At 71.2% G+C, this 56,337-nt stretch carries 58 protein-coding genes (2 of these 58 only partly in view); 34 read left to right on the top strand and 24 right to left on the bottom strand.

All coding sequences use genetic code 11. The features are described from left to right. The 4 genes from OO60_RS15535 to serC form a co-directional block, all read left to right on the top strand. Nucleotides 1–920: the 3' portion of a sensor histidine kinase gene (locus OO60_RS15535; RefSeq protein ID WP_004562404.1), read on the top strand. 241 nt of this gene lie to the left of the window's left edge; only the last 920 of its 1,161 coding nucleotides appear in the window; its start codon lies off the left edge, out of view; it ends in the stop codon at nt 918–920. Further along, nucleotides 917–1,537 (top strand): response regulator, encoded by a 621-nt coding sequence (locus tag OO60_RS15540; protein WP_004562405.1) that lies wholly within the window; start codon nt 917–919, stop codon nt 1,535–1,537. Before OO60_RS15535 ends, OO60_RS15540 begins: the two co-directional genes overlap by 4 nt. Nucleotides 1,538–1,582: 45 nt before the next feature. Then, complete coding sequence (locus tag OO60_RS15545; RefSeq protein WP_004562406.1) at nt 1,583–2,923, top strand: serine hydrolase domain-containing protein; 1,341 nt, start codon at nt 1,583–1,585, stop codon at nt 2,921–2,923. A 207-nt stretch (nt 2,924–3,130) separates the two neighbouring features. Next, a complete protein-coding gene (gene serC / locus OO60_RS15550) occupies nt 3,131–4,255 on the top strand; it encodes a phosphoserine transaminase (protein WP_004562407.1) in 1,125 nt (374 codons plus the stop codon). Here serC and OO60_RS15555 read toward each other — a convergent pair. The 6 genes from OO60_RS15555 to OO60_RS15580 all read right to left on the bottom strand — a co-directional run bounded on the left by OO60_RS15555 (nt 4,248) and on the right by OO60_RS15580 (nt 10,684). Then, complete coding sequence (locus OO60_RS15555; protein ID WP_004562408.1) at nt 4,248–5,435, bottom strand: glycosyltransferase 87 family protein; 1,188 nt, start codon at nt 5,433–5,435, stop codon at nt 4,248–4,250. The genes serC and OO60_RS15555 overlap by 8 nt on opposite strands. 79 nt (nt 5,436–5,514) lie before the next feature. Further along, a complete protein-coding gene (locus OO60_RS15560) occupies nt 5,515–7,041 on the bottom strand; it encodes an amidohydrolase family protein (RefSeq protein WP_244885524.1) in 1,527 nt (508 codons plus the stop codon). 127 nt (nt 7,042–7,168) lie between these two features. Then, nucleotides 7,169–8,374 carry an ABC transporter permease gene (locus OO60_RS15565; protein ID WP_033261566.1) on the bottom strand — a complete coding sequence of 402 codons (1,206 nt, stop codon included), beginning with the start codon at nt 8,372–8,374 and terminating at the stop codon, nt 7,169–7,171. Further along, nucleotides 8,371–9,057: an ABC transporter ATP-binding protein gene (locus tag OO60_RS15570; RefSeq protein WP_003088187.1), complete on the bottom strand. Its 687-nt coding sequence runs from the start codon at nt 9,055–9,057 to the stop codon at nt 8,371–8,373. The genes OO60_RS15565 and OO60_RS15570 overlap by 4 nt, the downstream gene beginning before the upstream one ends. Continuing rightward, the gene (locus tag OO60_RS15575; protein WP_003088192.1) at nt 9,054–10,148 is read right to left on the bottom strand and encodes a peptidoglycan-binding protein; all 1,095 of its coding nucleotides are present in this window, start codon (nt 10,146–10,148) and stop codon (nt 9,054–9,056) included. The genes OO60_RS15570 and OO60_RS15575 overlap by 4 nt, the downstream gene beginning before the upstream one ends. After that, nucleotides 10,145–10,684, bottom strand: a complete 540-nt coding sequence (locus OO60_RS15580) for a hypothetical protein (RefSeq protein ID WP_003088195.1) — start codon at nt 10,682–10,684, stop codon at nt 10,145–10,147. The genes OO60_RS15575 and OO60_RS15580 overlap by 4 nt, the downstream gene beginning before the upstream one ends. A gap of 112 nt (nt 10,685–10,796) precedes the next feature. Here OO60_RS15580 and OO60_RS15585 point away from each other — a divergent pair, with 112 nt between their 5' ends. From OO60_RS15585 to sepH, 3 genes are all read left to right on the top strand, one after another. After that, nucleotides 10,797–11,459, top strand: coding sequence for a response regulator transcription factor (locus OO60_RS15585; RefSeq protein WP_003088198.1), 663 nt, complete (start codon nt 10,797–10,799; stop codon nt 11,457–11,459). Beyond that, on the top strand, nt 11,456–12,607 hold the full coding sequence (locus tag OO60_RS15590) for a sensor histidine kinase (protein WP_003088201.1): 1,152 nt from the start codon (nt 11,456–11,458) through the stop codon (nt 12,605–12,607). The genes OO60_RS15585 and OO60_RS15590 overlap by 4 nt, the downstream gene beginning before the upstream one ends. A gap of 292 nt (nt 12,608–12,899) precedes the next feature. Further along, complete coding sequence (sepH, locus tag OO60_RS15595; RefSeq protein WP_033261567.1) at nt 12,900–13,745, top strand: septation protein SepH; 846 nt, start codon at nt 12,900–12,902, stop codon at nt 13,743–13,745. On the opposite strand, the gene OO60_RS15600 is transcribed toward sepH, so the two are convergent. From OO60_RS15600 to OO60_RS15610, 3 genes are read right to left on the bottom strand one after another with little or no spacing between them, the layout of a single operon-like run. Next, nucleotides 13,742–14,095 carry an MmcQ/YjbR family DNA-binding protein gene (locus OO60_RS15600; RefSeq protein ID WP_003088206.1) on the bottom strand — a complete coding sequence of 118 codons (354 nt, stop codon included), beginning with the start codon at nt 14,093–14,095 and terminating at the stop codon, nt 13,742–13,744. The two genes, sepH and OO60_RS15600, sit on opposite strands and share 4 nt — an antisense overlap. A 12-nt stretch (nt 14,096–14,107) precedes the next feature. Beyond that, nucleotides 14,108–14,719, bottom strand: coding sequence for a DUF2537 domain-containing protein (locus OO60_RS15605; protein ID WP_003088209.1), 612 nt, complete (start codon nt 14,717–14,719; stop codon nt 14,108–14,110). 31 nt (nt 14,720–14,750) lie between these two features. Further along, complete coding sequence (locus OO60_RS15610) at nt 14,751–15,557, bottom strand: TrmH family RNA methyltransferase (RefSeq protein ID WP_003088211.1); 807 nt, start codon at nt 15,555–15,557, stop codon at nt 14,751–14,753. A gap of 210 nt (nt 15,558–15,767) precedes the next feature. On the opposite strand from OO60_RS15610, the gene OO60_RS15615 reads away from it, so the two are divergent. The 6 genes from OO60_RS15615 to OO60_RS15640 all read left to right on the top strand — a co-directional run bounded on the left by OO60_RS15615 (nt 15,768) and on the right by OO60_RS15640 (nt 22,630). After that, entirely contained in the window at nt 15,768–17,267 is a 1,500-nt protein-coding gene (locus OO60_RS15615) for a glutamate-cysteine ligase family protein (RefSeq protein ID WP_003088214.1), read from the top strand. Nucleotides 17,268–17,282: 15 nt separating this feature from the next. Continuing rightward, entirely contained in the window at nt 17,283–17,879 is a 597-nt protein-coding gene (locus OO60_RS15620; RefSeq protein ID WP_003088217.1) for a TetR/AcrR family transcriptional regulator, read from the top strand. Nucleotides 17,880–18,086: 207 nt separating this feature from the next. Beyond that, entirely contained in the window at nt 18,087–20,168 is a 2,082-nt protein-coding gene (locus OO60_RS15625) for an ATP-binding protein (protein ID WP_240490706.1), read from the top strand. 72 nt (nt 20,169–20,240) lie between these two features. Further along, nucleotides 20,241–20,900 carry a biliverdin-producing heme oxygenase gene (locus tag OO60_RS15630; protein WP_003088223.1) on the top strand — a complete coding sequence of 220 codons (660 nt, stop codon included), beginning with the start codon at nt 20,241–20,243 and terminating at the stop codon, nt 20,898–20,900. A 189-nt stretch (nt 20,901–21,089) separates the two neighbouring features. Then, entirely contained in the window at nt 21,090–21,713 is a 624-nt protein-coding gene (locus tag OO60_RS15635; protein ID WP_003088226.1) for a superoxide dismutase, read from the top strand. 104 nt (nt 21,714–21,817) lie between these two features. Next, the gene (locus tag OO60_RS15640) at nt 21,818–22,630 is read left to right on the top strand and encodes an arylamine N-acetyltransferase family protein (protein ID WP_003088229.1); all 813 of its coding nucleotides are present in this window, start codon (nt 21,818–21,820) and stop codon (nt 22,628–22,630) included. 235 nt (nt 22,631–22,865) lie between these two features. Here OO60_RS15640 and OO60_RS15645 read toward each other — a convergent pair whose 3' ends face one another. Then, nucleotides 22,866–24,122 (bottom strand): MFS transporter, encoded by a 1,257-nt coding sequence (locus tag OO60_RS15645; RefSeq protein WP_033261569.1) that lies wholly within the window; start codon nt 24,120–24,122, stop codon nt 22,866–22,868. Between the two features lie 107 nt (nt 24,123–24,229). Further along, the gene (locus tag OO60_RS15650) at nt 24,230–24,661 is read right to left on the bottom strand and encodes a MarR family winged helix-turn-helix transcriptional regulator (protein WP_003088232.1); all 432 of its coding nucleotides are present in this window, start codon (nt 24,659–24,661) and stop codon (nt 24,230–24,232) included. Nucleotides 24,662–24,761: 100 nt separating this feature from the next. Between OO60_RS15650 and OO60_RS15655 the strand changes: the two genes are divergently transcribed. Continuing rightward, entirely contained in the window at nt 24,762–25,355 is a 594-nt protein-coding gene (locus tag OO60_RS15655) for a hypothetical protein (RefSeq protein ID WP_003088236.1), read from the top strand. Here OO60_RS15655 and OO60_RS15660 read toward each other — a convergent pair whose 3' ends face one another. Beyond that, nucleotides 25,356–26,825 carry an NCS2 family permease gene (locus tag OO60_RS15660; RefSeq protein ID WP_003088239.1) on the bottom strand — a complete coding sequence of 490 codons (1,470 nt, stop codon included), beginning with the start codon at nt 26,823–26,825 and terminating at the stop codon, nt 25,356–25,358. 82 nt (nt 26,826–26,907) lie between these two features. On the opposite strand from OO60_RS15660, the gene OO60_RS15665 reads away from it, so the two are divergent. Next, a complete protein-coding gene (locus tag OO60_RS15665) occupies nt 26,908–27,135 on the top strand; it encodes a DUF2530 domain-containing protein (protein WP_003088242.1) in 228 nt (75 codons plus the stop codon). An 8-nt stretch (nt 27,136–27,143) separates the two neighbouring features. Here OO60_RS15665 and OO60_RS15670 read toward each other — a convergent pair whose 3' ends face one another. Continuing rightward, on the bottom strand, nt 27,144–29,957 hold the full coding sequence (locus OO60_RS15670) for a sacsin N-terminal ATP-binding-like domain-containing protein (protein WP_033261570.1): 2,814 nt from the start codon (nt 29,955–29,957) through the stop codon (nt 27,144–27,146). Next, the gene (locus tag OO60_RS48335; RefSeq protein WP_033261571.1) at nt 29,954–31,753 is read right to left on the bottom strand and encodes a DUF3027 domain-containing protein; all 1,800 of its coding nucleotides are present in this window, start codon (nt 31,751–31,753) and stop codon (nt 29,954–29,956) included. The genes OO60_RS15670 and OO60_RS48335 overlap by 4 nt, the downstream gene beginning before the upstream one ends. Nucleotides 31,754–31,804: 51 nt before the next feature. Between OO60_RS48335 and OO60_RS15680 the strand changes: the two genes are divergently transcribed. From OO60_RS15680 to OO60_RS15690, 3 genes are read left to right on the top strand one after another with little or no spacing between them, the layout of a single operon-like run. Beyond that, nucleotides 31,805–32,572, top strand: coding sequence for a glutaminyl-peptide cyclotransferase (locus tag OO60_RS15680; protein WP_033261572.1), 768 nt, complete (start codon nt 31,805–31,807; stop codon nt 32,570–32,572). A 50-nt stretch (nt 32,573–32,622) separates the two neighbouring features. Beyond that, nucleotides 32,623–34,497 carry an MFS transporter gene (locus OO60_RS15685; protein WP_033261573.1) on the top strand — a complete coding sequence of 625 codons (1,875 nt, stop codon included), beginning with the start codon at nt 32,623–32,625 and terminating at the stop codon, nt 34,495–34,497. A gap of 10 nt (nt 34,498–34,507) precedes the next feature. Continuing rightward, nucleotides 34,508–34,984, top strand: a complete 477-nt coding sequence (locus OO60_RS15690) for a DUF2771 family protein (protein ID WP_033261574.1) — start codon at nt 34,508–34,510, stop codon at nt 34,982–34,984. Here the strand turns inward: OO60_RS15690 and OO60_RS15695 are convergent. Further along, complete coding sequence (locus OO60_RS15695) at nt 34,981–35,367, bottom strand: cold-shock protein (protein ID WP_004559993.1); 387 nt, start codon at nt 35,365–35,367, stop codon at nt 34,981–34,983. The two genes, OO60_RS15690 and OO60_RS15695, sit on opposite strands and share 4 nt — an antisense overlap. 131 nt (nt 35,368–35,498) lie before the next feature. Between OO60_RS15695 and OO60_RS15700 the strand changes: the two genes are divergently transcribed. Further along, on the top strand, nt 35,499–35,735 hold the full coding sequence (locus tag OO60_RS15700; protein ID WP_004559994.1) for a hypothetical protein: 237 nt from the start codon (nt 35,499–35,501) through the stop codon (nt 35,733–35,735). Here OO60_RS15700 and OO60_RS15705 read toward each other — a convergent pair. Then, a complete protein-coding gene (locus tag OO60_RS15705) occupies nt 35,732–36,349 on the bottom strand; it encodes an HAD family hydrolase (RefSeq protein WP_004559995.1) in 618 nt (205 codons plus the stop codon). The genes OO60_RS15700 and OO60_RS15705 overlap by 4 nt on opposite strands. A gap of 95 nt (nt 36,350–36,444) precedes the next feature. Between OO60_RS15705 and OO60_RS15710 the strand changes: the two genes are divergently transcribed. Next, a complete protein-coding gene (locus OO60_RS15710) occupies nt 36,445–37,044 on the top strand; it encodes a TetR family transcriptional regulator (protein WP_004559996.1) in 600 nt (199 codons plus the stop codon). Continuing rightward, nucleotides 37,041–38,012 carry a R2-like ligand-binding oxidase gene (locus OO60_RS15715; protein WP_004559997.1) on the top strand — a complete coding sequence of 324 codons (972 nt, stop codon included), beginning with the start codon at nt 37,041–37,043 and terminating at the stop codon, nt 38,010–38,012. The genes OO60_RS15710 and OO60_RS15715 overlap by 4 nt, the downstream gene beginning before the upstream one ends. 76 nt (nt 38,013–38,088) lie before the next feature. Here the strand turns inward: OO60_RS15715 and OO60_RS15720 are convergent, their stop codons facing one another. Then, entirely contained in the window at nt 38,089–39,747 is a 1,659-nt protein-coding gene (locus tag OO60_RS15720; protein WP_004559998.1) for an AMP-binding protein, read from the bottom strand. A 104-nt stretch (nt 39,748–39,851) separates the two neighbouring features. Between OO60_RS15720 and OO60_RS15725 the strand changes: the two genes are divergently transcribed. The 12 genes from OO60_RS15725 (at nt 39,852) to OO60_RS15780 (ending at nt 49,340) form a co-directional block, all read left to right on the top strand. Beyond that, nucleotides 39,852–40,751 carry an SMP-30/gluconolactonase/LRE family protein gene (locus OO60_RS15725; RefSeq protein ID WP_004559999.1) on the top strand — a complete coding sequence of 300 codons (900 nt, stop codon included), beginning with the start codon at nt 39,852–39,854 and terminating at the stop codon, nt 40,749–40,751. Nucleotides 40,752–40,788: 37 nt separating this feature from the next. Then, a complete protein-coding gene (locus OO60_RS15730) occupies nt 40,789–42,405 on the top strand; it encodes an AAA family ATPase (protein ID WP_004560000.1) in 1,617 nt (538 codons plus the stop codon). After that, nucleotides 42,402–42,611, top strand: a complete 210-nt coding sequence (locus OO60_RS15735; protein ID WP_004560001.1) for a DUF2997 domain-containing protein — start codon at nt 42,402–42,404, stop codon at nt 42,609–42,611. Before OO60_RS15730 ends, OO60_RS15735 begins: the two co-directional genes overlap by 4 nt. Further along, nucleotides 42,599–43,174, top strand: a complete 576-nt coding sequence (locus OO60_RS15740) for a 4Fe-4S single cluster domain-containing protein (RefSeq protein WP_004560002.1) — start codon at nt 42,599–42,601, stop codon at nt 43,172–43,174. Before OO60_RS15735 ends, OO60_RS15740 begins: the two co-directional genes overlap by 13 nt. Beyond that, nucleotides 43,171–43,614: a hypothetical protein gene (locus OO60_RS15745; protein WP_004560003.1), complete on the top strand. Its 444-nt coding sequence runs from the start codon at nt 43,171–43,173 to the stop codon at nt 43,612–43,614. Before OO60_RS15740 ends, OO60_RS15745 begins: the two co-directional genes overlap by 4 nt. After that, entirely contained in the window at nt 43,611–44,786 is a 1,176-nt protein-coding gene (locus OO60_RS15750; protein ID WP_004560004.1) for a ComEA family DNA-binding protein, read from the top strand. Before OO60_RS15745 ends, OO60_RS15750 begins: the two co-directional genes overlap by 4 nt. A gap of 35 nt (nt 44,787–44,821) precedes the next feature. Beyond that, the gene (locus OO60_RS15755) at nt 44,822–45,535 is read left to right on the top strand and encodes an ESX secretion-associated protein EspG (protein WP_004560005.1); all 714 of its coding nucleotides are present in this window, start codon (nt 44,822–44,824) and stop codon (nt 45,533–45,535) included. Nucleotides 45,536–45,581: 46 nt separating this feature from the next. Further along, on the top strand, nt 45,582–46,133 hold the full coding sequence (locus OO60_RS45860; RefSeq protein WP_162146254.1) for a DUF3558 family protein: 552 nt from the start codon (nt 45,582–45,584) through the stop codon (nt 46,131–46,133). Between the two features lie 111 nt (nt 46,134–46,244). Next, a complete protein-coding gene (locus tag OO60_RS15765; RefSeq protein WP_051767700.1) occupies nt 46,245–46,730 on the top strand; it encodes a hypothetical protein in 486 nt (161 codons plus the stop codon). A 2-nt stretch (nt 46,731–46,732) separates the two neighbouring features. After that, nucleotides 46,733–48,172 carry a hypothetical protein gene (locus tag OO60_RS15770; RefSeq protein ID WP_033261575.1) on the top strand — a complete coding sequence of 480 codons (1,440 nt, stop codon included), beginning with the start codon at nt 46,733–46,735 and terminating at the stop codon, nt 48,170–48,172. 47 nt (nt 48,173–48,219) lie between these two features. After that, entirely contained in the window at nt 48,220–48,966 is a 747-nt protein-coding gene (locus tag OO60_RS15775; RefSeq protein ID WP_004560009.1) for a PhzF family phenazine biosynthesis protein, read from the top strand. After that, entirely contained in the window at nt 48,966–49,340 is a 375-nt protein-coding gene (locus OO60_RS15780; protein ID WP_004560010.1) for a YccF domain-containing protein, read from the top strand. Before OO60_RS15775 ends, OO60_RS15780 begins: the two co-directional genes overlap by 1 nt. Here OO60_RS15780 and OO60_RS15785 read toward each other — a convergent pair. Together OO60_RS15785 and OO60_RS15790 are read right to left on the bottom strand one after the other, a co-directional pair. Further along, on the bottom strand, nt 49,337–50,137 hold the full coding sequence (locus OO60_RS15785) for a metallophosphoesterase family protein (protein ID WP_004560011.1): 801 nt from the start codon (nt 50,135–50,137) through the stop codon (nt 49,337–49,339). The genes OO60_RS15780 and OO60_RS15785 overlap by 4 nt on opposite strands. A gap of 37 nt (nt 50,138–50,174) precedes the next feature. Further along, nucleotides 50,175–50,969 (bottom strand): HAD-IIA family hydrolase, encoded by a 795-nt coding sequence (locus OO60_RS15790; protein ID WP_033261576.1) that lies wholly within the window; start codon nt 50,967–50,969, stop codon nt 50,175–50,177. A gap of 190 nt (nt 50,970–51,159) precedes the next feature. Here OO60_RS15790 and OO60_RS15795 point away from each other — a divergent pair, with 190 nt between their 5' ends. Then, complete coding sequence (locus tag OO60_RS15795; RefSeq protein WP_033261577.1) at nt 51,160–52,956, top strand: multicopper oxidase family protein; 1,797 nt, start codon at nt 51,160–51,162, stop codon at nt 52,954–52,956. Nucleotides 52,957–52,981: 25 nt separating this feature from the next. Here OO60_RS15795 and OO60_RS15800 read toward each other — a convergent pair whose 3' ends face one another. The 5 genes in view from OO60_RS15800 to OO60_RS15820 are tightly spaced (at most 58 nt apart) and all read right to left on the bottom strand, a layout consistent with a single transcriptional unit that may run on beyond the window. After that, nucleotides 52,982–54,049 carry a sulfate/molybdate ABC transporter ATP-binding protein gene (locus OO60_RS15800; protein WP_033261578.1) on the bottom strand — a complete coding sequence of 356 codons (1,068 nt, stop codon included), beginning with the start codon at nt 54,047–54,049 and terminating at the stop codon, nt 52,982–52,984. Beyond that, complete coding sequence (locus tag OO60_RS15805; RefSeq protein ID WP_004561882.1) at nt 54,046–54,813, bottom strand: ABC transporter permease; 768 nt, start codon at nt 54,811–54,813, stop codon at nt 54,046–54,048. Before OO60_RS15805 ends, OO60_RS15800 begins: the two co-directional genes overlap by 4 nt. 58 nt (nt 54,814–54,871) lie before the next feature. Beyond that, on the bottom strand, nt 54,872–55,684 hold the full coding sequence (gene modA / locus OO60_RS15810) for a molybdate ABC transporter substrate-binding protein (protein WP_004561883.1): 813 nt from the start codon (nt 55,682–55,684) through the stop codon (nt 54,872–54,874). Further along, nucleotides 55,681–56,085, bottom strand: a complete 405-nt coding sequence (locus OO60_RS15815) for a TOBE domain-containing protein (RefSeq protein ID WP_004561884.1) — start codon at nt 56,083–56,085, stop codon at nt 55,681–55,683. Before OO60_RS15815 ends, modA begins: the two co-directional genes overlap by 4 nt. 33 nt (nt 56,086–56,118) lie before the next feature. Continuing rightward, on the bottom strand, nt 56,119–56,337 hold the 3' end of the coding sequence (locus OO60_RS15820; RefSeq protein ID WP_004561885.1) for a MarR family winged helix-turn-helix transcriptional regulator. The gene runs 261 nt beyond the window's last position; 219 of the gene's 480 nt are visible here — the last part of the coding sequence; its start codon lies beyond the right edge, outside the window; the stop codon is at nt 56,119–56,121.

The raw sequence follows: 56,337 nt of genomic DNA on the forward strand, positions 1-56,337 counted from the left end.
GGGTGGCCATGGTCGCCGAGGGGACGTCCGGGTTCATCCTCTTCATGGCGTGCCCGCTGCTGTTCTCGACGCTCGAGTTCCGGCCGGCGGCCGTCCTCACCACCATCGCCATCCTGACCAACCCCGCGGCGGCCGTCGTCAACGACGGGCTCAGCGGCCCGACGCTGCACATCATGCTGCCGATGACGGCGATCCTGGTCGTGTTCGGCGTGCTGTGCGGCAAGTTCATCGGGCACGTCATCGAGGAGAGCCGGGGCCGCGCGGACCTGATCGCGAAGCTCGAAGCCAGCCAGGCCGAGGTCGCCCGCCTCTCCCGGGAGGCGGGCACCGCGGCCGAGCGCGAACGGCTCGCGCGGGAGATCCACGACACCCTGGCCCAGGGGTTCACCAGCATCGTCACCCTCGCCCAGGCCATCGAGTCCGAACTGGACACCGACCCGGCGGCGGCGCGGCGGCACGCGGAGCTGGCCGCCCGCACCGCCCGCGACAACCTCACCGAGGCCCGTGCGATGGTCGCCGCGCTGGCCCCGGCGGACCTCGCGGCCGGTTCGCTCGTCGACGCCGTCCGGCGGCAGGCCGACCGGCTCGCCGACGAGACGGGCGTGCCGGTCAAGTACGAAGTGGACAGTGCGCTGCCATCGATCGGCATGGCGGGCGAGGTGGTCCTGCTGCGGGGCGCCCAGGAAGCGCTGAACAACGTCCGGCGGCACGCGGCGGCGTCCGCGGTGTCGGTCCGGTTGTCCGTTGTGGACGGTTCGGTGCGGCTGTCGGTGCGCGACGACGGCACCGGCTTCGATCCCGAGCACGCCACCGGGTTCGGGCTGCGCGGGATGCGGTCACGGGCGGAGCAGGTCGGTGGCACACTGAGCGTCCGGAGTGGCCCGAGCGGCACCGAACTCACCCTGGAGGTGCCGGCTTGATCCGCGTCATGCTCGTCGACGACCACCCCGTCGTCCGCGAAGGGCTCCGCGGCATGCTCGAAGCCGAGGCGGACCTGACGGTCGTCGGCGAAGCGGGCTCCGGCGACGAAGCCGTCGCGCTCGACCGCGTCGCCGCGCCCGACGTCGTGCTGATGGACCTGCGGATGCCGGGGCTCGACGGCGTCGGCGCGACCAAGCGGATCCTGCGCGAGCAGCCCGGCCGCCGGATCGTCGTGCTCACGACGTACGAGACGGACGCCGACATCCTGCGCGCGGTGGAGGCCGGGGCGTCGGGCTACCTGCTGAAGGACGCGTCCCGCGCGGAGCTGGCGAACGCGATCCGCGCGGCGGCCCGCGGGGAGACGGTGCTGGCGCCGTCGGTGGCGGGCAAGCTGGTCAACCGGGTCCGCAACCCGGAGCCGCAACCGCTGTCGGCGCGCGAGGTGGAGGTGCTCCGGCTGGTGGCGAAGGGCGGCACCAACGCCGACATCGGCCGCGCCCTGCACATCAGCGAGGCCACGGTGAAGACCCACCTGCTGCGGGTCTTCGGCAAGCTCGGCGTCTCCGACCGCACGGCCGCGGTCACCACGGCCATGGCGAGGAACCTGCTCGGCTGAGGACCAGGACCTGCTTCGGTCGCCGTTGCGCGGCAGAATGCCTCCATGCTTGCCTCGACCGAACACGCCCTCCTCCGCCGGATCGCCCACGAGCAGGCCGTCTGCCGGGCTCCTTCGCTGGTCGCCGCCGTGGTGCGGGACGGCGGGATCGTCTGGTCCGGCGGCCGGGGGCGCGTCGGTGAGCAGCAGCCCGGCACCGACACCCAGTACCGGCTCGGCTCGATCACCAAGACGCTCGTCGCCACCGCCGTCATGCGGCTGCGCGACGAGGGCCTGCTCGACCTCAACGACCCCCTGGAAAAGCACGTCCCGGGCACGCCGTTCGGCAGCGCCACCGTCGCCCAGCTGCTCTCCCACACCTCCGGCCTGACGTCCGAATCGCCTGGCCTGTGGTGGGAACGCACCCCCGGCGCCGACTGGGACGCGCTGGTCGGCAGCCTCGCCGAGGGCGCGACCAAGCACCGGCCCGGCGCGCGGTTCCACTACTCGAACGTCGGCTACGGCGTCCTCGGCGAACTCCTCGCGCGCCACCGCGGCAAGGGCTGGCTCTCCGTGCTCGACGAGGAGGTCCTCGGCCCGCTCGGGATGATCCGCACCACCCCGCACCCGGTCGGCGCGCACGCCGACGGCTTCGCCGTGCACCCCTTCGCCGACGTCCTGCTGCCGGAACCGAGCCCGGACGCCGGCGCGATGGCGCCCGCCGGGCAGCTGTGGTCCACCGCGAACGACCTCGGCCGCTGGACGGCGTTCCTCGGCGGTGACACCGGCGGCGTGCTCGCGCCGGAAACCGTCGCCGAGATGCGGACCATGGTCACCGTCGACGACACCGACGTCTGGACGACCGGGTTCGGGCTCGGCTTGATGCTCGTGCGCTACCAGGGCCGCCGGTTCGCCGGGCACACCGGCTCGATGCCCGGGTTCCTCGCCGTGACGCTGGTCGACCCGGCCGCGCAGACCGGCGCGCTCGTGCTCGCCAACTCGACGTCCGGCGTCGGCATCACCCAGCTCTGCCTCGACCTCATCACGATGACCGACGAGCTGGAGCCGCGGCTGCCCGCCGAGTGGCTGCCGTCCGCCGCCGACCCGGAGCAGCTCGCGCTGACCGGCCTCTGGCACTGGGGCCCGACGCCGTACCACCTGCGGCTCCAGCCCGACGGCCTGCTGCTGCTCGCGCCGGTCGAGGGCGCCGGGCGCAGTTCGCGGTTCCGCCCGGCCGGCAAGGACACCTACGTCGGCCTCGACGCCTACTACGCCGGCGAGACGCTCGAAGTCGGCCGCAACGCCGAAGGCGTCGCCACGCACCTCGACCTGGCGACGTTCATCTTCACGCGCACGCCGTACGACCCGGGCGCGCCGGTCCCGGGCGGCGTCGAGAACTGGCGGTGAGAGGTTGACGGGCCCCGCTCACACCCCCAGGGTGGTGAGCGGGGCCTTCACAACGGCGTGAAGCTACCGGCGGGACGCCCGCGCGCAAACCGTGTTTTTACCCCCACGGCGACCCGCGCCGACGCCCCCGACCGGACCAACGTTCCACATCCCGGACGCGAAAGAACCACCTTCACCAGCCGTATCCCGACCTGAGAGACTGACCACATGACCGACGCTGAGTTGACCATCCCCGCAGACCTCAAGCCGGCCGACGGCCGCTTCGGCTGCGGACCGTCGAAGGTCCGCGCCGAGCAGCTGAGTGCGCTGGCGGAGTCCGGCTCCACCTACCTCGGCACGTCGCACCGGCAGAAGCCGGTCAAGTCCCTCGTCGGACGCGTGCGGGCGGGCCTGTCCGAGCTGTTCTCCCTGCCCGAGGGCTACGAGGTGATCCTCGGCAACGGCGGCACCACGGCGTTCTGGGACGCGGCCGCCTTCGGCCTGGTCCGCGAGCGCGCCCAGCACTTCACCTACGGCGAGTTCTCCTCGAAGTTCGCCACCGTGACCAAGGGTGCGCCGTTCCTGGCCGACCCGATCGTGGTCAAGGCCGAGCCGGGCAGCGCGCCGGACATCGCCTACGAAACCGGCGCGGACCTGGTCGGCTGGGCGCACAACGAGACGTCGACCGGTGTGGCCGTGCCGGTCCGCCGCCCCGAGGGCAGCGAAGGCGCCCTGGTCGCGATCGACGCCACCTCCGGCGCCGGCGGCCTCCCGGTCAAGGCCGAGGACTTCGACGTCTACTACTTCGCGCCGCAGAAGTCGTTCGCCGCCGACGGCGGGCTGTGGATCGCGCTGGCCTCCCCGGCCGCGGTCGAGCGGATCGGCGAGATCGGCGGCGGCGACCGCTGGATCCCGGAGTTCCTGTCGCTGCCCACCGCGCTGGACAACTCCCGCAAGGACCAGACGTACAACACCCCGGCCGTGGCCACGCTGTTCCTGCTCGCCGAGCAGATCGAGTGGATGAACGGCCAGGGCGGCCTCGAGTGGACGACCGCGCGCACGAAGGACTCGTCGTCGCGGCTGTACGAGTGGGCCGAGAAGACCAGCTACACGACGCCGTTCGTGAAGGACCCGGACCTGCGCTCGCAAGTCGTCGGCACGGTCGACTTCAGCGACGACGTCGACGCCGCCGCGGTGGCGAAGGTGCTGCGCGCCAACGGGATCGTCGACACCGAGCCGTACCGCAAGCTGGGCCGCAACCAGCTGCGCGTCGGCCTGTTCCCGGCGATCGACCCGGACGACGTCACCAAGCTGACGCATGCGATCGAGTACGTGGTCGAGCGGCTCAGCTGACCTGAGGCTCCTTGGAGGGGACTTCCGCCGACACGGCGGGAGTCCCCTTCTTCGTGCCCAGGCGGCGGGCACCGAACGCGGCCAGGACCAGCAGGACCAGGCCGAACAGCTCGTAGGACTCCGTCGCCAGCCACCAGCCGGGCGAGGGCGCCGGGCGCGGGGCGAACCACATCGGGCCGACGATGAACAGCGTCAGCCCGGCCACGACGACCGCGGCCGCCACCCACCGGACCACCCGGTCGAACCGCCACGCGTACCACCCGGCCAGCACCAGGACCGGCACGCACCACGTCCAGTGGTGGGTCCACGAGATCGGCGAGACCAGCAGCCCGCCGAGCGCGCAGGCGGTGAGCCCGAGCACCGGCTCGGCGGCGCGCACGATGATCACCGCGACCAGGGCCATCACGGCCAGCGCGGCCAGCACCCAGGCGAACTCCGGCAGCCCGGCGCGCACGGTCAGGCCGTGCAGCGACTGGTTGCCGACGTAGTCGACGCCGCCGATGCGGCCCGCGTCGAAGACGAGCTTCGTCCAGTACGTGACCGATGCCGACGGCCGGATCAGCCACAGCAGCGCCCCGGCCGCGACGAACCCGGCGACCACCCGCGCGGCCGATCGGAAGTCGCGGCGGACCAGGAAGTAGACGACGAAGACGGCCGGGGTCAGCTTGATCGCCGCGGCCACGCCGATCAGCAGGCCCTTCGTCCGCTTCCGCGCACCGGGCAGCAGGACGTCGAGCACCACCAGCACCATGAGCAGCGCGTTGATCTGCCCGAAGCCGAGCGTCGAGCGCACCGGCTCGAGCAGGGCGCCCGCGAGCTGGGCGCCGATGGCGACCAGCGCGGCCACCGTCCGGCCGCGGACCTTCGAGGCGTCGGTGAGCGAGCCGTTGAGCGTCGCGACGTAGAGGTAGGCGACCACGCCGGTCGCGAGGATCGACGCGATGCTGAGCAGCTTCATCGTCACCGCGAACGGCAGCAGCGTGCCGGGCAGGAACACCGCGGCGGCGAACGGCGTGTAGGTGAACGGCAGCAGGATCTGGTGCGTGGTCGGCACCCAGGCGTCGTACGGCGAGCCCTGCTCGGCCAGGGCTTTGGCGCCACCCAGGTAAACCTCCAGGTCGAGGCCGTCAAAGCGCTTCAGGAGCAGCACCAGGACAACGGCGGCGACCTCGAGCACCACCAGCGACCAAGCCAGCTTCCGCCCAGTCAATGTGCCCCCCTCGACCCCAGGTCTTCGACCGGCCGAGATTACCCGGGGCTCAGCAGCAGCCGTGCACCGGCAACCGCACTGACCTGGCGTTCGCCGCGGTGACCGGGCGGCTCGCCGCGGCTTCGGCGTCGGCCAGCAGCCGGTCGAGCGCGGCCCGGCCGAGCACGCGGCCGGCGGTGACGACCGTGTCGACCCGCCGGACCGCGCCGATGTCGGCGAGCGGGTCGGCGTCGAGCAGGACCAGGTCGGCGTCCTTGCCGGGGGCGATCGTCCCGGCGGTGTGCGCCCGGCCGAGGAACGCGGCCGCGTCGCGGGTCACCGACTGCAGCGCCCGCCGCGGGCTCAGCCCGGCTTCGACCAGCCAGCCGAGCTCGTCGTGCAGGCTGAACCCGGGGAAGACGTAAGGGTTCTGGCAGTCGGTCCCGCCGAGGATCCCGACGCCGGCGCGGTGCGCCTCCCCGACGAGCCGCAGCTGCGCCTCGAAGTACGCCTCCTGCTGGGCGGCCTGCGTGGCGGTGACCGGGGTGAACAGCGGCAGCCGGTCGGCCCAGAGATCGCGGATGTCCTGGGAGACGTACTTGAGCCGGGGGTCGTGGGCGTAGGCGTCGGCGGGCCGCGAGATCACCCGGTTGACCGTGAAGGTGGGGCTGAGCCGGCTGCCGTAGGCGTTGAGGCCCGCGAAGTGCTGCGCCGCGGCGGCCGGGTCGTACGCCTGCGCGGCCTGCCGGTCGAGTTCGCGGGCCAGGTTGAAGAAGTCGCGCGGGGCCTTCGGGTCGAACGGCGTCGCGTCGAGCCGGGCGAGGAACTCGTCCCGGCGGCTCGACGTCGCGATCGGCAGCCCGAAGAGGTGCTCGAAGCTGCGCTGGCCGGCCTTGGCGGCGTCGAGCACACGCAGCCGGTAGGGCCAGTGCCCGGCGAACGGCAGGCCGTGGCGACGGCATTCGTCGGCGATCGCGGCGAACGCGTCCTCCGGCAGGTAGAAGTACACCTTGACGAAGTCCGAGCGCTGCGCGACGGCGGTCCGGACCGCGGCCCGCGCCTGGGCGGCGTCCGCGACCTTGGTGACCGGCGGGCCGAGCAGCGACACCGGGCCGTCGAGGATCGCGCTGGCCAGCACGACCCGCGGGCCGAGCAGCTCGCCGCGGGCGATCTTGTCGCGGGTGACGCGGTTTTCGTCGTAGCCCTGCATTTCCCGGATGCCGGTGACGCCGTTGGCCAGGAACAGCGGCGGCCACAGGTCTTCGTAGTCGATGCCGTGGGCGTGCATGTCCCACAGGCCGGGCACGAGGTAGCGGCCGCGGCCGTCGATCACGCGGGCGCTCCCGCACGACGGCACGTCGGCCGCCGGGCCGACCCAGGCGATCCGGTCCCCGACCAGCACGACGGCGGAGTCCGGCCGGGACGGGCCGTCGGTGCCGTCGATCAGGGTCGCCCCGGTCACCACCACGACGCCCGTGCCGGCGGCCGCGGCCTCCTGCGCGAACACGGCGGGCGCGACTCCGGCGGCGGCCAGGCCCGCTCCCGCCGTCGCCAGCCACCGCAGGAAATCGCGCCGGTTCGCCTCGACTCGCAACACAGCCGTCCCGCCCTTCGGTCGACCCTCCCCCGCAGCCTCATCCAACACCCGGCCGATCGTGGCGGAAATCTTCCAACGTGCTGAATGCCGGGCGGCGCGTAACCCGCCACCCGGCATTCGTGCACCCTCAGGCCAGCGCGCGCGTGGGCGCCAGGCGCGCCGCCCGCACCGCCGGGTAGGCCCCCGCCACCGCCCCGACCAGCGCCGCCACGCCCACACCGCCGGCCAGCGCCGCCGACGGCAGCACCGCCGGCCAGCCCTGGCTCAGCGCGTACCCCGCTGTCACCAGCACCCCGGCGAGCACCCCCGCCAGCCCGCCGAGCCCGGACAGCAGCACCGATTCGGCCAGGAACTGCCCGCGGATCTGCCGTTTCGTCGCCCCGAGCGCGCGGCGCAGGCCGATCTCGCGCCGCCGTTCCAGCACCGAGATGACCATCGTGTTCGCCACCCCGACGCCGCCGACGAGCAGGGCGACACCGCCGAGCCCGAGGAACAGCGCGCTGTACGTCGTGTCGGTGAGCTTCTGCGCGGCGAGGGCGTCCGACGGGCGGCGCACCTGGACCTCGTTCGGCGCCTGCGGGTTCAGCGTCGCGGCCAGCACCGACCGCACGGCGTCCACAGAGGACTCTTCGGTGCGGACGTACACAGTGGACGGATGGCCGTCGAACTCCAGCAGCCGCTTCGCGACGTCCCAGCCGACCAGCACCGAGCGTTCGACCTCCGGGGCCAGCGGCATCGGCGCGAGGATCCCGACCACGGTGAACCACTGCGTCCCGATCAGCACCTGCGGCGGGCGCGCGGGGTCGATGTGGTCGATGCCGAGCCGGGCCGCGGCCTGGGAACCGAGCACCGTCACCGGGTAGTCCTGGTTGCCCGCGGCCAGGAACGCCCCCGCCCGCACCTTGCCGCCCAGCACGGCGAGCAGGTCCGGGCGGGCCGCGTACACGGCGAGCCCGGACGTGTCGTCCGGCGCGATCTTGTCGCTGCGCCGGACGCTCGCCGACGTCGTCCCGGTGCCGGCAGCCGCTCGGACCGGGCCCACCCGCTTGGCCATCGGGACGGCGTCGTCGGGCAGCACCGCGTTCTTCCCGAAGAGCGTCTGCCCCGGCCCGGCGGTGAGCAGGTTCGTGCCGAGCGCCGCCAGCCGGTCGTGCAGGGCCTGCGCGCCGGACGCCGGGATGGCCAGCACCGCCACCATCGCGGCGACGCCGATCGCGATGCCCAGCGCGGACAGCACCGCCCGCACGGGCCGCGTCCGCATGCCGTGCGCGCCGAGCGCGACGACGTCCGGTGGCTTCAGCCGGGCCGGTTCGGGCAGCTTCACCAGTGTCATCGCGCACCCGCCAGTCCGGTGTCGAGCCGCAGGTGCCCGTCGAGCAGCTCGATCCGGCGCGGCATGCCCGCGGCGATCTCGCGGTCGTGGGTGATCACGACGATCGTGGTGCCGCCGGTGGACAGCTCGCCCAGCAGCGAGAGCACCGATGCGCCGGTGCCGGTGTCGAGGTTGCCGGTCGGCTCGTCGGCCAGCAGGATCGCCGGGTCGTTGACCACCGCCCTGGCGATGGCGACGCGCTGGCGTTCGCCGCCGGACAGCTCGCCGGGCCGGTGCCACGCCCGGTGTCCCAGCTTGACGCGGTCGAGCGCGGCCAGCGCCCGCGCCCGCCGCCGTCGCCGCGGCACCCCGGCGTAGAGCAGGCCGGTGCACACGTTGTCCACCGCACTCATCCCTTCGTCGAGGAAGAACTGCTGGAACACGAACCCGATCCAGCGCGAGCGCAGCGCCGAGACCTTGCGGTCGGGCAGCGCGGCGACGTCGTGGCCGCGCAGCTCGACCCGCCCCGACGACGGCCGGTCCAGCGTGCCCATCAGGTGCAGCAGGGTGGACTTGCCGGAGCCGGACGGCCCGACGATCGCCACCATCTCGCCGTCCTCCAGGGCGAGCGAGACGCCGTCGAGGGCGGCGACCCCGCCGGGGTAGGTGCGCGTGACCTCGTGCACGCGCAGCACGGGCGTCACGACGTCGTCACCACCCGCATGCCGGCGGCCAGCCCGGCGCCGGTGACCTCGACCTTCCCGCCGCTGAACAGTCCCGTTCGGACACCGATCAGCCGTCGCTGCCCGTGCTCGTCGACCTCGACCGCGTACCCGCCTTCGGCGAGCGCCAGCAGCGCGCCGACCGGGACCGCGAGGACGCCTTGGTGGACGTCCTTGGTGAACCGGACGGTCGCCGGGGCCGAGTCGAGCGGGCCGGCGGCGGCCGGGTCATCGAGCCGGACGGTCACGGTGATCTTGGGCTTGCCGTCGTCCTGGCCCGCCTGGTCCTTGCCCTCGACGGCGGTCCGCCCGACGTCGGTGATCGTGCCCGTCGTCGTCTTCCCGTTGATCGTCACCGATGCCTTCGCGCCCTGCTGGGCGAGGCCCTGCTTCGCCGCGTCGAGCTTCACCTGCACCGAACGGACCGGGCCGGTCGTCTTGAGCACCTCGCCCTGGGCCGGCGAACCGAGCTTGGCCTGGACGGCCGAAACCCGCAGCTCGCCCGCCGCCAGCACGACGTCACCCTGGCCGAACGTGCCCGTCTGCGCCAGGCCGAGGGACTTCTGCCACTTCTTCAGCGCGGCCGCCGTCGCCGCGGTGAACTTCTTGTCCGGCGTGCCGAAGCCGCCGAACCCGCACGCCTTGAGGTTCTCCTCCAGCTGCTTGACGTCGGCGCCGTCGTCCGCGCCGAGCGCGAGGTCGCGGTAGAACGGCAAGGTGCCGTAGAACAGCGGCACCGGCTTGGCGTCCACTCCGTACACCGCCTGGCAGCGGGTCAGGGTGGCGCCCGCGGACGGCAGCGACGTGATCGTGCCGGGCTTGCGGCCGCCGACGACCGACTCGTCGCCGTAGCCGAGGGTGCCGTCGGCCTCTTCCTCTTCGCTGAGATCGGTCTTGACGACCTCGGCCGTCTCGACCGGCGGCGGCGCGGCCTCCTTGACCGGCGTCGCGCTCGACACCCGCGTCAGGATCACGACGGAGCTGGTGCCCAGCACCACGACCAGGACGGCGCCGGCGACGAACCAGCGCGTCCGGCCGCGGCGGCGCGGCTTGAGGTGGGTCACGTCGTTCACTGGCCCGCCCTGGAGCTGACGCTCATGCCGAGCCCGCACGCCTTGGCGGCCTCTTCGAACTTCTTCGGGTCGTCGCCCATCCCGCCGATCCGGGTGGCGCCCTTCCCGGCCGGATCCGGGTCCGGCATGTCGATGCCGTGGTCCCGCATGCACTTGGCGTCCTTGCGCATCTTGTCGAGTTCCTCGGCACTCGGCGGCTTCATCTCGCCGCCGTTGGGCATGAGGTGCTTGCACGCGTTCTGCGCGGCGTCGAGCTTCCCGGTGTCGCCGTCCTTGCTGCCCAGGGTGACCGCCATGCCCTTGCCGTCGCCGGCCGGCTTCGGGTCGGGCATGTCGACGCCGTGCTCGCGCATGCACTTGGCGAACTCGCGCATCTTGTCCTCGTCGCTCTTGCCGCTGTTGTCGGCGGCGGTGGGGCCGCCGCTCTTCGGCGGCGTCGAGATCGAGGCGACCTTCGACCCGTCGTCCGCCTTCGCGCCGCAACCCCCGAGCAGCAACGCCGCCCCGATCGCCGCGACGACGATCCGTGTCCGCATCGGCTCGCTCCTTTCGTCCGGATGAGGGCCAGGTCTACGGATCGGGGGATTCGGGCGCGCTAAGCGACGTCGCTTATGCGGTCCTTATGGCGTGCCTGCGCAGACTGGGTGGGTGCGGGTGCTGGTGGTGGAGGACGAGCGGTTGCTGGCCGACTCGGTCGCGGAGGGGCTGCGGCGGTTTTCGATGGCCGTCGACGTCTGCTACGACGGCGAGCAGGCGCTGGAGCGGGTCGGCGTGCACGGCTACGACGTCGTGGTGCTCGACCGCGACCTGCCGAAGGTGCACGGCGACGCCGTCTGCGCCGCCGTGGTGCGGGCGGGCGGCGAGGCGCGGGTGCTGATGCTGACCGCGGCCGCCGACGTCACCGACCGGGTGGCCGGCCTCGGCCTCGGCGCCGACGACTACCTGACGAAACCGTTCGCGTTCGCCGAGCTGGTCGCCCGGGTCCAGGCGCTGTCGCGGCGCGCGCGGCCGGCGTTGCCGCCGGTGCTGGAGCGCGACGGCGTCGTCCTCGACCTGCCGCGGCACCAGGCCGCCCGCGACGGCCGGTTCCTGCTGCTGTCCCCGAAGGAGTTCGCCGTGCTGGAGGTGCTGATGCGGGCCGAGGGCACGGTGGTGAGCGCGGAAGACCTGCTGGAAAAGGCGTGGGACGAGCACGCGGACCCGTTCACCAACGCGGTCCGCGTCGCGGTGATGACGTTGCGGCGCAAGCTCGGCGACCCGCCGGTGATCGAGACCGTGCCCGGGGCCGGCTACCGGTTCGGCACGCCGTGAACGGCCTGTCCGTCCGGACGAAGCTCACCGCCTGGTACGGCGCGCTGTTCCTGCTCGCCGGGGTGGTCCTGGTCGTCATCAACTACCTGCTGGTGCAGAGCACGCTGCCGGACCCGGTCCGCGTCGCCAACCGGACGATCGACACCGCCGACGTCACCTACGGCGTCTCGGCCCAGGCGGCCCTCCCGGCCCCGGGCGTCGCGATCCAGCTGCTCAGCGGCTCGCTCGACACCTACCGCTCCTCGACGTTGTCGACGCTGGTGGTCGGCTCGGCGATCGCGCTGGTGGTGACGGCGGCGCTGGCGGTGCTGTTCGGCTGGCTGATGGCGGGCCGCGCGCTGCGGCCGCTGCACGACATCACCTCGACCGCGCGGCGGCTCGAAGCGGGCAAGCTCGACCGGCGGATCAACCTCGAAGGCCCGCCGGACGAGCTGAAGGAGCTCGCGGACACGTTCGACGGCATGCTCGACCGGCTCGCGGAATCGTTCGACAGCCAGAAGCGGTTCGTCGCGAACGCGTCCCACGAGCTCCGGACGCCACTGGCGGTGCAGCGGACGCTGATCGAGGTGGCGATGGCCGACCCGGACGTCCCCCAGGAGCTGAAGAAGCTCGGCACGCACCTGCTCCACACGAACGAGCGCAGCGAGCGGATGATCGAGGGCCTGCTGGTGCTGGCCCGCACCGACCGCGGGCTGACCGCGCGCACGCCGGTGCGCCTCGACGAGATCGCGGCCTCGGTGGTCCGGGCCACGGCGGCGCAGGCTTCGGAGGCCGGGGTGACGGTGGAGACGCGCCTGCGGCCGCGGACGGTGGCGGGCGACCCGGTGCTGCTCGAACGGCTGGTGACGAACCTGGTGGTCAACGCGATCACGTACAACGCCACGGGCGGCTGGGTGTACGTGGAGGTCCGTGGCGACCCGGCGCTGGAGGTGCGGAATTCGGGGCCGGTGGTGCCGCCGGAAGCGGTGCCGACGCTGTTCGAGCCGTTCCGGCGGCTGGGCGGCGCCGAGCGGACGGGGGACACGCGCAACGCGGGCCTCGGCCTGTCGATCGTCCGCTCGGTGGCCCAGGCCCACGGCGGCTACGCGGAGGCCCAGCCCGGCCGGCGCGGCGGCCTCACCGTGACCGTCCGTCTCCCCCGGGCTTGACCGAACCCGCGCCCAAACGTCGCGAATGACTCATTGGGGACCTCCGGCGTCTCGAATGAGTCATTCGCGACATCGGGAGCCGGCCGGAGCCGCCTTCGTGATCCACTCGATCGTGACGTTGCGTATCCGGCGTGTCACCCCATCGCCGCTGACCAGGGTCGGCGAGGATGCGAGGACGCGAAGTGAACAGTGGGCAGTTCGGTGCGGACTCGGCGCGCCTCGCACGTCAAGCCGACGCGCCGTTCTAACGTGGGCACCCACAACGGTGAAGAAGATCGGGGAGGCGAGAACAATGCGGGCGCTGCGAGTGGTCGGACTGCACGAGGACGGGAAGTCCATCGTGCTCGAAGACCCGGCGAGCCGTACTCGTTTCCTGCTCCCGGCTGATGAGCGACTGCGCGCGGCGGCGCGGGGTGACATCACCCGCCTCGGCCAGATCGAAATCGAGTTGGAGAGCCAGATGCGGCCACGCGAGATCCAGCAGCGCATCCGGGCCGGCGAGTCCGTCGAGCAGGTCGCCGCGAGCGCCGGTGTCTCGACGCAGCGCGTCGAGCGCTACGCCTACCCGGTCCTGCTCGAGCGGTCCCGGACCGCCGAGCTGGCGCAGAGCGCCCACCCGGTCCGCGAAGACGGCCCCGACGTGCAGACGCTCGGCGAGGTCGTCGCGTACGGCTTCGGCGTCCGCGGCCACGACTACTCGCAGGCCACCTGGGACTCCTGGAAGGGCGACGACGGCCGCTGGGTCGTCGTGCTCCGGTGGAAGGCCGGGCGGTCGGACAACCGCGCGCACTGGGCGTTCTCGCCGGGGGCGCACGGCGGCACGGTGACGGCGCTGGACGAGAACGCCGAGGTCCTGCTGGACCCGAACGCGTACCGCCCGCCGCGCACGGTCCGCGCCCTCGCCCCGGCCCGCGAGACGGAGTTCCAGCCGACGCTGGACTCGGTGGAGCCGGAGCGCGCCCAGCTGCCGTCGGCCGAGCCGGACCCGGACGACGACACCCGCGAGATCCCGCGCGTCCCGACCGACCCGGACGAGGACACGGCTGTACCCGAGCCGCGGCCGAAGGCCAAGAAGAACCACCCGATCGTGCCGTCCTGGGAGGACGTGCTCCTCGGGGTCCGCTCGCAGCGCGGCTAATCGACCCGCGCCGCGAGCGTCTTCGGCGCCACCTGCCGGTAAGCCTCGCGCACGATCCGGTCGACCTCCGCCCAGTCGACGTCGACGTCCAGCCGCACCCCGAGCCACCCGCGGTGCCCGACGTACGCCGGCCGGAAGAACCGCCCGGGTTCGGTGCGCACCAGCTCCTCCTGCGCCCCCGGCGGCGCCGGGCACCAGAACGCGAGCCTGCCGTCGCCGTGGTGGTCGTCGGCGAACATGGCGAGCGTCTTCTTGCCGCGGACGAACCACGCCGGCGACCCGTGGCTGAGCCGCTCGGTCACCTCGGGCAGCGCCAGGCACACCTTCCGCAACGCGTCCAGCTGCTCCATCCCCACGCTCCCCTAGAAGGCGATCACCAGCACGCCGACCCACGCGACCACGACCCCGCCCGCCGCACCGTAGGCGGCCCAGCGCAGGATCGGGGTGCGGCGGATCAGCCACAGCGACGGCGCGATCCCGGCGGTCACGATGACCGAGGCCGCCAGCGCCAGCCAGCCGCTGGTCTCGCGGGCCAGCGTCGAGGCGAGCGCCAGCATGGCGACCACGACCACGGCCGCGATGAACGCCGACACCGTCAACCCGGTCAGCCACGGCGTCGGCTCCCCCGGCGGGCCCGGCGGCCCGAGCACCGCCCGGACGAACCGGTGGCCGGGCGCGGTCGCGGGCGGGGGCGGCTCGACAACGGTGTCGGCACCCGTCACCGGGTCCACGAACCGCACGGTCGTGCCCATCACCGAAGCCAGCCGTCCGGCGAGCTGGCGTCCGCGCTGCGAGACCACCGCGCCCGCCTCGACCCCGGAATCGGCGGAGACGGCGGACGCCACGCGCGCCCATTCGTGCAGGGCCTGCGCCAGGTCGGCGCCGATCGCGAGCTTGTGCGGGTCCACCTCGCGCGCGTGTTCCCCGCCCGGGCCGGCCAGCACGGCGCGCTCGCCGCGGATCCGCAGCTCCATGGTGCCCCTTCCCGCCTCGGAGATCAGAACTTTAGCCGCCCCGGGCCAGTTCGTAGAAGGCAACGGCGGCGGCGGTGGCGATGTTCAGTGAGTCGACTCCGGCCGGCATGGGTATCCGGACGGCGTGATCAGCCGCCGCGAGCGCCGTTTCGGTCAACCCGGGACCTTCGGCACCGAAGAGCAACGCCACCCGCCCCTGCGCGTGCGCCCGCAGTTCGCGCAGCGGGACCGAACCCGGCCGCGGGGTGAACGCCGCGACCGCGAACCCGCGCGCCCGCAGGTCGTCGAGCCCGCCCGGCCAGTCCGTCAGGTGCCCGAACGGCACGCGCAGGACGTGCCCCATCGACACGCGCACGCTGCGCCGGTACAGCGGGTCGGAACAGCCGGGCCCGAGCAGCACGCCGCCGACGCCGAGCGCGGCGGCGTTGCGGAAGAGCGCACCGAGGTTTTCGTGGTCTCCCACGCCTTCCAGCACCGCGACGGGGCCGTCGCCGTCGACGACTTCGGCGACCGAGAGCGGCGCCGGCCGGTCGGCGACGGCGAGGATCCCGCGGTTGAGGTGGAAGCCGACCACGTCGGCCATGGTGTCCGCGGACGCGACGTACTGCGGGACGTCCAGGCCCGCCAGGTCTTCGGCCAGCTCGGCGAACCGCCGCTGCACGCCCAGCAGCGCGCGTACCGGGTAGCGGGAGGACAGCAGCCGCGAGACGACGACGGTGCCTTCGGCGATGACCAGACCCCGTCCGCCGGGCCGGTCGGGACGACGGTCCGCAGTGGACAGGTCCCGGAAATCGTCGACGCGGGGATCGCCGGAGTGGTCGATGTGGATCACGCCCATCCGCCCAGTCTGTCACCCGCTTGCCGGGCGCCGCACTGGTCCGAACGTCCACCGCCCGGTGGTACGAACGGGGCCATTTTGCTTTCGGTTAACCGCTCGTGACGGAGAGCACCAGTTTGGCCGCTAGCCCGGCTGCATCGGCTGTGTAACGGTTGTCCGCCGGGGCCTGAAACACGTCCTAGTCCACGCCGACACGAAGCAGGGATGGTCATGGGGATGGACCTCGAGGCTCAGCCGTTCAACACGCTGGACCGAGGACGGTACCGCCGCAAGGTGCAGCGTTGCCTGGACACGCTGGCCCGGATGCTCACGGACGGCAGTTTTTCGTTCCCCCGCAAGAACATCGGCCTCGAAGTCGAGCTGAACCTCGTCGACCGCGAGCTGCGTCCGTCGATGACGAACACCGCGGTGCTGGAGGCGCTCGACGACCCGTCGTTCACCACCGAGCTGGGCCAGCACAACATCGAGCTGAACGTCCCGCCGCGGCCGCTGGCCGGCGATTCCGCCCTCCAGCTCGAAGACGACCTCCGCGCGTACCTCGACTCCGCGGCGGCGAAGGCCCGTGACACCGGGTCGTCGCTGGCCATGATCGGCATCCTGCCGACGTTGAAGCACGAGCACTTCGACCAGAAGTGGCTCACCAACAAGGCCCGCTACGCGACGCTGAACGACCAGATCTTCGCCGCCCGCGGCGAACGCACGGTGCTCGCCATGGAGGGCGCGCCCCTGCCGGGCCAGCAGCCCGAACGCCTGCGCAGCTACGCGGAGTCGATCCTGCCGGAGGCCGCCTGCACCAGCGTCCAGCTGCACCTGCAGGTCGCGCCGGAGGAGTTCGCCGCGCACTGGAACGCGGCGCAGTGCCTGGCCGGCCTGCAGATCGCGCTCGCGTCGAATTCGCCGTTCCTGCTCGGCAAGGCGCTGTGGCACGAAACCCGCATCCCGCTGTTCCTGCAGGCGACCGACACCCGGCCGGAAGAGCTGAAGAACCAGGGCGTGCGCCCGCGGGTGTGGTTCGGCGAGCGCTGGATCACGTCGATCTTCGACCTGTTCGAGGAGAACGTCCGCTACTTCCCGGGCCTGCTCCCGGAAACCGACGCCGAGGACCCGATCGAGGCGCTCGACGCGGGGCAGGCGCCGAAGCTCACCGAGCTGCGCATGCACAACGGGACGATCTGGCGCTGGAACCGCCCGGTGTACGACGTCGTCGACGGCCTGCCGCACCTGCGCGTGGAGAACCGCGTGCTGCCGGCCGGCCCGACCGTCGTCGACACGGTGGCGAACGCGGCCTTCTTCTACGGCGCCCAGCGCGCGCTGGCGGAGGCGGACCGCCCGGTGTGGACGCAGATGTCGTTCCAGGCCGCCGAGGAAAACCTTTACGCCGGCGCGCGGCGGGGTTTCGACGGCCAGCTGTATTGGCCGGGCATCGGCTGGATTCCGCCGGACGAGCTGGCGCTGCGCGTACTGCTCCCGCTCGCCCACGAGGGCCTGCGCCGCTCCGACGTCTCCGACGAGGCTCGCGAGCGCTACCTCGGGATCATCGAGCGCCGCTGCCTGGCGCGGCGGACCGGGGCGACCTGGCAGCGCGACTACGTGCTGCGGGCCCAGGAGCGCGGGCTGGACCGCGAGGCGGCGCTCAGCCTGATGCTGGGGCGCTACCTCGAGCTGTCCGAAGCGGGCGAACCGGTTCACACGTGGCCGGTGGCCGACTGACGCTAGCCTGGGTGGATGCCGAAGATTCTCGGTGAGTCGCTGGAGGCGCACCGGCGTGAAGTGCGGTCCCGGGTCTTCGACGTCCTGCGCGCCCAGCTGTACGAGCGCGGCTTCGACGCGATCACGCTCGCCGGCGTCGCGTCGGCGGCCGGCGTGGGCCGGACCGCGCTGTACAACCACTTCCCCGACAAGGAAAGCCTGCTCGTCGCGTTCGTCGAGGACGAGGCGGCGCAGTACGTCACGCGGCTGACTGACGCGGTGGAAGCGCAGGCCGACCCGGTCGACCAGCTGGCCACGTTCGTCCGGCTGCAGCTGCGCGTGCTGGCCGAGTACCACATGCCACCGGGCACGGCACTCGCGTCGGCGCTGGCCCCGGCGGCGTACCGGCGGATCAGCGCGCACGCCGACCCGATCACCGACCGCCTGCGCGCGATCCTCGCCGGCGGGGTCGACCTGGGCCGCTGGCCCGCCGAGGACCCGGACGTCCTGATCCCGATGATCACCGCGGCGCTGGGCAACCGCACCTTGGTCGACGGGCCCGCGGAGCAGCTGGAAGACGTCGTCGAAGCGGCCGTGCGGTTCGTGCTGCGAGCGGTCGGCGCCACGATTTAGGGTGGCGCGGCTGCCGGGCCGGGTTCGGACGGTCAGGTGAATTCCCGTCGTGCGCGTAGCCGGCCGGCCCCGTGCCGCGACGCTGTCGGTGCAGTCGCAGACAGACCGGGAGGTTCCCAGGTGGAAACATCCGAACCAGCTGGTCCCGCACCCGGCGTGCGCAACGTCGTTTCCGGAGCCACCGGCCCTGTGGTGCAAGCCCAGTCCGTGCACGGCGACCTGCACGTGTACGCGGCACAGCCGGGGCCGGTGCCGGCGGTACCGCGCCAGCTGCCCGCCTCGCCGGCGGTGTTCACCGGCCGGATGAGCGAGCTGGCGGCACTGGACCACGCGCTGATCGCCACCACACCCGGCGGCCGCGAGAGCGCAGCCGTGTTGATCTCCGCGATCGGCGGGGTAGGGGGGATCGGCAAGACCTGGCTCGCCTTGGCCTGGGCGCACCGCAACCTCCACCGGTTCCCCCACGGGCAGCTCTTCGTCGACCTGCAGGGTTTCAGCCCGTCCGGACGACCGGTCGAAGCGGCTGACGCGGTCCGCGGATTTCTTCACTCTCTCGGTGCCGATCCTGATGGCCTGCCTTCCGGCCTGGACGCCTTGTCCGCGCTGTACCGGAGCTCGGTGGCCGGGCGGCGGATGTTGATCGTGCTGGACAACGCCGCCACCGCCGAGCAAGTCGTGCCGCTGCTGCCCGGGAGTCCCACCTGCACGGTGTTGGTCACCGGGCGCACCACGCTGCCCACGCTGATCGACCGGTACGGTGCCCACCACCTGCAGCTGGACGTGCTCACCCACGACGAAGCACGGGAACTGCTGACAACCCGGCTCGACCAGCGTGCCGAGGCAGATCCCGAAGCAACCGGCGAACTGATCGGTTTGTGCGGACGCCATCCGCTGGCGCTGGCGATCATCGCTCGCCAGGCGATCACGCGCCCGCGGGTTCCGCTGGCGGAGCTCGCCGTCGAACTGGGTGACCTGGCTCTGGAGGTGCTCGACCACGACACCGACCCGGCGGGCAGCCTGCCCGCCGTGCTGTCATGGTCGCTGCGTCACTTCACGGGCCGGCAGCGTCGGGCGTTCGCCTTGCTGGGTATCGCGCCCGGCCCGGACATCGGCCTGCCGGCCGCGTACCGCCTTCTCGGCCTCTCTCCGGCCGATGCTCGCCGAGTCCTCCGCGTCTTGGAGGACAGTTCCTTGCTCGACCGGCGCCCGGACGGCCGCTACTCCATGCATGACCTGGTCCGTGCGTACGCCGCCAGTATCGCTCATCACAGCCTGCCGGAACCGGTACGGCGGGCTGCGTCGGACCGGATAGTGGACTTCTACCTGCACACCGCCCACACCGCCGAAAGACTGCTGAACCCCCACCGCGAGCCGATTCGGCCGGTCCCCGGCAGCCGCAGCCGGCCGCCGACCGGCCATGCGGACGCGCTGGACTGGCTGGAAGTTCACCACCCGCACCTGCTTGCCGCACAGCGCACGGCCGCAAGCCTCGGCCGTCACGAGGCCGTTTGGCGTCTGGCGTGGGCGCTGAGCACGTTCCACCAGCGACGCGAGCATCACCACGACGCGCTGGCCGTGTGGCAGGGGGCCGCCGAGGCAGCCTCCCACCTGCCCGATCCTGCGGCGGGCACCATCGCTCGCGAACGCCTCGGACGGGCGCACGCTGAGCTGGGACGGCACGAGGAGGCGGTCCGGCTTCTTCACCAGGCCCTCGATCTGGCCGGCCGGCACGATGACCGCACACAACAGGCCCACGCGCATCGTGTTCTCACCCGGGTGTGGGAAATTCGGAATGACCACCAGCGGGCGCTGGTGCACGCCCGGGAAGCCCTTCGCCTTTTCCGCGACCTCGCGGAACCGGCATGGGTGGCCAACGCGCTCAACTCGGTCGGCTGGTTCTCAGCCCACCTGGGCGACCACGGCACCGCTCGCGACCACTGCCGGCAAGCCTTGGAGGTGTACCGCCACCACAGCAGCGCCAGCGGTGTGGCGGACACCCTGCACAGCCTGGGATACATCGACTTCCTCAGTGGCAACCACCACGATGCCATCAGCCACTACCGGCAAGCCCTTGCCGTGTACCGCGACCTCGGCTACTCCATACCTGCCGCCGGCACCCTGCACGACCTCGGCCACTCGCACCTCGGTCTCGGTCAACGCGACGAAACCCGTGCGGTCTGGAACGAAGCCCTGGAGCTTTACCGGCAACAAGGCCACCGCACGGCCGCGGACCGAGTGCGCCGGCAGCTCGACAAGCTCCTTTCGGCAGGACACGACGCGACGATTTAGGGTGGCCTAAGTCCGATTCATGCCCTACGATCTTTCTGACAGCCTGTCAGATCGATCGCCGGGAGGCCTGCCATGACGGTGACCACGGACGCCCGCCCGTTCTCGGCGACCCTGCGCGCGTCGACGCTCGAGGTGCACGAAAAAGCGAACTACTCGACGTACATGCGCGCCCTCCTCGGCGGCGAGCTGACCCAGGAGGGCTACACCCAGCTGGCCATCCAGTACTACTTCGTCTACGGCGCAATCGAGGCGGCGAGCGACCGGATGGCCGGCGACAGCGTCGGCGGCGAGTTCGTCTTCGACGAGCTGCGCCGGCTGCCGAACCTGGAACGCGACCTCGCCCACCTGGTCGGCCCGGACTGGCGCGAGACGATCACGCCGCTCGCTTCCACGCGCGAGTACGTCTCGCGGATCCGCGAAGCGTCGTCGTGGGCCGGCGGGTACGTGGCGCACCACTACACGCGCTACCTGGGCGACATCGCGGGCGGCCAGGCGATCCGGCGGCTGCTGGAACGCCAGTACGACGTCGCCGAGGCGGGCGCGCTCTTCTACCACTTCGAGGGCATCGGCAGCGCGCCCCGCTTCCGCGACGCCTACCGCGCCAAGCTGGACAACGCGCCGTGGGACGAAGCCGAGCGCGCCCGCGTGATCGACGAGACGCTCGTGGCGTTCGAGTGCAACGTCGCCGTCTTCGACGAGCTGGCTTCGCGGCTCGACGAGTTCCGTGCCTGATCTCACACGTCGTTGACCTCCAGTTAAGTCCAGGTAGCAGGCTCGGTTTCGGGTGCCGGACCCTCGGGTACGCCACCCACGAGCCGGTCATCCCAGGCGGTGATCACGATGCGCCCCCGCTCGCCGCGGAGGGGCGTGTGCTACTAGGTTCGGTACCGGAAACTTGTGTCGAAGACAGAAGGAGGGCCAATGGCCCGCTACGAGCTGCCCGATCTCGACTACGACTACGGCGCCCTCGCGCCCCACATCTCCGGCGAGATCAACGAGCTGCACCACAGCAAGCACCACGCGACCTACGTCAAGGGCGCGAACGACACGCTCGACAAGCTCGAAGCCGCCCGCGAAGCGAACGACTTCGGCTCGATCGTCGGCCTGGAGACCACGCTGGCCTTCAACCTGGCCGGCCACGCCAACCACGTCGTGTGGTGGAAGATCCTGTCGCCGGAGGGTGGCGACAAGCCGACCGGCGAGCTGGCCGCGGCGATCGACGAGGCGTTCGGCTCCTTCGACAAGTTCAAGGCGCAGTTCACCGCCGTCTCGACCACGATCCAGGGCAACGGCTGGGGCGCGCTGTCCTGGGACCCGATCGGCAAGACGCTGATCACCCAGCAGCTGCGCGACCACCACAACAACCTGATCCTGCCGACCGTGCCGATCCTGCTGGTCGACGTCTGGGAGCACGCGTTCTACCTGGACTACAAGAACGTGAAGCCGGACTACGTCAAGGCCCTGTGGAACATCTTCAACTGGGCGGAGATCTCCAAGCGCTTCGACAACGCCGTCGCGGGCGGCAACGGCCTGCTGCTCGGCTGAGCCCGGCTCGCCGAACGGGGTCCTCCTTCCGGGAGGGCCCCGTTTTTCGTCGGCGGGTGAAAATCCCTTGATCTCGAGTGCGGTCGAGGTGTTTGGCTGAACGCATGGACATCGACGCGTACCTGGACCGCCTCGGCGTCGCCCGGCCGGCGGCACCCGACCTCGCGACGCTGCGTCTCCTGCAGGAACGCCACCTGGCCGCGGTGCCGTTCGAGAACCTGAGCAGCCACCTCGGCGAGCCGGTCGTCCTGGACGAGGACGCCCTGTTCGAGAAGGTCGTGCACCGCCGCCGGGGCGGGTTCTGCTACGAGCTGAACGGCCTGTTCGCCGCGTTGCTGCGCGCGCTGGGCTACGACGCTTCCCTGCACGCGGCCCAGGTGTTCCACGCCGACGGCACGCCCGGCCCGCCACTGGACCACGCGGCGATCGTCGTCGCCCTGGACTCCGGGGACTGGCTGGTGGACGTGGGTTTCGGCCGGTTCGCCCGGCACCCGCTGCCGTTGTTCTCCGTGGACCCCCAGCTGGACCCGGACGGCGAATTCCTGCTGCTGGACGCCCCGCACGGCGACATCGACGTCCTGCGGGACGGCGAGCCGCAGTACCGCCTGGAGCGGCGCCCGCGCCCGCTGGCCGACTTCGTCCCGATGGCGTGGTGGCAGACGACGTCGCCGGAGTCGCACTTCACGCAGTCGCTGACGTGCTCCCGCCCGACGTCCCAGGGCCGCGTGACACTGTCGGGCGACCGTCTGATCGAGACGGTCGACGGCGTCCGGAACGAGGTCCGGCTGCTTTCCCCGGACGCGATCCACCTGGCGTACCGCGTGTACTTCGGGATGACGTTGACGCGGCTGCCGGTACCGCCGGGTGAGAGTCCCTTGACGTCCGGCGCGCCCCAGCCGGACACTGCGCTGACGTGAACGAAGCCCCGGCCTGGGGTTCCCAGGGCCGGGGCTCCGTCCGTTCCCGAACTGACTGCCGCTCCCACCACGAAGCGGACATGTATGAGGTTAGCCTAACCTCATCTTCGACGGCAAGAGGTTCGGCTCGGAGACCCCGATCTCACTCTTTCGAGGGACACCGGGTGTTCGATCCCCGCGTTTTGTCGGTGGGCGCCGATACGGTCACGCCATGAACTCGACCCGACACGCCCCGTCAGACCTTCGCCCGCTTCAGCACACGCAACCCCAGCCCCCGCGTCACCGGCCACGACACGCCACCCCGCCGGATCAGCACCACCGCGCACACCACCGCGGCGACGGCCGAAACCGCCCCGCCGATGTAGAACGGAGACCGCCCGCCGAACTCCTGGGCCATCCACCCGACCATCGGGCCGCCGACCGGGTTGCCGCCGATCAGCACGAGCACGTACAGCCCCATCACACGGCCGCGCATCTCGGGGCTGACCGACGTCTGCACCAGCGCATTCGCCGTGTTGAGGAACGTCATCGTGGCGAAGCCGAGCGGGATCAGGCCGAGGCCGAACGTCAGGTACGTCGGCATGAACCCGGTGATCAGCTCGAACACGCCGAGGAAGAACGCCGACACGAGCATCAGCCGCACCCGCGGCCTGCCCTTCGTCCCCCGGCGGGCCGACATGATCGCGCCGGTGAACGTGCCCACCGCGACCAGCGTCGACAGCAGGCCGTAGCCGTCGGCCGCGGTGTGGAAGACGTTCGCCGCGACGATCGGGAGCGAGCTGAAGTACGTGATGCCGAACGTGCTGACGAACAGCACCAGCACCATTACCGTCATCAGGTCCGACCGGCGCCGGACGTACCGCAGGCCCTCGGCCAGCTGCCCCTTCTCGCGCGGCACCGCGGCGACGCGGAACAGCTTGTCGGGGTTCATCAGGACCAGTCCGATGATCACCGCGACCGTGCTGAGCGCGTTCGCGACGAACAGCCAGCCGGTGCCGATCCAGGTGATCGCGAACCCGGCGATCGCCGGCCCGACGATCCGCGCCATGTTGAAGATGGAGGAGTTCAGCGCGACGGCGTTGGCGATCTGGTCGCGGCCCACCATCTCGGCGACGAACGACTGCCGCGTGGGCACCTCGAGGGCGGCCGTCACGCCGAGGGTGAAGCACAGGACGTAGACCTGCCACAGCGCGACGATTCCGCTGATGTCGAGCACGCCCAGCACGGCGGCCTGCAGGCACGCCGCCGTCTGGATCCAGGTGAGCAGCCGCCGCTTGTCGACGCGGTCGGCGAGGACGCCGGCCCACAGCGAGAGGAGCAGCGTCGGGGTGAACTGCAGTGCGACCGCGATGCCGAGGGCGATCGGGTTGTTGCCGCTGAGGGTGAACACCAGCCAGTCCTGGGCGATGCGCTGCATCCAGGTGCCGATGTTCGAGATGACCTGGCCGGTGAAGAACAGCCGGTAGTTGCGGACCCGCAGGGAGGCGAACATGCCGCCGCGCTGACTTGGGGGTGAGGCGGACGGCGGTGGGGCCGTGTCCCGGGTAGCAGTGGTCTGGATCGAACGCTTGGTTTCGCTACCCGTGGCCGTCACCGTGGTTAGTTCCCCGCCATCCTGTCGATGATTTCGGCGGCTTTGGAGAGCACTTCGCGCTCTTCGTCGCCGAGTTCCGCCAATTTCCGGTCCAGCCACGCCTCCCGCACGGAGATGGCCTTCTGCACGTAGGCCAGCCCGCTCTCGGACAGCTCGACGATGGCCTGCCGGCCATCGGTCGGGTGCGGGCGCCGCTCGACGAACCCCAGCTCTTCGAGCGCGGCGATCACCCTCGTCATCGAAGGTGGCTGGACGCCTTCCTTGGCGGCGAGCTGACCCGGGGTCAGCGCACCGCACTTGTGGAGGGTGGACAGCGCGGCGACCTGCGTCAGCGTGAGGTCGTCCCCGACGCGCTGTGCCCGCAGCCGGCGGTTGAGCCGGACCACCGCGAGACGCAGACGGCTCGCCAAGGAGCGTTCGTGCGTGTCGCCGGACATATAGTTAGCATACCTTACGAATCTGCGGCCGCACGGGTGATCTCCGCCGCAACCCCCGGTGACGCCGTGCGTCCTCTCCAGGACGAGACCTGGGGGTCGGATGAACAAGAAGCTGGCGGGCACGGCCGTGGTGGGCGTGGCGGTCCTGGCGATCGTGGCGGCGCAGTTCCTGGGCGGCGGTGACCCGGCTCCCGCGGCCGCACCACCGCCGCCTTCGCCTTCGCCTTCGACGGCCGCGCCGTCCATCGAGGTCGAGCACCAGGAGGTCTACCGCTTCCCCGACGTGGCGAACGGCCGCGGCTGGAACTTCGCGATCCCGGTGCCGCCCTGGCCGTCCGACCACGTCGGTGACCACGCCACCTACCGCGCCCCCGCGAGCGGCGTGGTGCTCGAAACCGACCGCGTGCCGCTCACGCAGGAAGACCCGGTGAGCGGCCTGCGGGCGCTGGCCAAGGCGAACCAGCCCCCGGACTACCGGCTGACCTCGATCGCCGGCCGGGAAGCCGTCGGGTCGTGCGATGCCGGGCAGTGGGACTTCACGTACCGGAAGCAGGGCGTCACCCGGCAGGTCCGAGAGGTCGGGGTGGGGACCGGGGAGGTCCTGATCACCATCCGCTACGACGCCCCGCAGCCGGTCTTCGAGGCGAACCTGCCGGTCCTCACCAAGGCCCTCCAGGTCGCCGACGCGGGCTGACTACTTGAACGCCGCCTGGATCGGCCCCACCGCGAAGTACGCCACGAAGGCCAGCGCGATCACCCACATCAGCGGGTGCACCTGGCGCGCCTTGCCGGTGGCCGCGCGGATCACGACGTAGCTGACGAAGCCGGCACCGATGCCGTTGGCGATCGAGTACGTGAACGGCATGACGACGATGGTCAGGAACGCCGGCAGCGCGATCGAGTAGTCGGTGAAATCGATGTCGCGGACCTGCGACATCAGCATCGCGCCGACCACCACCAGCGCCGGCGCGGCCGCCTCGACCGGCACCACCTGGTAGAGCGGGGTCAGGAACATCGCGGCGATGAACAGCACGCCGGTGACGACGTTGGCCAGGCCGGTCCGCGCGCCCTCCGCGATGCCGGACGCCGATTCGACGAACACCGTGTTCGAGCTGGCCGAGCCGAAGCCGCCGGCCGCGCCCGCGAGGCCCTCGACGAACAGCGCCTTGCCGACGTTGGGCAGCTGGCCGTCCGCCGGCAGCAGGTCGGCCTCCTTGGCGAGGCCGGTCATGGTGCCCATGGCGTCGAAGAAGTCGGCCAGCACCAGCGTGAACACCAGCAGGCAGACGGTGATGATCGGCAGCCGCGTCCAGGCGCCGAACGAGACGTCACCCACCAGGGACAGGTTCGGCAGGCCGAGCACCTGGTCCGGCAGCGCCGGGTAGCCGAGGTTCCAGCCCTTCGGGTTGGTGCCCTGCGACGGCCCGGCCTTGACGATCGCCTCGACGACGATGGCCAGCACGGTCGACGCGAGCACGCCGATCAGGATCGCGCCCTTGACCTTCCGCACCACGAGGATGCCGGTGACCAGCAGGCCGACGACGAACACGGCGGTCGGCCAGGAGGCGATCGAGCCGTTGATGCCCAAGCCCACCGGGACGGTGGTGTGCGCCGCGTCCGGCAGCCGGCGCACGAACCCGGCGTCGACCAGGCCGATCAGGCAGATGAACACGCCGATGCCGACGGCGATCGCCGACTTCAGCGCGGCGGGCACGGCCCGGAACACCGCGGTGCGGAACCCGGTGAGCACGAGCAGCACGATGATCACGCCCTCGATGACGACCAGGCCCATCGCCTCGGGCCACGTCATCTGCGGGGCGATCGTGACCGCGACCAGGCTGTTGATGCCCAGGCCGGTGGCGATGGCGAACGGGTAGTTCGCGACCAGGCCCATCAGGATGGTCATCACCCCGGCGACGAGCGCGGTCACCGCGGCGACCTGCGGCACCGGGAGGATGCCGCCGAGGACGTCCTTGTGCGCGCCCGCGTCGTCGGCCGAGAAACTGCCGATGATCAGCGGGTTCAGCACCACGATGTAGGCCATCGTGACGAAGGTGACCAGCCCGCCGCGCAGTTCGCGCGGCACGGTCGAGCCCCGCTCGGTGATCTTGAAGAACCGGTCCAGTGTGGACGTCCCCGCGCGGGTCGTCTCCTGCTCCGCCATTCGCCTGCCCATTCTCTCGCTGCTGCGGAGTACCCTGCACCTCGTGAGTGAACCGATCAATCCACCGGAGGTTACGGGCTCGTTGCGGCACACGCCGGAGCTGCCCAAGAGGCTGACCGACCTGACGCCGGTGGTGATCGTAGGCACCTCGATCTGGGCTGTCGCGCTGGTGGTGCTCTTCTTCACGACTTCGGGGCTGTGGGTGCAGACGGCGCTGTCCGGCTTCGCGCTCGGCTTCGTCGGCATGGCGATCATCGCCTGGCAGCGCGCCGCCGCCCGCCGCGGCTCGAAGTCGGCCCAGCGCCTCTAGGGTTACGGCTACGCGAGGAGCGTCCGCGGCGAGGGGTCGTCGAGCAGCGCCGTGATCAGGTGCCGGTCGGGCCAGCGCCCGGCCGCCCAGGCGAACGCGCGCGCCAGCCCATCGGACGTGTCGGCCGCGTGCAGCCGGCCGTCGGACCACCACTGGACGTCGTGTTCGGTGTCCTGGATGCGCACGGTGAGCGGATCGTGCACCAGGACGCCGCCCTCGGGCAGCCGGAGGCCGAGCTGGTCCGCGACGAGCTTCAGCGCGGGCAGCTCGGCCCAGGGCGCGTACTCGCCTTCGCTGGTGACCCGGGCTTCCTCGGTACTCGCGAGCGGCAGGTCGAGCAGGTCCGCGAGCCGCTCCGGGTCCTCGGGAGCGACCACGTACCGCCCGGGTTCGAGCGCCCCGGCGACCCACGGCACGTCCAGGACCACCGCATCGTCCACAACGGACCCGTCGGCGGCCCGGACGCCCCGCGGGGCACCCGGCTCCGTTCCGGACTCGACGACGGCGTCGTAGGCACGCGTCGCCAGCCCCGGCGAAACCACGCGGGCCGGGTCGGCGAGCCGGTCGAGAAGGTCGGCCGCCTCGTCCACAGTGGATAGGCTGAGGTCCGCGCGCACGCCGGCGACCTTGAGCAGGTCTTCGCTCAGGCCGACATCGGGAACCTCGTCGAACAGGCCGGCCAGATCGGCGTCCGGCAGCCGCCACTCGTTCGGCGCGGCCCCTTCGAGCACGGCGTACTGGGCGATCCACCAGGCCGCGTGCCCCAGCGGCGCGCGCAGGGCGTGCCAGGTCCCGGGTCGTGACGCGAGCAGGCGCAGAGCCGCGGGCCAGGCGTCGTCGGCGACGAGATCGAGGTCCCGGATCGCGACCAGCGTCGTGGGTGGCTCGGGCAGCGAGTCCCACCAGGCTTCTTCGTCGGGCAGGTCGTGGTCGGGCTCGTGCGGTTCGTCATCGTCGACGACCGCGAACGAGTCGAGCACCCCGGCGGCTTCGAGCGTGCTTTGCGGCCAGTCCTCGGCGAAGTCCTCGTCGAGGACGTCGAGCGCACCGTCCTCCTCGAAGACCTCTTCGTCGAAGATGTCCAGCAGGGGCGACGCCGGCAGGACGAGCTCGTCGGCCCGGCGCCAGGAATCGGTGCCGGGCAGGGCAAGGGCACCGGCCCAGCGCGGCGCATCGTCCCCGCAGTCGGCGATCAACCGCAGCACGGCCCCGGCGAGCGTCGTACCGTCCAAACCGGACCGAACGTCCTCGACACTGCGTTCGACGGCGTCCCGCAGCTGATCGGCGTTGAGCAGCTCCCGGGCGTCGGCGTGCTTGGCCCCCAGCCGTTCCAGAAGCGGATGAGACGCGGCGGGGTGCACCAGCCGCAGCCCCGGAATGTCCACATCGGACAAAAGGTCGAGCAGCTCGGCGGAGCCTTCCACAAGCAGGCAGCCGCGAGCACCGGGCAGCGTCCGGCCATCCGAAAGCGGAACCGGCAGCCCATCAAGCCGTTCCCCGGTAAGTGCGTGCGACTCGACGGCGATCGCGAGGGCCGCGTAAACATCCCGCCACCAGCCAGGGTCCTTCGCGACCCCAGTCAGCGTTTCCAGCACTTCTTCGACGCCGATCACCTGCACCGAAACGGCTTTCAGCAGTTGCGCGGGCGCGGACCCCTTCAGCAACCCGGGCACGACGTCGGCGAGCAGCGCAGGCAGTCCGGGCACGTCGACGTCGAGCACCCGAGCCTGGCGACCGGAGACCTCAACGCCGTCCTGGGTGGACAGCCAGGGTTCGGCGCTGAGCGTGGCGAGAACCTCGTCGCGCAGCTTGGCGTCCACGGCAGACTTCGGGAACCCGGGCTCGGGAACGAGGGCGAACCGGTGTTCGGCAGGCAGGAGCCGGACCAGCCCGACGTACTCTTTCGCAGCCCGCTCAAGCGCTTCCGTCAGTTCAGCCCCGGGAAGCACCCGCCGACGCGAGGGTTCAACGGGAACGGAAGCGAGAAGCCGGGCGGGCAGCGAAAGCCCGTCATCGGTCGGAGTGGGCGCGCGCAGAACGTCTTCCTCAAGCGGCTCCGGCGTGCCGTCGTCGGCGACCGGAACGGCCCAGACGACGTCACCACGATGGATCAGCCAGCGCGTTTTCTTGACCGGACCCCGGATCTCGACAACATCACCATCGGCCGCACGTGTCCAAACGCGACCGTCCACTTCGAACTCGGCCAGCCACGGCAGCGCGAGCAGCAGATCACCGACATCCCCGGCAAGCTCATCGAGAAGCTGTCGCCCGTCAACGCCGTCGCGCAGCGGAAGCCGAACCTCGGTGTCGAAGCCGGCCGGAACGTCGGCGGGAACGGGCCAGGGCAGGCGCAGGACGGGAACGTCCCCGTCGACGCCCGCGGCTTCCCGGGTACGTTCGGCGGAGAAGGCAACACCGCCGGTGGCGGAGAGAACGCGAGGCTCATCGGAAACGGTCCGCACGGCGGCAAAGCCGACACCGAAGCGCCCTACGGTGCCACCGGTCTTACCGGAGGCCCGCAGCGAAGCGAGCGACGCAACACCCCGCGCATCGAGCGGCGCACCGGTGTTGGCGAATCGGAGTTCGGAGTCCACAAGGGACACCCGAACCCGACCGGCCACCCCACCGGCCATGGCAGCATCGGCGGCGTTTTGGGCGAGTTCGACGAAGAGCCGATCCCGATAGGCACCAACGCGAAGATCACGCTCGACGTTGGTGTCCTCGATGAGCCGAGTGGGCGACTCCCGCCACGAACGCAGGGTGGTGTCCCGAAGCGCCGCGGTCCCAAACGGATCAGCGGCGACGGTCGCGGGATCGGTCACCGGTCGGTGTCGAGCTGAGCTTGCGCTTCATCGGGCTGGGCGGGCTCGGTGACCGCGGAGGTCTCACCATCGAGCGCCCCTCGGTCGACAGCATCGGTAACCTCAGCCTGACTGGGCTCGGCTTCGGCAGGTTCCGGAACCTCACCAACCGCGGGGGCAGGCTCCGAAGCCTCCGGCGCGACAGGCTCGGCCACCGCCGGGGCGGTCGCCAGGTCACCCACATCGGTCACCTCAGCCTGAGTCGGCTCCGCTTCCGCGGGCTCCGGCACCTCAACCGCCACCGGCTCAGCCGCCTCCGGGGCAGCCGACAGGCCGGCCGCATCGGTCACCTCAGCCTGAGTCGGCTCGGCCTCTGCGGGCTCGGGAACCTCCGCCACCACGGGCTCCGGCGCGGTCAGCGCCTCAGCCGCATCGGTCACATCGGCCTGCACCGGCTCGGCAACCTCGTCGGCCGGGGTCGCCTGCTCGACCGGCTCAGCCACCGCACCAGCGGGCTCGGCTTCCGCCGCCCGCTCGGCCTCCAACCCTTCTGCCACCACTGGCTCCGGCGCTTCGCTCGGCTCCGGGGTCGCCCCCGCCTCGGCCGCATCCGTCGCCTCAGCCTGCACCGGCTCGGCAACCTCGTCGGCCGCCGCCGGGGTCGCCTGCGCGACCGGCTCAGCCACCGCCCCAACCGGCTCGGCCTCCGCCGCCACTGGCTCCGCAGCTGCCGGCGCGACCGGCGCTTCCACCGGCTCCGAGGCGGCAGCCACCTCGACCGGCGCCTCCGCAATTTCCGCCGCCACCGGCTCTGCTACCGCCGGCTCGGCCTCGACTGGTGTCGCCGCAAACTCCGCTGGCTCCGCAACCACCGGCTCTGCGGCCGGCAGCTCGGCCTCGGCCGGTGCCGCCGCAACCCCCGCCGGCTCAGCCGGTGCCTCCGCGACCGCCGCCGCGGGCGCAACCTCTGCCGCGACCTCCGGCTCCACCTCCGCCGGCGACACGTCCGACTCCGCGACCCCCGTCTCCCCCTCAGCCGCCGCTGCCTCGACCACCTCCGGCGCCGGCGCGAAGTCCAACAAGGAATCGTCGTACACCAGCTCCGCCACCGGGACCGACGACGTCACCTCGACTTCTACCTCCGAGTGCGCTCCGCACCCGTACTCCACGTCCACCACGTGGCCGTCCGCCGGGGCTATGTCGTTGCTGCACACTCCGAACACTCCGCGCAGCGAACCCGCCAGCGGCACGAAGAACCCGCACGTCCCGCACACGTCCGGGGCGCTCCTGGCCATATCCGAGCGCGGGCCGAACTCGCCTGCGTGCCAGCGGGCCGCCGCCTCCGTCCTTCCGAACCGGGACAGCGTGTGGACCCGGCCGAGGCCTGCCTCGCGGGCCGTCTCCTCCACCGCCGGGTCGTCCGACTGGAGGTATGCCGGGGCCAGGCGGGGGTCGTTCTCGTCCGTCGGGAAGATGTCGCCCACGCCCAGGTCGCCCGCGCGGACGCGGCGCTCCCACGGCACCCACGCCGGGGCCACCAGGGCCGATGGGCCCGGGACCAGCACGACCTCGCTGACCGTCACCGGCTCGTCGTCGCCCGCCAGGGCGACCGTCACCGACCAGCGCCAGCCTCCGTAGCCCGGGACCTGGGCCTCGAACAGGTGACTCGCCGTGACCGCGTCTTCGCGGGTGACCCCCACGTGCCCGCCGAGCTGCTCCTCGGGTGCGTCCTCCAGCACCGCAGCTCGCGCGAACTCCACCGCATCGGCGAGTTTGCGCTGCACGGAACCGTCGTCCAGGGTCAGCAGCAGAGTCATGCGGCCAATTGTGCCGCACGCATCCGCGGCGCCCGTGCCAGGCTGTTCATCGTGCGCACGCCGATCGTCACCTCCCTGCTGCTGGCCGCCGCGCTCGGCGGCTGTGCCAGTGCCCCCGCGCAGGAACCCGGGCCGGCACGGCTCACCGTGCAGGTCGTCGAGACCCTGCCGCACGACCCCGCCGCCTTCACCGAAGGACTCGAGTTCGCCGGTGACACGCTCTACGAGAGCACCGGGCTCGCCGGGCAGTCCACCCTCACCGCGGGCCCGGCCGGCGGGCCGCCCCGGACCACCGCCACCCTGCCGTCACCACTGTTCGGCGAGGGCGTCACCGTTCTCGGGCCCACGCTGTGGCAGCTCACCTGGCAGGACGGCTTCGCCATCGAACGCGACGCGCAGACCCTCGCCGAGCTGCGGCGCGTGCCCTTCCAAGGCGAAGGCTGGGGCCTCTGCCACCAGGCCGGCGGGCGCCTCGTGATGAGCAACGGCTCCTCGCGGCTCACCTTCCGCGATCCGAAGACCTTCGCCGTCACCGGGAGCGTCGACGTCGGCCGCGACCAGCTCAACGAACTGGAGTGCGTCGGCGGGGACGTCTACGCAAACGTTTGGCACACCGACACCGTGCTGCGGATCGACGCCGCCAGCGGGCGCATCACCGGGACGATCGACGCAGGTCAGCTGCGCGCGAAAGTGAACGCGACGGGCGCCGAAGCCGTGCTCAACGGTATCGCCGCCGTTCCGGGCAGCGGCGACTTCCTGCTCACCGGGAAGCAGTGGCCGGTCACGTTCCGGGTGAGGTTCGTCCCGGTTCCGGCGTGAAAGCACGGATGAGCAGGCGGAACCGGCCGCCGATGAGGCAGGATTGACACGTGGCACTCTTCGGCTCCCGCTCCGACGGCACCCCGCCGGGTCAGCCGCGCGGCCGGAAGTCCAAGCGGCGCTGGACGCCGGAGCCCGGCGCGGCGCAGGCCAGGGACTGGCGGGACGCGGCCGCGCCGCCACCCACCCGCGTCGAGCACCAGAGCGCGCCGCCGCCGACCCGCGTCGAACGGCCCGTCCAGCCGCCGCGCGGCGGGTTCCACGACGGCCGCGTGCCGAACGCGAACGAGGCGCCCACCGCCGCCACCCGCCGTCCGCCGCCCCCGCGCGGGGCGCGGCCCTACGACCCGCACCGCACCGAGCCGGTGCGCCGCGAGCCGCCGCCCGGTGGCTTCTACCAGGGCGAACGCCGTCCCGGTAGCGGTGAATACGAGCACTACGACACCGGTGGCTACGCGGGCGAGCCGCGGCCGCCGGAGCCGGAAGCGCCGCCGCGCGAAGAACCGCGGACGCCCGGCGGCACGCCGAAGCTGCCGAAGAAGATCACCGTCACGCGGGTGGCGGCGATGCGCAGCCGTCAGCTCACCGGCCAGGCCGTCGACGCCTTCCAGCGCGCGACGAAGGCCGATGGTGCCGAAAAGTCCGGCCTGACCTCGCTGACCTACGCCGTGATGCTGAACTACGCCAGCGACGCGGCGATGGCGATCGCGCTGGCCAACACGCTCTTCTTCGCCGCGACCAGCGGCGAGAGCAAGGGCAAGGTGGCGCTCTACCTGCTCATCACGATCGCGCCGTTCGCGCTGGTCGCGCCGGTGATCGGGCCGGCGCTCGACAAGGTGCAGCGCGGCAGGCGGCTGGCGATGTGCGCGTCTTCGGTCGGCCAGGGGCTGATGGCCGTCGTGATGGCGCTGCACTTCGACGACTGGCTGCTCTACCCGGCCGCGCTCGGGATGATGGTGCTCTCGAAGTCGTTCACCGTGCTCAAGGCGGCGGTGACGCCGCGGGTGCTGCCGTCGGAGATCACGCTTTCCAAGACCAACGCCCGGCTGACCACGTTCGGCCTGGTCGCCGCGGGCGTGTTCGGCGCGCTGGCCAGCGGCGTCAACGCGATCACCGGCTCGGCGGGCGCGCTGTGGTTCACCGCGCTGATCTGCGTCGCCGCCGCCGTGCAGTCGATGCGGATCCCGGCCTGGGTGGAGGCGACCGAGGGCGAGGTGCCGACGTCGCTTTCGGCCCACCCGAAGGAGAAGAAACGCCGTCAGCCGCTGGGGCGCCACATCGTCGTCGCGCTGTGGGGCAACGGCTCGGTGCGCGTGCTCACCGGCTTCCTGATGATGTTCGCCGCGTTCGCGGTCAAGGCGCAGACCGAAGGCAGCGGGCAGACGCCGTTCATGCAGCTGCTGCTGCTCGGCGTGATCGGCGCCGCCGCCGGGGCCGGCGGGTTCCTCGGCAACGCGCTGGGCTCGCGCCTGCACTTCGGCAGCCCCGACCAGGTGATCGTCGGCTGCGTCGCGGGCTGCGTGCTGGCCGCGCTGGTCGCGACGATCCTGCCCGGCCTGGCCACGGCCGCGATCGTCGGCCTGATCGGCGCCACCGCCAGCGCGCTGGCCAAGATCAGCCTCGACGCCGTCATCCAGGAGGACCTGCCCGAGGAGTCGCGCGCGTCGGCGTTCGGCCGCTCGGAGACCGTGCTGCAGCTGGCGTGGTGCCTCGGCGGGGCGGTCGGCCTGCTGCTGCCGCCGACGTACTGGATCGGCTTCCTGGTCATCACGGTCGTGCTGGCCGTCGGCCTGACCCAGACGTACCTGGTGCGCCGCGGCGGCTCGCTGGTGCCGGGCCTCGGCGGCGACCGGCCGCTGCGGCCGGAGCCGACCGGGAGCTTCCCGGCCCAGGGCCTGCCCAGGGACCCGGCGCCCCGCCGGTAGGCTCCGCGGCATGCGACGTTCCCGGGTGGTGGCCCTGCTTGCGGCCGGTGGGTTCGCGGTGGCCGGGTGCTCGGCCCCCGGCCCGGCCGAGGTGACCTTCTACGCCGACGGCCACACGATCAACACCACGCCGGTGCTCAGCTGCGACTACTCGCAGAAGCTCGCGCAGCCGTGCAGCGCCAAGGGCGACACGCAGACGCTGAAGGTCCGCCCGGGCAAGCCGGTGCAGATCTCGGTGCCCGGCGAGGTCGCCGACGCGCCGTGGCAGATCGTCTACGAGTACGTCACCCCGCAGGGCGAGTTCAAGCAGAGCGAACCGATCCCGTTCACGTCGCTGGACCGCTACGCCTACACGGTCACGCCGCCGACGCCCGCCGACCGCATTTCGGCGGTGGACGTGCAGAAGTACACGGCCGTGCTCAACGCGGAAACCGGCGAGTCGGGCCTGCTGCCCAGCGACGTCTGGGGACTCCGGCTGGAGGCTTAGGGGTCGAGGTCCCGGGCGACCGCGCGCAGGATCTCGCCGATCTGCTTGGTGTGCTTGCGGTCCGGGTAGCGGTTGCGCCGCAGGTCCGGCTGCACCTTGAGCTCCAGCAGCTTGATCATGTCCTCGATCAGGCCGTGCAGCTCCTCGGCGGGGCGGCGGCGCGCCTCGGCGACGGACGGCGGCGGGTCGAGCAGCCGGACGGAGAGCGCCTGCGGCCCGCGGCGGCCGTCGGCCACGCCGAATTCGAGCCGCTGCCCGGCCTTGAGCCCCTCGACGCCCTGCGGCAGCGCGGCCTTGCGGATGTAGACGTCGGCGCCACCGTCCTGCGTGACGAACCCGAACCCCTTCTCCGCGTCGTACCACTTGACCTTGCCGGTCGGCACTTCCCTCACCAGTCCTTCTGCTGTCCGCTCACGACTAACGCGCCCGGGGCGTACCCAGGGCGCGCTGGGTAAAGGGTATCTCGCCACACACCCTGGGGAGAAGTCGATACCGGCGGATACCCTCTTCCGTCATGAAGACCACGACGAAGGAGGCCGCCGTGGCCGCTCCCGGCAAACCGTTCCTGATGCGCGTCGGCATCGGGTTGTTCGGCCTCGGCATGCTCGCCGTGCTGGCGGTGTTCATCATGTTCGCCGCCGGTCTGGAGAACCTGCCGATCTGGCTGTCGGTCGCCGCCGGGGTCATCACGCCGCTGGGCCTGCTGCTCGGCCTGATCGCCCTGGTGATCGAGGCTCGCGCCAAGAACTAGCCGACCGCCGCGAACGTCTTCTCGAACCAGGCCGGGAACTCCGTCAGCGACTCGAACACCACCTCCGCTCCTTCGCTCAGGAGGAGCGCGCGATCGCACGGCCCCGTCGTGACACCGACCGCGATCGCGTTGGCGGCCAGCGCACCCCGGATGTCGCCCGCGTGATCTCCGACATACACGCGGGCGTCGTGCGCCCGGAGCGCCTCGGCCTTCTGCGTGGACCACAGCTCGCCGACGACCTCGTCGACGGCCAGGCCGAGCGCGTCCACGTGCAGCTGCGCGTTGGGCCCGTACTTCCCGGTGACGACCAGCGTGCGCCCGCCGGCCTCGTGCACCGCGCGCAGCGACTCGACCGCGCCCGGCAGCGCGACCGTGCTCGGGACGACCACCTCGGGGTAGATCGCGCGGAACCGGTCGACGAGCCCCGGGATGCGTTCCTCGGGCGCTTCGAAGCCGCGCAGGATGTCGTCGAGTGGCGGCCCGAGGTTGGCCGCGAACGCCTCGCCGTCCAGCGGCAGGCCGGATTCGGCGCCCAGCGCGTTCATCGCCGCGGCCATGCCCGGCCGGGCGTCGATCAGTGTCATGTCGAGGTCGAACCCCACGGTGATGCCCACAACCGACACGTTAGCCGCCACCACCGACATTTTTACACTTCGACCGATCATGTACAGCGCCTTGACACCGGAGTGATCTGTGTCAAGGTGAGGGTGTGACCAGCTTCACCGAGCGGACGAAGGCGTCCCTGCGCGAAGCGCTGCTCGACGCCGCCGCCGACCTGCTGCCCGACCGGGGCCACGCGGGCCTGCGGATGGCCGACGTCGCCGCGAAGGCCGGGGTGAGCAGGCAGACGGTCTACAACGAGTTCGGCAACAAGGCGGCGCTGACCCAGGCGGTGGCGCTGCGCACCGCGTCGGAGTTCCTCGACGGGATCCGGCAGCGGTTCGAAACGGCGGACGGGCTCCTGGCGGGCATCCACCACGCCGTCGTCTACACGATCGAGCACGCGCGGGAGAACCGCCTGGTCGCGGCGGCGCTCGGCACCGAGGCCGGCGAGGACCTGCTGCCCCTGCTCACGACGAAGGGCGAGCCGATCCTCACCGCGGCCGCCGACCTCGCCGCCGAGCAGTACCGGGAGTTCGAACCGGAGCTGTCCGCCGAAAGCGCGGCCCTGCTCGCCGAGACCGTCGTCCGGCTTTCCCTGTCGCACCTGGTGCTTTCCACGCACTCGGCGGCCGAGGCGGCCGACGCCGTCACCGCCGTCGTGGCACCCGCCATCCGCCAATTCGTCCACAATGGAGTGAAACGATGACCGACACGCTGCCGGAGCTGCGGACCGGCTTCTCCTCCCTGCGCCGGGGCGGGCTGAACTGGGACTCGTTCCCGCTGCGCCTGTTCGTCAAGGGCAACAAGAAGTTCTGGAACCCGGCGGACATCGACTTCAGCCGCGAACGCGAGGGCTGGGACACGCTCAACGACGAGCAGAAACGCAGCACGACGTACCTGGTCGCGCAGTTCATCGCCGGCGAAGAGGCCGTCACCGAGGACATCCAGCCGTTCATGCGCGCGATGTCGGCGACCGGCCGGTTCGGCGACGAGATGTACCTGACGCAGTTCTGCTTCGAAGAGGCCAAGCACACCGAGGTGTTCCGGCGCTGGATGGACGCGGTCGGGCTGACCGGCGACCTCCACCCGTTCGTCGCCGAAAACCCGCACTACCGCAAGCTGTTCTACGAAGAGCTGCCGCAGTCGCTGCGGGCGCTGGAGGACGACCCCAGCCCGCTGAACCAGATCCGCGCGAGCGTGACGTACAACCACGTGATCGAGGGCAGCCTGGCGCTGACCGGCTACTACTCGTGGCAGCTGATCTGCACCCAGCACGACATCCTGCCGGGCATGCAGGAACTGGTCCGCCGCATCGGCGACGACGAGCGCCGCCACATGGCCTGGGGCACGTTCACCTGCCGACGGCACGTCGCCGCGGACGACTCCCTGTGGGACGCCGTGCAGCAGCGCATGGGCGAGCTGCTGCCGCACGCGCTGAACATGATCCAGTGGGTGCAGGACCAGTTCGAAGAGCTCCCGTTCGACAACGACCCGCAGGAGATCATCCAGTACGCGGCGGACCGCGCCCAGCGCCGGCTCGGCGCGATCGAGTCGGCGCGCGGGATGCCGGTGGAGCAGATCGACCTCGACTACTCGCCCGAGCACCTCGAAGAGACCTTCGGCGAGGAAGACGCCAAGGCGATCGCGGAGGCGGCCGCCGCAGCAGTTTCCTGACGCCGGGTGTCGCGAATGACTCATTCGGGACGTCGGAGGTCCCGAATGAGTCATTCGCGACGTCTGCCGGTCGCGGTCAGGCGTGCCGGGTGGCGGCGGCCTGCTCCAGCCCCAGGAGGGTGATCGACTTCTCGCGCATCTCCACCTTGCGGACCTTCCCGGTCACCGTCATCGGGAACTCTTCGACGACGTGGACGTACCGCGGGATCTTGTAGTGCGCGAGTTTCCCGCTGCAGAACTCGCGCACCTTCTCCGCCGTCAGCGGCGAAGCGCCTTCGCGCATCCGGATCCACGCCATCAGCTCTTCGCCGTACTTCTCGTCCGGGACGCCGATCACCTGTGCGTCCAGGATGTCCGGGTGCGTGTAGAGGAACTCCTCGATTTCGCGCGGGTACAGGTTTTCGCCGCCGCGGATGACCATGTCCTTGATGCGGCCGGTGATGTTGAGGTAGCTGTCGGCGTCCATCACGGCCAGGTCGCCGGTGTGCATCCAGCGGGCCGCGTCGATCGCCTCGGCCGTCTTGTCCGGCTGCTCCCAGTACCCCAGCATCACCGAATACCCGCGCGTGCACAGCTCGCCCGGCTCGCCGCGCGGGACCGTCAGGCCGGTTTCCGGGTCGACGACCTTGACCTCCAGGTGCGGCCCGACGCGGCCGACCGTCGACACGCGGCGCTCGATCGAGTCGTCCGCGCGGGTCTGCGTCGACACCGGGGACGTCTCGGTCATGCCGTAGCAGATGGACACCTCGCTCATCCCCATCCGGTCGATGACCTGCTTCATCACCTCGACCGGGCACGGCGAGCCCGCCATGATCCCGGTGCGCAGCGACGACAGGTCGAACTCGCCGAAGTCCGGGTGGTTGAGCTCGGCGATGAACATCGTCGGCACGCCGTAGAGCGACGTGCACCGCTCGGCCGCGACGGCTTCGAGGGTCGCTTTCGGATCGAACGCGGGCGCCGGGATGACCATGCAGGCGCCGTGGCTGGTGCAGGCCAGGTTGCCCATCACCATGCCGAAGCAGTGGTAGAAGGGCACCGGGATGCACACCTTGTCCGCTTCGGTGTAATTGCAGAGCTCGCCGACGAAGTAGCCGTTGTTGAGGATGTTGTGGTGGGACAGCGTGGCGCCCTTGGGGAAGCCCGTGGTCCCGGACGTGTACTGGATGTTGATCGGGTCGTCGGCCGACAGCCCGGCCTGCAGGTGCGCCAGCTGCGCCCGGTCGCCGCCGCGGCCCGCGTCCAGCAGCTCCTGCCAGTCCTCGCCGCCGAGGATCACGACGTGCTCCAGCGCGGCGCACTTCTCGCGGACCTCGTCGACCATCGCCGGGTAGTCGGACGTCTTGAACGCGTCCGAGGCGACCAGCAGCCGGATCCCGGCCTGGTTCAGCACGTACTCCAGCTCGTGCGACCGGTACGCCGGGTTGATGTTGACCAGGATCGCGCCGATCTTGGCCGTCGCGTACTGCAGGAACGTCCACTCCGCCCGGTTCGGCGACCAGATCCCGACCCGGTCGCCCTTGCCGATGCCCCGCGCGACCAGGCCCAGCGCCAGCGCGTCGACCTCGGCGGCCAGCTCCCGGTAGGTCCACCGGCTGCCGGCGGCCCGGTCCACGAGCGCGTCGCGATCACCGAACGCGGCCACCGTCCGGTCGAAGTTGTCGCCGATGGTGTCCCCGAGCAGCGGGACCTCCGAGGTCCCCGAGGCGTAGCTCGGCAGGGCGGGCGCGTCAGGCATGGTGCCTCCTGAAGTCGGCGGTGACTGGGCCCGAGTCTAAGAACCCGGTACCGGGTCAGCCAGCTCGGTGGCAGGATCTCTCCGGGAAAAGGGGAGGAAAACCGATGCGAAAAGTCCTGGCTCTGACAGCCGCCGTCCTGCTGCTCGCGGTGGCCGCACCGGCGTCGGCGGCGACGCGGGTGATCGTGCTGCCCGGCGCCACGTCGGCCGAAGGCATCACCGCGGCCGGCGGCGGTGACTACTACACCGGCGACCTGATCGCCGGCACGATCTTCCGCGAAAACCTCGGGCGCGGCACGGCCGAGCGCTTCATCGAGGCGCCGCCCGGCCAGATGGCGGCCGGGGTGGACTTCGACCGGCGCCACGACCTGCTGTTCGTCGCCGGTGCGGCCGGCGGCAAGGCCTACGTCTACGACGTCCGCACCAAGGCGAAGGTCGCCGACTACACCTTCGGCGACCCGCAGACGTCCTACGTCAACGACGTGGTGGTGACCCCGCAGGGCGCGTGGTTCACCGACTCGTACCACCCGCAGCTGTTCTTCGTGCCGGTCGTGAGCGGCCGGCTCGGCACCCCGCGCACCCTGCCGCTGAGCGGGCCGGGCGCGGGCGGCGCGCCGGGCGACTTCTTCATGAACGACATCATCGCCACGCCGTCCGGCGGCACCCTGCTGGTGGCCGCGACGATCCCGGGCAAGGTGTTCACGATCGATCCGCACACCGGGGTCAGCGCGGAAATCGCCGGGGTGGCCGCGTCCAGCGTGGCCAGCCTCGTGCTCGAAGGCAACCGGCTCTGGGCGGTCCAGCTCGACGACAAGATCACCCGGTGGTGTCTCGACGGCGGCCTGAGCCACGGGACGGCCGCGGGCACGATCACCGACCCGCTGTTCGACCAGCCGGTCTCGGCGATCAAGGTGGGCAACCGGCTCGCGGTCGTCAACTCCCACATCTACAGCGGCTACCCGCCCACCAGCCCCACGTACGAGGTCCTCGTCGTCGACGCCTGAGTTGGTAGGGTCCGAACGGACTTCGAGGGGGCGACCGATGGCCGGGTTCCGCGACGAGCTGACCCAATTGCTGCAGGCGCGCTACCCGCTGCTCGTCATCGAAACGCACGAAGAGCAGCGGGTGCTGCGGGAGATCCGCGCGGTCGCCGAAGACGCCAACCGGCTGCGGACCCCGCGCCGCGTGTACGTCTGGTCGTCCACCACCGGGCTGGCTCCGGCGGGCGGGCCGCCGATCAACGAGACGCGTGCCGCGTCCGCCGCCCTCGAGCGGGTCTACGGCTGGGGCGAGCCCGCCGTCTTCGTGTTCGCCGATCTGCACCCGTCGCTGGTCTCCGAGGGCGGCCACCGGCCCGATCCCGACGTCGTCCGGCGGCTGCGCGAGCTCGCGGCCGCGTTCAAGACCCGGCCGGTGCCGCTGAGCGTGATCCTGGTTTCGCCGTCGCTGCCCGTGCCGCCGGAGCTGGAGCACGACGCGACCGTCGTCGACTTCCCGCTGCCCGACCAGCGCCAGATCGGCGAGCTGCTGGACAGCATGGTCGCCGCGCACCGGCAGCACGTCCGGATCGGGATCGACCGCGCCGACCGCGACCTGATCATCGGCGCCGCCCGCGGGCTGACCCTGCCGGAGGCCGAGAACGCGTTCGCCAGGGCGCTGGTCGAGGGCGGCGGGCTGGACCCGAGCGACCTGGAGCTGATCCTCGCCGAGAAGCGCCAGGCCGTGCGCCGGTCCGGGATGCTCGACATCGTGCCGGCGGAGACGAGCTTCGACGCGGTCGGCGGCCTCGACCGGCTCAAGCGCTGGCTCACCAAGCGCACCGGCACGTGGACGCCCGCCGCGTCGGCGTACAACCTGGCGGCGCCGAAGGGCCTGCTGCTCACCGGCGTGCCCGGCTGCGGCAAGAGCCTGTCCGCGGTGTGCGTCGCGAACATGTGGCGGCTGCCGCTGCTGCGGCTGGACCTGGGGCGCGTCTTCGCCGGGCTCGTGGGGTCGAGCGAGAAGAACATCCGCACGGTGATCCGCACCGCCGAGGGCATCGCGCCCTGTGTGCTGTGGGTCGACGAGATCGAGAAGGGCCTCGCGGGCGCGGGCGGTGGTGGCGACGGCGGCACCGCGCGGCGCGTGTTCGGCACGTTCCTGTCGTGGATGCAGGAGAAGTCGGCGCCGGTGTTCGTGATGGCCACCGCGAACCAGGTCGGCTCGCTGCCGCCGGAGTTCCTGCGCAAGGGCCGGTTCGACGAGATCTTCTTCGTCGACCTGCCCTCGGCGCCCGAGCGCGCCGCGATCTGGCGGATCCACCTGCGCAAGCGCGTCACCGACCCGTTCGTGGCCGGCGAGCTGGCCATGGACGACGCATTGTTCGCCGAGCTCGCCGACGTCAGCGCGGGCTACAGCGGCGCCGAAATCGAGCAGGCGGTGCTGTCCGGCCTGGTCGACGCGTTCGCCGAGAAGCGGCCGCTGCGCCGCGACGACCTCGTGCGGGCGGTGAAGTCGACCGTGCCGCTGTCGGTCACCCAGGCCGACGAGATCCTGGCCATCCGGAACTGGGCGGAGACCAGGGCCGTCGCCGCCACGGACACCACCGGCGAAGCGGTCGCCGAGCGGGTCGCGGCGCCGCCGCCGGCGTCACCGAGTGGGAGGACGATCGACGTATGACGCACCGCGTGACCGTGACGATCGGCAAGGACGGCTCGATCAGCGCCGAGACGCACGGCGTGACCGGCTCGAAGTGCCTCGACTACATCCCGCTGCTGGAGGACCTGCTCGGCGCGGAGACGGTGGCGTCGGAGTTCACCGAGGACTACCGGCGGGTTGCCGCGGAGAACACCGCTGTGCAGCAGCAGTCGCAATGGAACTCCTGAACCTGCACCGGATCGTCGACGTCACCCTCGCCGAAGGCCCGGGTGCGCGGTGTGCCGTGTGGACGCAGGGGTGTTCGGTGCGCTGCCCGGGGTGTTTCAACCCGCAGACGTGGACGACCCGCGGCGGGTTTTCGTCGTCGTGGCAGGACTTGGTGTCCCGGGTGGTGGCCATCGAGGGGATCGAAGGCGTCACGCTGCTCGGCGGCGAGCCGTTCGACCAGGCGGAACCGTTGGGGCACTTCGCTTCCGCGGTCCGGTCCGCAGGTCTTTCGGTGATGACGTTCACCGGGCACGTCCTGGAGGACCTGCCGCCGTCTTCGCTGCTGGACTCGACGGACCTGCTGGTGGACGGACCGTTTCTGGTCGACCGGCCGGAGAAGTCACGGCCGTGGGTGGGTTCGGCGAACCAGCGGTTCCACTTCCTGAGCGATCGTTACGACGAGTCGATCTTCACCACGCCGAACCGCCTGGAGCTGCGGATCGCCCCGGACGGCGGGATCGAGCTGAACGGGTTCGCCACCACCGAAGTACTCGAAGCGCTGCTCGAAGGGGATCACCGATGAGTGTCACGCTCAAGCTGCGCAGTGCGGCGCTGGCCCAGCTCGACGCGGCCACCATCGCCGCGCACACGCAGGCGCAGCAGGGTGTCGTCACCGTCCGGACGCGGATGCGGCACCGGGACCTGCTGGCCCGCGCGCTGACCGGGCTGCGCGCCCAGGTCACCGACGACGGCAACGCCGTCACGGCCGCGTGGGAAGGACGGCGGATCACGTTCACCTACGGCCCCGACGGCGTCCAGGTGGCGCACGTCGACGGCCCGGGCCTCGTGCCCGCCGAAGCTTCGCGGCTGGTCCTGTCGGTCGACGAGGCGTACGCGGCCGAAGTGCAGCGAGCGGTGCTGGCCCGGCTGAAGCAGCGCGCGGCCGCGAACGGGATGGTCGTCGAATCCGAGCGGGTCAACGCCGACCAGTCGATCAGCGTCACGCTGGCCGCGACGTCGTGACCGAGACGAGGGTCGGGCTGATCGAGTTCGGCAAGGCGATCCACGACTCGGTCACCGTCCCCGGCCTCGGCGAGCTGCCCGGCGGCCAGGTGAGCATCGGACGCGCGACCCGCGGCGCCCGCGCGCGGCTGCTGCGGGCCGACCGCGTCGTGGCGGACAACCTGCGGCTCGGGATCATGGTGCGGAAGAAGTTCTTCTCCAGCGACGTCGAACCGGTGACGGAAGCCGGGTTCCTGAAGGACGTGTTCGTCGCGACCGGCCGGCGGGACCTCGGCAAGGGCGACGCGCTGGAGCTGTACACCGACGACGCGGTGGGCCCGGACCTGAGCCGCCGGGAGGGCGTCGCTTCGGTGCTGGCGCCGTCGTTCGACGAGCTGACGGGCTTCCACGCGCAGGTGCAGGTCCGGGACGGCGTCCTGCGGTCGGGCGCGTTGTGTTCGGTGGCGCGAAGCGGCCAGCCGGTGCGCGTACTGGGGTTGTTCGGCCCGGCGGGGCCGCTCGAGTCATTGGCGGCGGGCCAGGTGGGAACGGTGTTGCTGGGCTTCCAATGCGACACACCACCGTTCCCGGGCGACGCGCTGACGGCGTTCGCGTTACCGGAGACGTCGGAGCGGCGCGACGGCACAGCGGCGGTGCACGGGGTGACCGACCTGGGCAACGGTTCGGTGGTGGCGGCGGTCGAGGTGCCGGAGGGGCGGCGGGGGACGTTCACGGTGGGGGTGAGCGTCCGGGTGCTGCGCCCGATCGGCACGACGTTCAACGAGCGGTACACGGTGCTAGCGGCGGGGCTGCCGGTGCTTTCGCTGGCGCGGGACGGGATCGCGGTGGGTGCTTCGGCGGGATCGCGGGTGTTCACGGTCGGGCTGGGGACGCGCGATTTGCGGCAGAACGACATGCTCGAGGCTTACGTCCCGGATGCGTTGGCTCCGCCGCCTTCGCCTCTGGTAGATGTCAACACGGCTTCGGGTCCTTCGTTGGCGACGTTGGGCCTTTCGCCGCCGCAGGTGGCGTCGGCGTTGGAGCTGCGCCGGCGTCAGGGCGGATTCCCGGACGTGGAGGCATTCGGGGTGGAGCTGGGAATGCAGCCGCACGAGATCGTCCGCCTACGCGGACGGGCGACGGCCAGCCGGGTGGACTCCCCCGAGACGGGCATCCGCCAGCTCGACATTTGACGGCGCGGGGTACCGGTTCCGCTACGCTCGGGGACGTGCCGGAGGAATTCTCGCTGGGCCTGACGGAGGTCACCGCCGCGGTGAGCCGCACGGGCCTCCCGGCGAACTGGCACCCGTTCGAGATCCGCAGCCCGGGCCACACGCTGGAGGAACACGACCGCGCCATGGCGGAGGCGTGGGAGTCACTGCGGGCGCGGGGGCTGGCGGGCCCGGAGAAGCTGGACATCGAGGTGGAGCAGACACTGAGGGCGTGGACGCAGCCGGAGGTGCTGATCATCGTCCGCGCGGCGGAGGTGACGGACGGCCGCCAGGTGTTCTACCGAGCAACAATCGGCCACGGCTTGGGCGTCTACTCGGAGCTGCTGCCGGACGCGATCAACTTCGTCCGGATCCGCCCGGACCACCTGGTCGACGCCCTGGTCGGCATCCTCCCCCGCTACGGACCGCTGCCGGTGGCCCCGGTGACGTCGACGCAGGGCCCGAGCCGGAAGCCGGACACGGAGGCGTTGAGGGCGTACGCCCAGTGGGCCACGCACCGCCACGGCACGTTCGAGCTGTCGACCCGACTGGGCCAGGGCAACCTGCGCCCGGCAGGAACGGTGACATTCGCGGACACCGACGGCGGACGGTATTTGACGTTCACAGAGCCACTGCCGGGCGGCGAGACCCGGATGAAGTTCGTCCCCTCGGACGGGGGACACCTGAGAGAGTGGCTGCACGAGCGCATCGAGGAGACAACCCACCGATGACCTGCATCCTCGCCCCGGCGTCCGGCCTACCCGTAGTGTTCAAGTCGTGACCCGAGTACGCCTTCGCGCCACCGTCCTCACCTTGGCGACGCTGACACTCGCGCTGAGCGCCTGCGACAGCAAGGTGGGAGGTACACCGCAAGCAGCGGGTACGCCGTCGAGCAGCGCCCCGACAACCGCACCGAGCGCCGCGACGGGCGACAACCCGTTCGCGGGCATGAACCCGTGCACCGTCATCGACCAGGTCATGGCGGGCGAAGGCTTCCCGGCGGCCACGCCGGGAACCGTGGACAGCGCGCGAAGCTGCGCCTCGAACAAGCCGGGCGACGCCAACGTCGGCGTAGCGCTCCAGGACAACGCCGGCTACGACCAGAACATCCCGGACCCGTCGAAGGCATCGACGGGCCACGTCGGAAAACGGAACGCGATCATCGAACGCGAGGGCATCGGCGCCGTGGGCCAGTGCACCATCTCCATCGAGGTCAAGCCGAACTCGCGGGCCCTCGTTTCCGTTTCGGGCAACGGCACGACGCAGGAGGCATGCGATCGGGTGACCGCGATCGCGATCAAGGTCGAGAAACTGCTGCCCGCCGGCTGAGCCAACGGAGGAGTGACATACGTCCGGCTGTCGCCTCTGCCACTGACCGCCAGTCACTACTACAGTAGGAGCCGGGCACCGAGAGTACTGCTCGACGGGAGGGGACCTGACGTGAGCTCGGACGCGAGTTTCAGTGACCAGCCGATCGCCGCACCCGCTTCGGGTGACGCAGGGTCGAACTTCCTCTCAGGACTCCTCAACACCCCCACCGATCCGGAGGGGGCGAAGCGCCTTAACGAAGGCGCCCAAGGGCTCAAGAACCTGGCCTTGAACGGCGGCTTCGCCATCAACCAGGCCGGGCTCGACAAGTACACGAAGGTCTGCGACGAATTCATCGACGGTTACCGCGGCATCGAATACGAGCTCGAGGTGCTGGCCTGGAAACCGCGGATGGGATCGAGCGACTACGCAGACCAAGTAGCCCAGTTCAACGTGAAGGTCGCCGCGGGCGACGAGCAGTCCCTCGTCCCGAACCTGGAACTGCTCATCAAAGGTTTCCAGCAGGTCAAAGAGGCTTTGGCGATCGCTCGTAAGAACTACCGCGAGACCGAGGACGCCCACGCCCAGACGTTCGCCAAACTGCGCGGGAGCGAGTGACGATGGCCCAGGAGCACGCCGGACATCGGCAGTACGAAGGTGACTTCTACGCCGAGACGCAGCAGAAACTCCAGCAGAACGTCCACCGTTTCGGAGCCGAGGACCAGGGCGACGCGCGCGAAGGCGTGACGCCGCAAACCCAGAACCAGGCTGCGCAGTACTCGGTCGAGCAGGGCAAGGTTCTCCTGCACAACCAGGCCACCCGCGGCGACGCACCCGCCCCGGGGCAGAACTACCCCGCCAGCACCCACGAAGACCTGTACAACATGGTCCACCAGAACATGGACCCGAAGGACCTCGACGACCGGGGACGGCTGGCCAACCGGATCGGCAACTGGCTCGCCGACGTCTCCGACGCCGCGAACGATGCCGTCAACTCGAGCGAGATCCAGTGGCAGGGTTCCGGTGCCGCGCAGGCGCACGGGTTCTTCCAGAACACCGCCAGCTACACCGCCGAAACGGCGAACGCTGCCCAGCTCAGCTCCAACCGCTACTCGCAGCAAGCGGCCGCTGCTGACCACGCGCAGAAGAACATGCCCGAACCCACCGGGTTCAACCAGCAGGCCGAAATCAACAAGGCCACCCAGCAGTACCAGTCCGGTGACCTCATCGGCGCAACGCAGACGATGAACAACGTCGCCGCCAAGCAGCAGCAGGCCGATGCCGCTCATCAGCAGGCCGTCCAGGTGCTCCAGAACCTCGACTCCACCTACCACGAAACCGCCAGCACCCAGCCCACCTACACCCCGCCTCCCCAGCTCGGCCAGGGGGACTCCACCTCCGTCAGCGGCTTCCACGGCACCAGCAGCACCAGCTTCACCGGCACCCCCACCATCGGCGGCACCGGACCCGGCCCCGGCGGCACCACCGGCACCTTCGTCCCCGGCGGAACAGGCCCAGGAGGGACACCGGGAGGACCGGGGCCCCTGCCAGGAACCACCCCGCCACCCACCTACGTCCCCCCAGGCACCACCAGCGGCACCGGGACCTTCAGCGGCAACACCAACTTCCGCGCCACCCCCGCCGCGAGCACCTTCGGCCGCGTGACGCCCGACGGGCTCGCCCTGCCCGGGACCACGACCGGCGGCAGCAACACCGCCGGCGGTGACATCACCCGCGGGAAAGGCGTCGGCCGGGCCGGTACCGGGTTCGCCGGGTCGCGGGTCTCCGGTAGTGCCGGCACCGCACCCAAGGAAGCCGAGGGCGGGAAGACCGGCGGCAAGACCGGCGGCGAACGGCTCGAACGCGGGGCGACCGCCGCCGCGGCTGCCAAAGGCAAAGGCACCGCTCCCGGTGCCGCCACCGCCGCCGGGAAAAAGAAAGAAGACGACAAAGAACACAAGAACAAGTACGCCGTCGACGAAGGGGTCTTCGAGCTCAAGGCCGAACGTGGGCCTGATGGCGAAAAGGTCGTCAAGCCGACCATCGGGGAGACCACCTAAGGGACAGACCCGAGGAGAACCCGGAAAAGCCCGGCTACATTGGTGGCATGCGCTTCTTCATCGTCGACGCCTTCACCGATCGCGCCTTCGCCGGGAACTCCGCCGGGGTCGTCCTGCTGGACGAGCCCGCCGACGAGACCTGGATGCAGTCCGTCGCCGCCGAGATGAAGCACGCCGAGACCGCTTTCTTCGTCACCACGACGAAGTCGCTTCGGTGGTTCACCCCCGCCGTCGAGGTTGCCCTCTGTGGGCACGCCACCCTCGCCGTCACGCACGTCCTCGGTGGCGAACAGACCTACGCCACCAAGAGCGGGGAACTGCGGGCCAAAGCCGAAAACGGCTGGGTCGAGCTGGACTTCCCCTCCGACCCACCACAGCCGGCCGATGACGACCTGTCCGGGATCCTGCCCGGCGTCGAGATCGAGTACACCGGCCGTGGCGTCGAAAACCTCTTCGCGGTCCTGAAAGACGCCGAAACGGTCCGACACCTCGAACCCGACCTCGCCAAGCTCAAGCACACCTGGACCGGACGGCTGCTGGTCACCGCGCAAGGCGACAAAACAGACTACGTCAGCCGCTTCTTCGCCCCCGGCGTCGGCATCGACGAAGACCCCGTCACCGGCTCCGCGCACTGCATCCTGTCGCCCTACTGGTCCGAACGGCTCGATCGGAAAGAACTCACCGGTGAGCAGGCATCCAGCCGCGGCGGGATCGTCCGGACCCGGCAAGACGGCGACCGCGTGCACCTCGCCGGCCAGGCCGTCACCGTCCTGAGCGGGGAGCTGCACGTCTGATGCGCACCCTGCTGAACATCATCTGGCTCGTCCTGTGCGGCTTCTGGATGGCCGTCGGCTACCTCTTCGCCGGCGTCATCTGCTGCCTGCTGATCGTCACCATCCCGTTCGGGCTGGCGTCGTTCCGGATCGCGCAGTACGCGTTCTGGCCGTTCGGGCGCACCGTCGTCGACCGGCGGGACGCGGGCGTCGCCTCCTGCCTCGGCAACGTCGTCTGGTTCGTCTTCGCCGGGTGGTGGCTCGCCCTCGGGCACGTCGTCACCGGCGTCCTGCTGTGCCTGACCGTCGTCGGCATCCCGCTCGGCGTGGCCAACTTCAAGATGATCCCCGTGTCGCTGGTGCCGCTCGGCAAGGAGATCGTCGAGATCGCCTAGGACTCCGGCTCGTAGGGCAGCTCGACGACCAGGCACGGCCCGCCCACGAACAACCCGCCGTCGACACCCAGTGCCTTGCCGCCCGCGTAGAGGAACGGGCCCTCGATCTGCGTCGGGTGGATCCCCAGCTGGTCGGCGATGACGCTGTGCCCGTGCACGATCCGCGACCCGCCGAGCTCGTCCATCAGCTTCTGCGCGTTTTCCTCGCCGTCCGGGCCGCGGAAGGCGTACCGCGTCGTCATCCGGCGCCACACGTCCCACCACGCCTCGATGTCGCTGCCCTCGAGGATCTCGCGAGCCGCCTCGTTGATCTCGTCGACCGACGAGCCCCAGTCGAGGTACTCCAGCGTGTCCGAGTGCAGCAGCAGGTGGTCGGCGGCGACGGCGGCCAGCGGGCGCGCGGTCAGCCACTCGATGTGCTCCGGGGTCAGGCGGTCCTGGTCCGACAGCAGGCCGCCGTTGATCTCCCAGCTGCGGGCGAAGCTGCGCGGGCCGAAGTCGGACGGCACCGGCTCGTCGCCGAAGTGGTACATCCCCAGCGCGAGGATCTCGTGGTTGCCCAGCAGCGTCTGTACCTGGCCGCCGGCCTCGGCCGCCTGCCCTTCCAGGCGCATGACCAGGTCGATCGCGCCGACGCCGTCCGGGCCGCGGTCGACGAAGTCGCCCAGGAACCACAGCTGGTCCTCACCGCCGGACCAGTTGTCCTCCTCGTCGACCAGGCCTTCGGATCTCAGCGCGTCGGCGAGTTCGTCACGGTGCCCGTGGACGTCGCCGACCACGTACGTCGACTTGCTCATCCGGTGACGATAAGCCCTGCTTCCGCCCGGCCCGCGCTCAGCCTTCGCCGAACGGGTCCAGGGTCCGCCCGATCAGGTCAGCGATCGAGTCGATCACCAGTGTGGGCCGGTACGGATAGCGTTCGGCCGACTCCCGGGTGGAGATGCCGGTGAGCACCAGGATGGTCTGCAGCCCGGCCTCGATGCCCGAGTGCACGTCGGTGTCCATCCGGTCGCCGATCATCAGCGTCGACTCCGAGTGCGCGCCGATCCGGCGCAGCGCCGAGCGCATCATCAGCGGGTTCGGCTTGCCGACGTAGTACGGCGACCGGCCGGTGGCCCGCTCGATCAGGGCCGCGACGGACCCGGTGGCGGGCATCGAGCCCTCCAGGCTGGGGCCGGTCGCGTCGGGGTTCGTCGCGATGAACTTCGCGCCGCCCTCGATCAGCCGGATCGCGCGCGTGATCGCGCTGAAGCTGTACGTGCGCGTCTCGCCCAGCACGACGTAGTCGGGGTCGCGCTCGGTCAGCACGTAGCCGACCTCGTGCAGCGCCGTCGTCAGGCCCGCTTCGCCGATGACGTACGCCGAGCCGTTCGGCCGCTGCGACGAGAGGAACTTCGCGGTCGCCAGCGCCGAGGTCCAGATCGACTCCTCGGGGATGTCGAGGCCGGTGCGCTCCAGGCGGGCCCGCAGGTCGCGCGGGGTGTAGATCGAGTTGTTCGTCAGCACCAGGAAGTCGATGCCGTTCGCCTTCAGCTCGGCGAGGAACTCGTCGGCCCCCGGGACGAGGTGCTCCTCCTTCACCAGGACGCCGTCCATGTCGGAGAGGTACGTCCACCGGCGTTCGCTCATGGTGCGGAACCTATCACGCACGCGGGACACCTGCGGGCCACGCCGAAAACGGGTACCGTTGGAATTGCCGGTAGCGCGCGGGGAGTCGCGTTGCCGGTCACCGAGGGGGTTCGGGGGAATACTTTTCGACGTCGACGGCGTGCGCGCCGCCGCGCAATTCTTCCTGCCCCCGCACCGAAGGGGGAAACAAATGACCGAAATCATCGAGCGCCCGGCGGCCGCCGGGCCGATCACCGCGCCGAACTGGGGGCTCACCAAGTTCCTCGACCCGCTGCGCATTCCGCCGGTGCTCCGGCCCCGCGGCCGGGACACGATCACCATTCCGATGGTGGCGCAGCGGCAGAAGCTCCACTCGGAATTGCCCGAAAGTACGCTGTGGACGTACGCCGGGCATTTCCCGGGTCCGACGATCGAAGTGCGCAGCGGCAAGCAGCTGCGGATTTCGTGGTCGAACGAAATCGACGGCGAGTTCCCGCTGGTGGCCGTTCAGGGGCCGATCACCGACGGGCCCACGAGCCGGCCGGGCCGCGACCTGGACCGGCCGGGCTACTCGATCATCGAAGGCGTTGCCGACCTGCCGTCGTGGACGGTCGTCCACCTCCACGGCGCCCGCACCAACGCCGGCAACGACGGCTGGGCGCACAACGCGGGCCTGAAGGGGACGTCGCAGCTGGCCGAGTACCAGAACCAGCAGCAGGCGATGCCGCTCTGGTACCACGACCACGCCATGGCGATCACCCGCTTCAACGTCCACACGGGTCTGGCGGGCCTGTACCTGGTCCGCGACGACGAGGAGGACGCGCTCCGCCTGCCGCACGGCGACCACGAGATCCCGCTGATCATCACCGACCGGAACCTCGACACCGACCCGGCGACCCAGGAACTCACCGGGCAGCTGCTGTTCAAGGTCCCGGCCCTGCCGAACGGCACGCTGATCCCGTTCTCCGGACCGTTCAACCTGGTCAACGGCGTGATCTGGCCGCACCTCGACGTCGATGCCCGGTGGTACCGCTTCCGGCTGCTCAACGCGGCGAACTCACGGTTCTACACGCTCAACCTGGTCGACGAGAACAACGTGCCGGTCAACGACGCCGTCCGCCTGATCGGCACCGACGGCGGCCTGCTGCCCGCGCCCGCCGAGCTGCCGCAGGGCGGCCTGACCGTCGCCCCGGCCGAGCGGTTCGACGTGCTGATCGACTTCAGCCGCTTCAAGGGCCGGAAGCTGAAGCTGCGCAACGCCGACCCGCAGCTGGGCGCCGTCGAGCCGGACCTCATGGAGTTCCGGGTGGACGGCCGCGCGAAGCACGACCCGTTCACGCTCCCGGCGAAGCTGTCGACGTCGTACGTCCGCCTGCAGCACGGCACGACGCTGCCGGAGGACCACGACCACGTCTGGGTCGCGCTGCTGCTCAACGCCGAGGGCCACCCGGAGATGTGGGACCTCCAGGAGGTCGAGGCGGACCCGGGCGGCCCGGGGATCGTCCAGCTCCAGGACCCGAACGGCGGGCTGAAGACGTTCCGGCTGAACGGGCGGCTCTTCGACGACACCACCGGGATCTTCATCGACCACGACCGGTGGGCGGTGTGGAACCTGGTGCACGTGGCCAATGGCGGCCCCGCGCACCCGATCCACATCCACCTGACGGAGTTCCAGGCGCTGTTCCGGCGCAGCTTCACCACGACGTTCGACCAGGCCACCGAGCGGACGACGACGCCGATCGCCGGCTTCACCGACATCCCGCTGGAGAAGTACGAGGAGGGCTGGAAGGACACGATCATCGTGCGGCCCGGCCAGTGGGTGAGCGTCGCCGGCCAGTTCGGCGGTGGCACCGGCGAGTTCATGTTCCACTGCCACATCCTCGACCACGAGGACGAGGGCATGATGCGGCCGTTCGTCGTGCACCCGCCCGAGGTGGCGAAGTTCCACGTCCACCCGGGCGGCGGCCACCACCACGACGCCGCCCGATCCGCCGGTCGTGAGTGGTAAGGCGAGTTCTAACTCGCCTTACCACTCACGAGGCCGCGGCAGGGTGGATGGCCACGGTTGCGGCCTTCACCGACAGCGTTACCGCCGAGCCGGGCTCCAGCGCGAGCTCGGCGACGGCGGCCGGGGTGAGGTCGGCGGTCAGGCCGTGGGCCCAGCCGTCGCCCTCGGCCCGGACGCGGATCACCGGCCCGTGCGGTTCCAGGGCCGCGACGACGGCGTCGGCGGTGTTGCGCGGGCTGCCGCGGTGCTCGCCGTCGTGCGGGTAGACGGCGACGGCGTTCGGGGGGAACACCGCCACCGCGGGTTCGCCCGGAACGACGTCGTCCGCCGGGAGGCCGCTGACCACCTCGCCGGACGCCGTCCGCAGGCCTTCCGGGACCGCCGTGCCGGCGACGAGGTTGAGCCCGGCGATCCGCGCGGTGAACGCCGTCCGCGGTGCCGAAAGCACCTCACGGGTGGGGCCGCGTTCGACGATGCGGCCGTCGTTCATCACCGCGACGTGGTCAGCGAGTGCGAGCGCGTCCAGCGGGTCGTGCGTGACGAGCACGGTCGTCGGCCCGGTCTTCAGCACCCGCCGCAGCAGGCCGCGGATCGCCGGCGCCGCGTCGACGTCCAAGGCGGCGAACGGCTCGTCGAGCAGCAGCAGGTCCGGTTCGGCGGCCAGCGCCCTGGCGATCGCGACGCGCTGGGCCTGCCCACCCGACAGCTGGCCCGGCCGCCGTCCGGCCAGCGGGACGGCGTCCACCTCGGCCAGCCAGTAGAAGGCGCGCTCCCGGGCGGCGCGGCGGCCGGCGCCGGTCGAGCGCGGCGCGAAGGCGACGTTGTCCGCCGCCGAGAGGTGCGGGAAGAGCAGCGCGTCCTGGGAGAGCAGCCCGATCCCGCGGCGGTGCGGCGGCACGCCGGCCAGCGCGCGGCCGGACACCGTGATCTCCGCCGACGCCGGCGTGATCAGCCCGGCGAGGCAGCCGAGCACCGTCGACTTGCCCGAGCCGTTCGGGCCGAGCAGCGCGAGCACGTGCCCGGACGGCACGTCGAGGTCGACGTCCAGGTCGAACGAGCCGCGGACGGCGGTGATCCGGGCGGTCAGGCTCACCGAAGGCCGCCTTCCCACGAGCGCGGCCGCGCCACGGCGATCACGACGACCGCCACGACGATGAGCAGCAGGGACAGCGCGACGGCGCTGTCGATGTCCACCTCGGCCTGCGTGTAGACCTCGAGCGGCAGGGTGCGGGTGACGTCTTCGAGGCTGCCGGCGAAGGTGATCGTCGCGCCGAATTCGCCCAGCGCGCGGGCGAAGCTGAGCACGACACCGGAGCCCAGCGCGGGCAGCAGGAGCGGGAGCGTGACCCGGCGGAAGACGGTCCACGGGCGCGCGCCGAGCGTCGCGGCGACCTGTTCGTACCGGTCGCCGGACCCGCGCAGCGCGCCTTCGAGGCTGACGACGAGGAACGGCATCGCGACGAACGTCTGCGCGATGACGACGGCGGTCGTGGTGAACGGGACGGACTCCCCGGTCAGCGTGGTGATCAGCATGCCGAGGAAGCCCTTGCGGCCGAGCAGGTAGAGCAGCGCGAGCCCGCCGACGACCGGCGGGAGCACCAGCGGCAGCAGCACGACCGAGCGCAGCAGCCGGACGCCCCGGAACCGGGCCCTGGCGAGCACGACGGCCAGCGGCACGCCGAGCAGCACGCAGGCCAGGGTGGACAACGCGGCCGTGAGGAGCGACAGCCGCAGCGCGTGCCACGACGACGGCGTGACGATCAGCGACGGCAGCCGCGTCAGGTTCGAACGCACCAGCAGGCCGACGACCGGCAGCACGACGAGGGCCAGCGCAAGCGTGGCCGGGACGGCGAGCACCCACGGAACGCGCGAACGGCCGGCCGGGACGGATCCCGGCCGGCCGTCGGCGGACCGCTTACTGCGCAGGGCCGAACCCGACCTTGCTCAGCTCGGTCTTGCCCTCGGTGCCGAGGACGAATTCGTCGAACTGCTTGGCCAGGTCGCTCTGGCCGCCCTTGACCACGGCGATCGGGTAGCTGTTGATCGCCTGGGCCGCCTCCGGGAAGTCGACCTTGTCGACCTTGCCCGCGGCCGACGTCGTGTCGGTGACGTAGACCAGGCCCGCGTCGGCGTCGCCGGAAGCGACCTTGTTCAGGACCTGCTTGACGTCCTGCTCTTCGCTCTTCGGCTTGAGCGTGACGCCGGTGGCCGTCTCCACCTTCTTGGCCGCCGAGCCGCACGGCACCTGCGGCGCGCAGGTGATCACGGTCAGGCCCGCCTTGTTCAGGTCCGCGAAGGACTTGATGCCCTTGGGGTTGCCCGGCGCCACGGCGATGGCGAGCTTGTTGGTCGCGAAGACCGTCGGCTGGCCGTCGATCACGCCACCCTGGACGGCCTTGTCCATGTTGGCCTGGTCGGCGGAGGCGAAGACGTCCGCCTTCGCGCCGTTGGCCAGCTGCTGGACCAGGCCGGACGAGCCCGCGAAGCTGAACTTCACGGTGGTGCCGGGGTGCTTGGCTTCGAACTCCTTGCCGAGCGCGGTGAACGACTCGGTGAGCGACGCGGCGGCGAACACGGTCAGCGTGCCGCCGCTACCGGCGTTCCCGGTCCCCTTGGGCGCGGGCGCGGTGACGGACGAGCCGCCGGTCTGCGTGCTGGGCTCGTCCGAGCTGCTGCACGCGCCCGCGAACAGGGCGACGGCAGCCACGGCGAGAGCGAGCTTCTTCATCTACTTCCTTCCGGTGTCTCCACCACGACAGTGGTCGCTTTGACCACCGCAACCGCGAGCACGCCGGGACGCAGGCCCAGCTCGCGGACGGCTTCGGTACTCATCAGGGACACCACGCGGTGTGCCCCGCACTGCAGTTCCACCTGCGCCATCACCTTGTCGGCGACGACCTCGGTGACCAGCCCCACGAACCTGTTGCGGGCGGACCGGCCGACCGCCGACGGGTCGTCGGGCGCGGCGGCCTGCGCCCGGGCGAACCCGGCCAGCTGGGCACCGTCGACGACCTTGCGGCCGGCGGCGTCGTCGGTCGCGGTCAGCTGCCCCGCGCGCACCCACCTCCGGACGGTGTCGTCGCTGACCCCGAGCAGGCGCGCGGCCTCGGACAACCGAAATTGCGGCATGCCGCAGACATTATCTCCGCAGTTGAGGAAAAGCTACGCGGGGCGCGAATTGTCCATGACTTCGGCGCGCAGCTGTTCGAGGATGACATTCTGATAACGCTCGATCGCTTTTCGCTCGGCCGGCGAGAACTGCGCGAGCGTGTCGCGGAGGGTGTCGAAGGCCGACTCGAAGAGCGGCGCGAAGCGCTCGGCCGCCCCCGGCACCACCTCGACCAGGACCTTGCGGCGGTCGTGCGGGTCGCGCACCCGGCG

Source organism: Amycolatopsis vancoresmycina (genome assembly GCF_000716785.1).
GTDB lineage: Bacteria > Actinomycetota > Actinomycetes > Mycobacteriales > Pseudonocardiaceae > Amycolatopsis > Amycolatopsis vancoresmycina.

Bases quoted from the DNA above. Each gene is read 5' to 3' on its own strand.
- OO60_RS15545 (WP_004562406.1), top strand. From the start codon at position 1,583: ATGCTTGCCTCGACCGAACACGCCCTCCTCCGCCGGATCGCCCACGAG.
- serC (WP_004562407.1), top strand. From the start codon at position 3,131: ATGACCGACGCTGAGTTGACCATCCCCGCAGACCTCAAGCCGGCCGAC.
- OO60_RS15565 (WP_033261566.1), bottom strand. From the start codon at position 8,374: ATGACACTGGTGAAGCTGCCCGAACCGGCCCGGCTGAAGCCACCGGAC.
- OO60_RS15580 (WP_003088195.1), bottom strand. From the start codon at position 10,684: ATGCGGACACGGATCGTCGTCGCGGCGATCGGGGCGGCGTTGCTGCTC.
- sepH (WP_033261567.1), top strand. From the start codon at position 12,900: ATGCGGGCGCTGCGAGTGGTCGGACTGCACGAGGACGGGAAGTCCATC.
- OO60_RS15600 (WP_003088206.1), bottom strand. From the start codon at position 14,095: ATGGAGCAGCTGGACGCGTTGCGGAAGGTGTGCCTGGCGCTGCCCGAG.
- OO60_RS15605 (WP_003088209.1), bottom strand. From the start codon at position 14,719: ATGGAGCTGCGGATCCGCGGCGAGCGCGCCGTGCTGGCCGGCCCGGGC.
- OO60_RS15610 (WP_003088211.1), bottom strand. From the start codon at position 15,557: ATGGGCGTGATCCACATCGACCACTCCGGCGATCCCCGCGTCGACGAT.
- OO60_RS15615 (WP_003088214.1), top strand. From the start codon at position 15,768: ATGGGGATGGACCTCGAGGCTCAGCCGTTCAACACGCTGGACCGAGGA.
- OO60_RS15620 (WP_003088217.1), top strand. From the start codon at position 17,283: ATGCCGAAGATTCTCGGTGAGTCGCTGGAGGCGCACCGGCGTGAAGTG.
- OO60_RS15630 (WP_003088223.1), top strand. From the start codon at position 20,241: ATGACGGTGACCACGGACGCCCGCCCGTTCTCGGCGACCCTGCGCGCG.
- OO60_RS15635 (WP_003088226.1), top strand. From the start codon at position 21,090: ATGGCCCGCTACGAGCTGCCCGATCTCGACTACGACTACGGCGCCCTC.
- OO60_RS15640 (WP_003088229.1), top strand. From the start codon at position 21,818: ATGGACATCGACGCGTACCTGGACCGCCTCGGCGTCGCCCGGCCGGCG.
- OO60_RS15645 (WP_033261569.1), bottom strand. From the start codon at position 24,122: ATGTTCGCCTCCCTGCGGGTCCGCAACTACCGGCTGTTCTTCACCGGC.
- OO60_RS15650 (WP_003088232.1), bottom strand. From the start codon at position 24,661: ATGTCCGGCGACACGCACGAACGCTCCTTGGCGAGCCGTCTGCGTCTC.
- OO60_RS15655 (WP_003088236.1), top strand. From the start codon at position 24,762: ATGAACAAGAAGCTGGCGGGCACGGCCGTGGTGGGCGTGGCGGTCCTG.
- OO60_RS15660 (WP_003088239.1), bottom strand. From the start codon at position 26,825: ATGGCGGAGCAGGAGACGACCCGCGCGGGGACGTCCACACTGGACCGG.
- OO60_RS48335 (WP_033261571.1), bottom strand. From the start codon at position 31,753: ATGACTCTGCTGCTGACCCTGGACGACGGTTCCGTGCAGCGCAAACTC.
- OO60_RS15690 (WP_033261574.1), top strand. From the start codon at position 34,508: ATGCGACGTTCCCGGGTGGTGGCCCTGCTTGCGGCCGGTGGGTTCGCG.
- OO60_RS15700 (WP_004559994.1), top strand. From the start codon at position 35,499: ATGAAGACCACGACGAAGGAGGCCGCCGTGGCCGCTCCCGGCAAACCG.
- OO60_RS15715 (WP_004559997.1), top strand. From the start codon at position 37,041: ATGACCGACACGCTGCCGGAGCTGCGGACCGGCTTCTCCTCCCTGCGC.
- OO60_RS15720 (WP_004559998.1), bottom strand. From the start codon at position 39,747: ATGCCTGACGCGCCCGCCCTGCCGAGCTACGCCTCGGGGACCTCGGAG.
- OO60_RS15725 (WP_004559999.1), top strand. From the start codon at position 39,852: ATGCGAAAAGTCCTGGCTCTGACAGCCGCCGTCCTGCTGCTCGCGGTG.
- OO60_RS15730 (WP_004560000.1), top strand. From the start codon at position 40,789: ATGGCCGGGTTCCGCGACGAGCTGACCCAATTGCTGCAGGCGCGCTAC.
- OO60_RS15735 (WP_004560001.1), top strand. From the start codon at position 42,402: ATGACGCACCGCGTGACCGTGACGATCGGCAAGGACGGCTCGATCAGC.
- OO60_RS15740 (WP_004560002.1), top strand. From the start codon at position 42,599: ATGGAACTCCTGAACCTGCACCGGATCGTCGACGTCACCCTCGCCGAA.
- OO60_RS15745 (WP_004560003.1), top strand. From the start codon at position 43,171: ATGAGTGTCACGCTCAAGCTGCGCAGTGCGGCGCTGGCCCAGCTCGAC.
- OO60_RS15770 (WP_033261575.1), top strand. From the start codon at position 46,733: ATGGCCCAGGAGCACGCCGGACATCGGCAGTACGAAGGTGACTTCTAC.
- OO60_RS15775 (WP_004560009.1), top strand. From the start codon at position 48,220: ATGCGCTTCTTCATCGTCGACGCCTTCACCGATCGCGCCTTCGCCGGG.
- OO60_RS15780 (WP_004560010.1), top strand. From the start codon at position 48,966: ATGCGCACCCTGCTGAACATCATCTGGCTCGTCCTGTGCGGCTTCTGG.
- OO60_RS15785 (WP_004560011.1), bottom strand. From the start codon at position 50,137: ATGAGCAAGTCGACGTACGTGGTCGGCGACGTCCACGGGCACCGTGAC.
- OO60_RS15790 (WP_033261576.1), bottom strand. From the start codon at position 50,969: ATGAGCGAACGCCGGTGGACGTACCTCTCCGACATGGACGGCGTCCTG.
- OO60_RS15795 (WP_033261577.1), top strand. From the start codon at position 51,160: ATGACCGAAATCATCGAGCGCCCGGCGGCCGCCGGGCCGATCACCGCG.
- modA (WP_004561883.1), bottom strand. From the start codon at position 55,684: ATGAAGAAGCTCGCTCTCGCCGTGGCTGCCGTCGCCCTGTTCGCGGGC.
- OO60_RS15815 (WP_004561884.1), bottom strand. From the start codon at position 56,085: ATGCCGCAATTTCGGTTGTCCGAGGCCGCGCGCCTGCTCGGGGTCAGC.